Origin of the sequence: Shinella sp., from assembly GCF_035998705.1 — a bacterium.
Lineage (GTDB): Bacteria > Pseudomonadota > Alphaproteobacteria > Rhizobiales > Rhizobiaceae > Shinella.
Map to the genome: position 1 here is coordinate 1 of NZ_DASYHH010000002.1, position 57,671 is coordinate 57,671.

Annotated in this window: 46 protein-coding genes, 1 pseudogene and 1 riboswitch (1 of these 48 running past the window's edge); of the genes and pseudogenes, 18 read left to right on the forward strand and 29 right to left on the reverse strand. The window is 65.0% G+C overall.

The features are described 5' to 3' along the window. A pseudogene (locus tag VGN93_RS00090) lies at window positions 1–232 on the forward strand (IS110 family transposase); the annotation flags it as partial. Window positions 233–417: 185 nt separating this feature from the next. Here the strand turns inward: VGN93_RS00090 and VGN93_RS00095 are convergent. Together VGN93_RS00095 and VGN93_RS00100 are read right to left on the reverse strand one after the other, a co-directional pair. Continuing rightward, on the reverse strand, window positions 418–873 hold the full coding sequence (locus tag VGN93_RS00095) for a cyclic nucleotide-binding domain-containing protein (protein ID WP_327505848.1): 456 nt from the start codon (window positions 871–873) through the stop codon (window positions 418–420). Window positions 874–891: 18 nt separating this feature from the next. Next, window positions 892–1,575: a response regulator transcription factor gene (locus tag VGN93_RS00100; protein ID WP_256119518.1), complete on the reverse strand. Its 684-nt coding sequence runs from the start codon at window positions 1,573–1,575 to the stop codon at window positions 892–894. Window positions 1,576–1,684: 109 nt separating this feature from the next. On the opposite strand from VGN93_RS00100, the gene VGN93_RS00105 reads away from it, so the two are divergent. Both VGN93_RS00105 and VGN93_RS00110 read left to right on the forward strand, forming a co-directional pair. Further along, the gene (locus tag VGN93_RS00105; protein ID WP_327505849.1) at window positions 1,685–2,230 is read left to right on the forward strand and encodes a L,D-transpeptidase; all 546 of its coding nucleotides are present in this window, start codon (window positions 1,685–1,687) and stop codon (window positions 2,228–2,230) included. 134 nt (window positions 2,231–2,364) lie between these two features. Beyond that, window positions 2,365–3,195 carry an aldo/keto reductase gene (locus tag VGN93_RS00110; protein WP_327505850.1) on the forward strand — a complete coding sequence of 277 codons (831 nt, stop codon included), beginning with the start codon at window positions 2,365–2,367 and terminating at the stop codon, window positions 3,193–3,195. 169 nt (window positions 3,196–3,364) lie between these two features. On the opposite strand, the gene VGN93_RS00115 is transcribed toward VGN93_RS00110, so the two are convergent. Beyond that, a complete protein-coding gene (locus VGN93_RS00115) occupies window positions 3,365–3,877 on the reverse strand; it encodes a histidine phosphatase family protein (protein WP_327505851.1) in 513 nt (170 codons plus the stop codon). Window positions 3,878–3,965: 88 nt separating this feature from the next. After that, on the reverse strand, window positions 3,966–5,375 hold the full coding sequence (gene leuC, locus VGN93_RS00120) for a 3-isopropylmalate dehydratase large subunit (protein ID WP_327505852.1): 1,410 nt from the start codon (window positions 5,373–5,375) through the stop codon (window positions 3,966–3,968). A gap of 349 nt (window positions 5,376–5,724) precedes the next feature. On the opposite strand from leuC, the gene VGN93_RS00125 reads away from it, so the two are divergent. Continuing rightward, window positions 5,725–7,623: a CASTOR/POLLUX-related putative ion channel gene (locus VGN93_RS00125; RefSeq protein WP_327505853.1), complete on the forward strand. Its 1,899-nt coding sequence runs from the start codon at window positions 5,725–5,727 to the stop codon at window positions 7,621–7,623. Window positions 7,624–7,628: 5 nt separating this feature from the next. Here the strand turns inward: VGN93_RS00125 and VGN93_RS00130 are convergent, their stop codons facing one another. The 3 genes from VGN93_RS00130 to rplS form a co-directional block, all read right to left on the reverse strand. Further along, complete coding sequence (locus tag VGN93_RS00130; RefSeq protein WP_327505854.1) at window positions 7,629–8,435, reverse strand: amino acid ABC transporter permease; 807 nt, start codon at window positions 8,433–8,435, stop codon at window positions 7,629–7,631. 9 nt (window positions 8,436–8,444) lie between these two features. After that, window positions 8,445–9,242 carry a transporter substrate-binding domain-containing protein gene (locus VGN93_RS00135; protein ID WP_327505855.1) on the reverse strand — a complete coding sequence of 266 codons (798 nt, stop codon included), beginning with the start codon at window positions 9,240–9,242 and terminating at the stop codon, window positions 8,445–8,447. 150 nt (window positions 9,243–9,392) lie between these two features. Next, window positions 9,393–9,929, reverse strand: coding sequence for a 50S ribosomal protein L19 (gene rplS, locus VGN93_RS00140; RefSeq protein ID WP_327505856.1), 537 nt, complete (start codon window positions 9,927–9,929; stop codon window positions 9,393–9,395). A 296-nt stretch (window positions 9,930–10,225) separates the two neighbouring features. Here rplS and VGN93_RS00145 point away from each other — a divergent pair, with 296 nt between their 5' ends. Next, on the forward strand, window positions 10,226–10,972 hold the full coding sequence (locus tag VGN93_RS00145) for a sulfite exporter TauE/SafE family protein (RefSeq protein WP_327505895.1): 747 nt from the start codon (window positions 10,226–10,228) through the stop codon (window positions 10,970–10,972). Here the strand turns inward: VGN93_RS00145 and trmD are convergent. The 5 genes from trmD to ffh all read right to left on the reverse strand — a co-directional run bounded on the left by trmD (window position 10,954) and on the right by ffh (window position 14,754). Continuing rightward, on the reverse strand, window positions 10,954–11,649 hold the full coding sequence (trmD, locus tag VGN93_RS00150; RefSeq protein WP_327505857.1) for a tRNA (guanosine(37)-N1)-methyltransferase TrmD: 696 nt from the start codon (window positions 11,647–11,649) through the stop codon (window positions 10,954–10,956). The two genes, VGN93_RS00145 and trmD, sit on opposite strands and share 19 nt — an antisense overlap. A gap of 1 nt (window position 11,650) precedes the next feature. Next, the gene (gene rimM, locus VGN93_RS00155) at window positions 11,651–12,301 is read right to left on the reverse strand and encodes a ribosome maturation factor RimM (protein ID WP_414713964.1); all 651 of its coding nucleotides are present in this window, start codon (window positions 12,299–12,301) and stop codon (window positions 11,651–11,653) included. A gap of 147 nt (window positions 12,302–12,448) precedes the next feature. Continuing rightward, window positions 12,449–12,814 (reverse strand): 30S ribosomal protein S16, encoded by a 366-nt coding sequence (rpsP, locus tag VGN93_RS00160; protein WP_327505859.1) that lies wholly within the window; start codon window positions 12,812–12,814, stop codon window positions 12,449–12,451. A 36-nt stretch (window positions 12,815–12,850) separates the two neighbouring features. Beyond that, on the reverse strand, window positions 12,851–13,174 hold the full coding sequence (locus VGN93_RS00165; protein WP_069060657.1) for a chorismate mutase: 324 nt from the start codon (window positions 13,172–13,174) through the stop codon (window positions 12,851–12,853). Window positions 13,175–13,185: 11 nt separating this feature from the next. Next, window positions 13,186–14,754, reverse strand: coding sequence for a signal recognition particle protein (gene ffh, locus VGN93_RS00170; protein ID WP_327505860.1), 1,569 nt, complete (start codon window positions 14,752–14,754; stop codon window positions 13,186–13,188). 560 nt (window positions 14,755–15,314) lie between these two features. Here ffh and VGN93_RS00175 point away from each other — a divergent pair. From VGN93_RS00175 to VGN93_RS00200, 6 genes are all read left to right on the forward strand, one after another. Then, window positions 15,315–16,319 carry a P63C domain-containing protein gene (locus VGN93_RS00175; RefSeq protein ID WP_327505861.1) on the forward strand — a complete coding sequence of 335 codons (1,005 nt, stop codon included), beginning with the start codon at window positions 15,315–15,317 and terminating at the stop codon, window positions 16,317–16,319. A 164-nt stretch (window positions 16,320–16,483) separates the two neighbouring features. Next, on the forward strand, window positions 16,484–17,518 hold the full coding sequence (locus VGN93_RS00180; protein ID WP_327505862.1) for an MBL fold metallo-hydrolase: 1,035 nt from the start codon (window positions 16,484–16,486) through the stop codon (window positions 17,516–17,518). A 79-nt stretch (window positions 17,519–17,597) separates the two neighbouring features. After that, the gene (gene dapF / locus VGN93_RS00185) at window positions 17,598–18,497 is read left to right on the forward strand and encodes a diaminopimelate epimerase (RefSeq protein WP_327505863.1); all 900 of its coding nucleotides are present in this window, start codon (window positions 17,598–17,600) and stop codon (window positions 18,495–18,497) included. Continuing rightward, window positions 18,494–19,783 (forward strand): tRNA (N(6)-L-threonylcarbamoyladenosine(37)-C(2))-methylthiotransferase MtaB, encoded by a 1,290-nt coding sequence (mtaB, locus tag VGN93_RS00190; protein WP_327505864.1) that lies wholly within the window; start codon window positions 18,494–18,496, stop codon window positions 19,781–19,783. The genes dapF and mtaB overlap by 4 nt, the downstream gene beginning before the upstream one ends. Before the next feature lie 12 nt (window positions 19,784–19,795). Continuing rightward, a complete protein-coding gene (gene ftsY, locus VGN93_RS00195) occupies window positions 19,796–21,319 on the forward strand; it encodes a signal recognition particle-docking protein FtsY (protein ID WP_327505865.1) in 1,524 nt (507 codons plus the stop codon). After that, a complete protein-coding gene (locus tag VGN93_RS00200) occupies window positions 21,316–21,966 on the forward strand; it encodes a septation protein A (RefSeq protein ID WP_319324036.1) in 651 nt (216 codons plus the stop codon). The genes ftsY and VGN93_RS00200 overlap by 4 nt, the downstream gene beginning before the upstream one ends. A gap of 3 nt (window positions 21,967–21,969) precedes the next feature. Here the strand turns inward: VGN93_RS00200 and VGN93_RS00205 are convergent, their stop codons facing one another. The 5 genes from VGN93_RS00205 to ccmA all read right to left on the reverse strand — a co-directional run bounded on the left by VGN93_RS00205 (window position 21,970) and on the right by ccmA (window position 25,080). Continuing rightward, window positions 21,970–22,578, reverse strand: a complete 609-nt coding sequence (locus VGN93_RS00205; RefSeq protein WP_327505866.1) for a DsbE family thiol:disulfide interchange protein — start codon at window positions 22,576–22,578, stop codon at window positions 21,970–21,972. Beyond that, on the reverse strand, window positions 22,575–22,742 hold the full coding sequence (gene ccmD / locus VGN93_RS00210; protein ID WP_327505867.1) for a heme exporter protein CcmD: 168 nt from the start codon (window positions 22,740–22,742) through the stop codon (window positions 22,575–22,577). Before ccmD ends, VGN93_RS00205 begins: the two co-directional genes overlap by 4 nt. Beyond that, entirely contained in the window at window positions 22,739–23,509 is a 771-nt protein-coding gene (locus VGN93_RS00215) for a heme ABC transporter permease (RefSeq protein ID WP_327505868.1), read from the reverse strand. The genes ccmD and VGN93_RS00215 overlap by 4 nt, the downstream gene beginning before the upstream one ends. 73 nt (window positions 23,510–23,582) lie before the next feature. Then, the gene (ccmB, locus tag VGN93_RS00220) at window positions 23,583–24,242 is read right to left on the reverse strand and encodes a heme exporter protein CcmB (RefSeq protein ID WP_256119540.1); all 660 of its coding nucleotides are present in this window, start codon (window positions 24,240–24,242) and stop codon (window positions 23,583–23,585) included. Window positions 24,243–24,441: 199 nt separating this feature from the next. Then, a complete protein-coding gene (gene ccmA / locus VGN93_RS00225) occupies window positions 24,442–25,080 on the reverse strand; it encodes a heme ABC exporter ATP-binding protein CcmA (RefSeq protein WP_327505869.1) in 639 nt (212 codons plus the stop codon). A gap of 288 nt (window positions 25,081–25,368) precedes the next feature. Here ccmA and acnA point away from each other — a divergent pair, with 288 nt between their 5' ends. From acnA to VGN93_RS00240, 3 genes are all read left to right on the forward strand, one after another. Next, on the forward strand, window positions 25,369–28,062 hold the full coding sequence (acnA, locus tag VGN93_RS00230) for an aconitate hydratase AcnA (RefSeq protein ID WP_327505870.1): 2,694 nt from the start codon (window positions 25,369–25,371) through the stop codon (window positions 28,060–28,062). 175 nt (window positions 28,063–28,237) lie between these two features. Beyond that, on the forward strand, window positions 28,238–29,014 hold the full coding sequence (locus VGN93_RS00235; RefSeq protein ID WP_256119543.1) for a DUF1223 domain-containing protein: 777 nt from the start codon (window positions 28,238–28,240) through the stop codon (window positions 29,012–29,014). Between the two features lie 350 nt (window positions 29,015–29,364). Next, entirely contained in the window at window positions 29,365–29,739 is a 375-nt protein-coding gene (locus tag VGN93_RS00240) for a DUF2794 domain-containing protein (RefSeq protein ID WP_319324935.1), read from the forward strand. A 137-nt stretch (window positions 29,740–29,876) separates the two neighbouring features. On the opposite strand, the gene VGN93_RS00245 is transcribed toward VGN93_RS00240, so the two are convergent. The 3 genes from VGN93_RS00245 to VGN93_RS00255 all read right to left on the reverse strand — a co-directional run bounded on the left by VGN93_RS00245 (window position 29,877) and on the right by VGN93_RS00255 (window position 34,829). Beyond that, window positions 29,877–30,428, reverse strand: coding sequence for a GNAT family N-acetyltransferase (locus tag VGN93_RS00245; protein WP_319324633.1), 552 nt, complete (start codon window positions 30,426–30,428; stop codon window positions 29,877–29,879). Window positions 30,429–30,507: 79 nt separating this feature from the next. Beyond that, a complete protein-coding gene (gene pyc / locus VGN93_RS00250; protein WP_327505871.1) occupies window positions 30,508–33,966 on the reverse strand; it encodes a pyruvate carboxylase in 3,459 nt (1,152 codons plus the stop codon). A gap of 122 nt (window positions 33,967–34,088) precedes the next feature. After that, window positions 34,089–34,829 carry a LuxR family transcriptional regulator gene (locus tag VGN93_RS00255; protein ID WP_327505872.1) on the reverse strand — a complete coding sequence of 247 codons (741 nt, stop codon included), beginning with the start codon at window positions 34,827–34,829 and terminating at the stop codon, window positions 34,089–34,091. A 304-nt stretch (window positions 34,830–35,133) separates the two neighbouring features. On the opposite strand from VGN93_RS00255, the gene VGN93_RS00260 reads away from it, so the two are divergent. Further along, window positions 35,134–36,891, forward strand: coding sequence for a glucan ABC transporter ATP-binding protein/ permease (locus tag VGN93_RS00260; RefSeq protein WP_327505873.1), 1,758 nt, complete (start codon window positions 35,134–35,136; stop codon window positions 36,889–36,891). A gap of 34 nt (window positions 36,892–36,925) precedes the next feature. On the opposite strand, the gene VGN93_RS00265 is transcribed toward VGN93_RS00260, so the two are convergent. After that, a complete protein-coding gene (locus tag VGN93_RS00265) occupies window positions 36,926–38,077 on the reverse strand; it encodes an OpgC family protein (protein WP_327505874.1) in 1,152 nt (383 codons plus the stop codon). A gap of 28 nt (window positions 38,078–38,105) precedes the next feature. Next, the gene (locus tag VGN93_RS00270; RefSeq protein ID WP_327505875.1) at window positions 38,106–46,595 is read right to left on the reverse strand and encodes a GH36-type glycosyl hydrolase domain-containing protein; all 8,490 of its coding nucleotides are present in this window, start codon (window positions 46,593–46,595) and stop codon (window positions 38,106–38,108) included. 408 nt (window positions 46,596–47,003) lie between these two features. Beyond that, window positions 47,004–47,219: riboswitch (cobalamin riboswitch) on the forward strand. An 86-nt stretch (window positions 47,220–47,305) separates the two neighbouring features. Here VGN93_RS00270 and VGN93_RS00275 point away from each other — a divergent pair. Together VGN93_RS00275 and metH are read left to right on the forward strand one after the other, a co-directional pair. After that, window positions 47,306–47,521, forward strand: a complete 216-nt coding sequence (locus tag VGN93_RS00275; protein ID WP_319324627.1) for a hypothetical protein — start codon at window positions 47,306–47,308, stop codon at window positions 47,519–47,521. Window positions 47,522–47,605: 84 nt separating this feature from the next. Further along, the gene (gene metH, locus VGN93_RS00280; RefSeq protein ID WP_327505876.1) at window positions 47,606–51,397 is read left to right on the forward strand and encodes a methionine synthase; all 3,792 of its coding nucleotides are present in this window, start codon (window positions 47,606–47,608) and stop codon (window positions 51,395–51,397) included. Here the strand turns inward: metH and cobM are convergent, their stop codons facing one another. Further along, window positions 51,398–52,159, reverse strand: a complete 762-nt coding sequence (cobM, locus tag VGN93_RS00285) for a precorrin-4 C(11)-methyltransferase (RefSeq protein ID WP_319324625.1) — start codon at window positions 52,157–52,159, stop codon at window positions 51,398–51,400. It lies immediately after the preceding gene. Window positions 52,160–52,162: 3 nt separating this feature from the next. Beyond that, a complete protein-coding gene (gene cbiE, locus VGN93_RS00290) occupies window positions 52,163–53,425 on the reverse strand; it encodes a precorrin-6y C5,15-methyltransferase (decarboxylating) subunit CbiE (RefSeq protein ID WP_414713966.1) in 1,263 nt (420 codons plus the stop codon). Here cbiE and VGN93_RS00295 point away from each other — a divergent pair. After that, entirely contained in the window at window positions 53,409–54,179 is a 771-nt protein-coding gene (locus VGN93_RS00295; protein WP_327505878.1) for a cobalt-precorrin-6A reductase, read from the forward strand. The two genes, cbiE and VGN93_RS00295, sit on opposite strands and share 17 nt — an antisense overlap. Here the strand turns inward: VGN93_RS00295 and VGN93_RS00300 are convergent. The 5 genes in view from VGN93_RS00300 to cobF are tightly spaced (at most 2 nt apart) and all read right to left on the reverse strand, a layout consistent with a single transcriptional unit that may run on beyond the window. Further along, window positions 54,143–54,907: a precorrin-3B C(17)-methyltransferase gene (locus VGN93_RS00300; RefSeq protein ID WP_327505879.1), complete on the reverse strand. Its 765-nt coding sequence runs from the start codon at window positions 54,905–54,907 to the stop codon at window positions 54,143–54,145. The genes VGN93_RS00295 and VGN93_RS00300 overlap by 37 nt on opposite strands. Further along, window positions 54,904–55,641: a precorrin-2 C(20)-methyltransferase gene (locus VGN93_RS00305; protein ID WP_327505896.1), complete on the reverse strand. Its 738-nt coding sequence runs from the start codon at window positions 55,639–55,641 to the stop codon at window positions 54,904–54,906. The genes VGN93_RS00300 and VGN93_RS00305 overlap by 4 nt, the downstream gene beginning before the upstream one ends. A 2-nt stretch (window positions 55,642–55,643) precedes the next feature. Further along, window positions 55,644–56,276: a precorrin-8X methylmutase gene (locus VGN93_RS00310; protein WP_327505880.1), complete on the reverse strand. Its 633-nt coding sequence runs from the start codon at window positions 56,274–56,276 to the stop codon at window positions 55,644–55,646. Continuing rightward, complete coding sequence (cobG, locus tag VGN93_RS00315; protein ID WP_327505881.1) at window positions 56,273–57,604, reverse strand: precorrin-3B synthase; 1,332 nt, start codon at window positions 57,602–57,604, stop codon at window positions 56,273–56,275. The genes VGN93_RS00310 and cobG overlap by 4 nt, the downstream gene beginning before the upstream one ends. Further along, a protein-coding gene (cobF, locus tag VGN93_RS00320) for a precorrin-6A synthase (deacetylating) (RefSeq protein ID WP_327505882.1) crosses the window boundary here: on the reverse strand, window positions 57,601–57,671 show its final stretch. It continues 709 nt past the right edge of the window; only the last 71 of its 780 coding nucleotides appear in the window; its start codon lies off the right edge, out of view; it ends in the stop codon at window positions 57,601–57,603. Before cobF ends, cobG begins: the two co-directional genes overlap by 4 nt.

The following is a 57,671-nucleotide window of genomic DNA, read 5'->3' on the forward strand; positions in this document are numbered from 1 at the left end:
GGGCACGTGGAAAGGCAGGAGCTTCATCGGCGGCGGCAGGGGCAAGGTGCGGGCCGTGCTGTTCATGGCCGCCCTCGTCGCCAGCCGTCACAACCCCGTCCTGAAGGCTTTCCGCGACAAGCTGGTGGCCGCCGGCAAGCCAAAGATCGTCGCCATCGTCGCAACCATGCGAAAGCTGCTCACCATCCTCAACGCTGTCATCAGGGACAATCAGCAATGGCAAAACGCTTGACAGCCAAGACAGTCGCTCTGCCCTGCCGGCCATCTCCCCCTCGAGGGGGGAGATCGGATGGGGTGACGTCTCGCTCTTTACAGAGGCTGCTGCTTGCGGAGTGTCCCCGCCGCTTGCCGATCTCCCCCCTTGAGGGGAGATGGCCGGCAGGCCAGAGGGGGGTTACACCAATCCCACCCGATTCCTCAGGCGAACCGCCCCGCAAGGCTGCGCATCTCGCTGATCATCGCCGCGAGATTTTCGCGGATGCGGGCGTCGACGAGGACGGCGACGTCCGGATACTCCTCCAGCATGCGCCGGAAAAGCGGGCGGTTGATGCGGATGACCTCGCTGTCTTCGGTCGCCACCGCCGTATATTTGCGCTCGACGGCAGAAATCATCGCAAGCTCGGAGAGCAGCGTGCCGGCCTGCGCCGTACCCTCGTCGCGCATCGAGCCGTCGCGAAGCGTCGAGGTGAGGCTGAAGGCGCCGGAGGCGACGACGAAGCCGCAATCGGCCGACGTGCCCTCGCGAAACAGCGTCTGCCCCTCGACCAGCCGACGACGTTCCGCGCCAAAAGCCATCAGCCGCAGCTTGTCGTCGGCGAGCCCCGCAAAAAGCGGCACGCGGGAAAGCAGGGCGATGTCGTCGCTAAGAGCCACGGTCAGCTTTCTTTCTAATTACGGTACGATCTTGTAGCCGCCGTTCTCTGTCACGAGAATCTCCGCATTGGAAGGGTCCCGCTCGATCTTCTGGCGAAGACGATAGACATGGGTCTCCAGCGTGTGGGTCGTGACACCGGAATTGTAGCCCCAGACCTCTTCCAGGAGCACGTCGCGCGTCACCACCTTCTGGTCGGCGCGGTAGAGGTAGCGGATGATCGCCGCCTCCTTCTCCGTCAGCCGGATCTTCTGGCCGTTTTCGAGCGTCAGCAGTTTCTGGCCCGGCTTGAACGTATAGGGGCCGACGGTGAAGGTCGCGTCCTCGCTGCTTTCGTGCTGGCGCAGCTGCGCCCGGATGCGCGCGAGCAGCACGGCGAAGCGGAACGGCTTCGTCACATAGTCGTTGGCGCCGGCTTCGAGGCCCAGAATCGTGTCCGAATCGGTATCGTGCCCGGTCAGCATGATGATCGGCGCCTTGAAGCCGCCCTTGCGCAACAGCTTCACCGCCTCGCGCCCGTCCATGTCCGGCAGGCCGACATCCATGATAAGCAGGTCGATCTGGTTGGCGCGCGCGGTCTGGATGCCCTTGCCGGCCGTCATTTCCTCGAGCGTGGAGAATTCCTCGTAAAGCGAAAGCTGCTCGACGAGCGTCTCGCGAAGGTCGTTGTCGTCATCGACAAGAAGGATGGTACGGGATGTCATGCTTTACCTCTCGGCATTCCTCTGAAAGTAAGGGAACTGGCGCTTTTGGCAAGCCCGTCCATGGCTTAGCCAGTCAAGTTGCCACAAGGCACGAATATGGCGGAATGACATGAGCCGGATCACATCTCCTAAACATTGCGTGAAGACCATCCTCGTGCGCCCCGCGCCGGGCAGCAAGACCCGCGCCATCGTGCAGGTCGGTTCCCTGCGCATTCCCGCCGCGATCGGCCGCACGGGCGCGACCTCCCGCAAACGCGAAGGCGACGGCGCCACTCCCATTGCGGCCATGGCACTGCTCTCCGGCTTTGTGCGCGGCGACCGCGTGGCCTTGCCGGGGACCACCCTGCCCTTCCGCCGCATCCGGCCGTCCATGCTGTGGTGCGACGCGCCGAACCATCCGAGCTACAACCGCCTCGTGCGCGCCCCGTTCAAGCCGAGCCACGAAGAGATGCGCCGCACGGACGAACTCTACGACATCTGCCTCGTGCTCGACTGGAACGTCACCTCGCGCCGCCGCAACAGGGGCTCGGCGATCTTCTTCCACCTGATCCGCCCCGGCTACGAGCCGACCGCCGGCTGCGTCGCCATCGCGAAGCGCGACATGCTGCGCATCCTGCCGCATCTGCGCCGCGGCACGGTCGTGCGCGTGCTCTGACGATTTTGCCAGCGGGCGGGCTGAAATGCTGCGCTGCGGGACCTATATCAGCCTCGACCGTCGCCGGGCTGCAAGGCGCCACGGGAAACCCGGACGGGTTCAAGCATGCCAAATTTTTTCACGGAGAGATTCTGATGAGCGATCAACCGACAATCCTGTTTCACGATGGCAACAGCATTCCCCAGATCGGCCTCGGCGTCTGGCAGACCCCGAACGACACGGCCGTGACCGCCGTCAAGGCGGCGCTCGACAGCGGCTACCGCCATGTCGATACGGCGGCGATCTACGAGAACGAACAGGGCGTCGGCGAGGGTATCCGCGCCTCCGGCGTCGACCGCGCCGAAATCTTCCTCACCACCAAACTCTGGAACGGCGACCAGGGCCACGATGCGACGCTGAAAGCCTTCGACACCAGCCTGAAGCGGCTCGGCACCGACTATGTCGACCTCTACCTCATTCACTGGCCGGCGCCGAAGCGCGGCCAGTTCGTCGACACCTGGAAGGCCTTCATCCAGTTGCAGAAGGAAGGCCGCGCCCGCTCGATCGGCGTCTCCAACTTCTATCCGGAACACCTCCAGCGCCTGATCGACGAAACCGGCATCACCCCGGTCATCAACCAGATCGAGCTGCACCCGGATTTCCCCCAAAAGGAAACCCGCGCCTACCACGAAAAACACCGCATCATCACGCAATCCTGGAGCCCGCTCGGCCAGGGCACGCTGCTGAACGACCCCGTGGTCGCCAAGGTCGCGGCAAAACACGGCCGCACGCCGGCCCAGGTCATCACCCGCTGGCATATCGACAACGGCCTGGTCGTCATCCCGAAATCGGTGACGCCGTCGCGCATCGCGGAAAACTTCAAGGTCTTCGACTTCAAGCTCGACGACGAGGACATGGCGACCTTCGCCAGCCTCGAAAAAGGCGGCAAGCGCATCGGCCCGGACCCGATGACGGCGAGCTTCTGATTCTGCAATGAGTGACGCCGGTTGTTTGTTGACCGCAGGAAAAGTCCGCTGAGCTCTCCTCCGTCATGGTCGGGCTTGACCCGACCATCCATGCCTCACCGCGGGTGGATCCTCGGGTCAAGCCCGAGGATGACGTCGGGGGTGGGGCGACCTCAGTCGTCCGCTTCAGTTAAGCCAGCGTCATCGGCGTGACGAAGGCTTCAAGCCGGCCCGAGCCAGGTGCGATATCCGCCCAACGTTCGTGATCGAAGGCGATCACCGCCAGCCCCGCCGTCGGGTACTTCGTCTTCAGCCGCACCAAAGCTTCTGCCTCCCCCTGCGGCGCCAGCAGCTTGGCCACCTCTTCAAAACCCGGATTGTGCCCGATGACCAGAAGCGTCCCGCTCTCGTCCGGCGCCGCGTGGATCACAGCGAGGATCGCCGCCGGCGCGGCCTCGTAAATCGACGGCACGGTGCGCGATGGGCAGGGCCTGGCAAAGGCCGGAGCGACCAGCGCCCAGGTCTCCTGCGTGCGGCGGGCGGATGACACTAGCGCGAAATCCGGCTCAAGGCCCGCGGCGGCCATATGCATGCCCATGTGCGGCGCATCGCGGCGGCCCCGGTCGCCGAGCGGCCGGTCGTGATCCTCGACGCCATCCGGCCAGGCCGATTTCGCGTGACGCAGCAGAAGAAGGCGCTTCATGGAAATCTCCTTCAAAAGAAGAGGCCGGCAAACAAAAAGGCCGGGAGCATGCTCCCGGCCTTCTATCACAACCGCGATGGCGCCGTGATCATTTCCAGTCGCGGATATCGACGAAGTGGCCGGCGATCGCGGCGGCGGCGGCCATGGCCGGCGAGACGAGATGCGTGCGGCCCTTGAAGCCCTGGCGGCCTTCGAAGTTGCGGTTCGAGGTGGAGGCGCAGCGCTCGCCCGGCTTCAGGCGGTCGTCGTTCATGGCAAGGCACATGGAGCAGCCCGGCTCGCGCCAGTCGAAGCCGGCTTCCTTGAAGATCTTGTCGAGGCCTTCGCGCTCCGCCTGTTCCTTCACGAGGCCGGAGCCCGGAACGATCATGGCGTCGACGGTGGCAGCGACCTTGCGGCCCTCGACGACGGCGGCGACGGCGCGCAGGTCCTCGATGCGACCGTTGGTGCAGGAGCCGATGAAGACGCGGTCGATGGCGATGTCGGTGATCCTGGTGTCCGGCTTCAGGCCCATATAGTCGAGCGCGCGCCACTTGGAGGTGCGCTTGGTCTCATCCTCGATCTCGTCCGGGTTCGGAACGACGCCCTGCACGGAGACGACGTCTTCCGGCGAGGAGCCCCAGGAGACGATCGGCGGCAGGTTGGCGGCATCGAGCACGACGACGCGGTCGAAATGCGCGCCCTCTTCCGTGTAGAGCGTCTTCCAGTATTCCAGCGCCATGTCCAGCGCCTTGCCCTTCGGCGCGCGCGGCTTGCCCTTGATATATTCGAAGGTCTTTTCGTCCGGCGCGATGAGGCCGGCGCGCGCGCCGCCTTCGATCGTCATGTTGCAGATCGTCATGCGGCCTTCCATCGACAGCGAACGGATCGCCTCGCCCGCGAATTCGATGACATGACCGGTGCCGCCGGCGGTGCCGATCTCGCCGATGATGGCGAGGATGATGTCCTTGGCGGTAACGCCCGGCGGCAGCTGGCCGTCGACGCGCACCAGCATGTTCTTCGCCTTCTTCTGGATCAGCGTCTGGGTGGCGAGCACATGCTCCACTTCCGACGTGCCGATGCCATGCGCCAGCGCGCCGAAGGCGCCGTGCGTCGAGGTGTGGCTGTCACCGCAGACGATGGTCATGCCCGGCAGCGTAAAACCCTGCTCGGGGCCGACGATGTGCACGATGCCCTGGCGCACGTCCTTTTCCGAGTAATATTCGACGCCGAATTCCGCGGCATTGGTGGCGAGCGCCTCGACCTGGATGCGGCTTTCCTCGTTCTTGATGCCCTGGGCGCGATCCGGCGAGGTCGGCACGTTGTGGTCGACGACGGCGAGCGTCTTTTCCGGCGCGCGCACCTTGCGGCCGGCCATGCGCAGGCCTTCGAAGGCCTGCGGGCTCGTCACCTCGTGAACCAGGTGACGATCGATGTAGAGAAGACAGGTTCCGTCTTCCTGGCGCGAGACGATGTGATCGTCGAAAATCTTGTCATAGAGGGTACGGGGTGCACTCATGGCTCTTCATCCGCTTGGCATGTGTTGGGGTACTGGAAATCGGCGAGCGCAGGGCTCGCGAGGATCGCAAGCGATCAGGCTAGGCGGCTGGTGAGCGCCCCGAAGACGCGCGCAAAGAAGCGTGCCGGCAGGCGCTTGTGATCCTGCAGCACGACGACATGCTTTTCCGTGCATCCGAACTTGGATTCCATGGCTCGCATATAACGATTTTTGCGGCGCTCGGCAAGTTGCCGGCCGGCACCGCCGTTTACGCTCTTCCTAAAATTTCCCGCGCGCCTCCTTGCGGCTTCCCCGAATTTTTGAGACTCGGTACACGTATCCGGCTAAGCGTCGGCTCGAGGGGACATACATGAAGACGATTACCTGGCGCGACCGCGCGCGCTACCAGTTCGACAAGAGCATGGCGGCGGGGCCGATCGCGCTGATCGGCTGGCTTGCGGTCATTTCGCTGGTCGTCATCCTCGTCGCCGGCCTGTTCCTCGCCCTGACCGGCATCAAGCCGGACGGCGGCGAGCCGGTGTCTTTCATCGAAGGCGCCTGGGAATCGTTGATGCGCACCATGGATGCCGGCACGATGGGCGGCGACGTCGGCTGGAGCTTCCGCGGCGTCTCGCTCGCCGTCACCGTCGCTGGCATCTTCGTCTTCTCCGCGCTGATCGGCGTCCTGAGCTCGGGCCTCGACGAGAAGCTCGACGAGCTGCGCAAGGGCCGCTCGCATGTGCTCGAAAAGGACCACACGATCATCTTCAACTGGTCGCCCTCGATCTTCGACGTGATTTCCGAACTGGTGATCGCCAACCAGAGCCGCCGCAACCCGCGCATCGTCATCATGGCCGCCAAGGACAAGGTGGAGATGGAGGACGAGATCGCCGACAAGATCGCGGATCTCGGCAACACCCGCATCATCTGCCGCAACGGCGACCCGACCGACCTCTACGACGTCAACATCGTCAATCCGCAGGCCTCCCGCTCGATCATCGTGCTGTCGCCCGAAAGCGACTATGCGGATTCGCAGGTCATCAAGACCGTGCTGGCGCTGGTCAACGACCCGGAGCGGCGCAAGGAACCCTACCGGATCGCCGCCGAGATCCGCGATGCCAAGAATGCCGAGGTCGCCCGCATCGTCGGCGGCTCTGAGCTGCAACTGGTGCTCGCCGACGAGCTGATCTCGCGTATCGTCGTCAGCTCCAGCCGGCAGGCGGGCCTTTCGGCCGTCTATACCGAACTGCTCGATTTCGACGGCTCGGAAATCTACGCCGTCGAGCAGCCGGCACTCACCGGAAAGTCCTTCGGCAATGCGGTCATGGCCTATGACACGTCGACGCTGATCGGTATCTGCGACACCGACGGCGTCGTGCACCTCAACCCGCCGACGAACCGCATCATGCTTCCCGGCGAACGGGCCATCCTGATTGCCGAGGACGACGCGACGATCAAGCTCAGGACCGCTGAGTTCGAGGTCGACCGCGAAATCGTGCGCCCGCGCGTCAACCGCGAGCCGGGACCGGAGCGCACCCTGCTGCTCGGCTGGAACCGGCGCGGCCCGATCATCACGCAGGAACTGTCGCGCTACGTCGCGCCCGGCTCGGAGCTGATGATCGCCGCCGACACGCCGGAATTCGAGGCGGATGTCGCCAAGCTCCAATTTATCAAGGAAAACCTCTCGGTCCGCTGCACCGTCGTCGACACCTCGAACCGCGCCGCCCTCGATGCGCTCGATGTGCCGTCCTATGACCACGTTCTGGTGCTCGGCTACAGCGACCACATGGCCGCCCAGCCGGCCGACACGGCGACGCTCGTCACGCTGTTGCAGCTTCGCAAGATCGCCGACGCCGCCAACCAGCATATCGGCATCGTCAGCGAGATGATCGACGTGCGCAACCGCAACCTGGCCGCCGTCACCCGCGCCGACGATTTCGTCGTCAGCAACAAGCTGGTGAGCCTCATGCTGGCGCAGGCCTCGGAAAACGAGTTGATGGCACAGATTTTCGACGAGTTGCTCGACGAGGACGGCTCGGAAATCTACATGCGCCCGGTGACCGACTATATCGCCATCGACCGGCCGGTGAATTTCTACACCGTCAATCTTGCGGCCCTCATCCGCGGCGAGGTGGCGCTCGGCTACAGCCACGCGAAACGGGCGGGGCACGACCCGCGCAACATGGGCGGCGTCGTGGTCAATCCGGCGAAATCGGAAAAGGTGACCTTCGATCCCTCCGACCGCCTGATCATCCTTTCGCGCACGTAAAAGCCTCAGGTCCGCCGCAGGCGCCTTTCCAGGCCGCGCAGGCCGAGCGAAAGGCCGATCGTCAGGATGAGATAGACATAGGCGACGATGGAATAGGTCTCGAAGAACCGGAAGGAACCGGAGGCATAGACCTTGCCCATCTGCGTGATGTCGGCGACGCCGAGCACGGAGACGAGCGAGGAATCCTTGACCATCGCCACGAAATCATTGCCGAGCGGCGGCAGGATGACACGCACCGCCTGCGGAAAGACGACGAGCCGGAAGCGCTGGAAGCGCGACAGGCCGAGCGCCTTGGCCGCCTCCACCTGCCCCTTGTCGACGGACTGGATGCCTGCGCGAAAAACCTCGCCGATGAAGGCGGAATAGCCGATCATCAGCGCGATGATCGCCCGCCACATCAGCGAGACGTCGCGCACCTGCATCGGCTCGATGAACCCGGCACTGACAAGCGGCGAGATCACCAGATTGACCAGCGCCACCAGCGCCGGCGCGCCGACGAAGGCGATGTAGAACAGCAGCACGAGGATCGGCACGCCACGGATGACCTCCGTGTAGAAGCGTGCGACCTGACGCAGCACCTTGCTGTCCGACAGCGCCATCAGCGCGAGGCCGAGGCCGAGCGCGGTGGCGAGCAGGAAGGAGACGAGGGTCACGAAGATCGTGACCCACAACCCTTTCAGCACGACGCCGAACACTTGTGTGTAGAGATCGTTCGCCACGATGACGCCGGCAAGCGCCAGCGCGATGACGGCAAGGGCGACCAGCCACCAGGGATAGTCGTCCTTTGCCGCGTTAGAGGAAACGGGCGCCATGATCGCCCGCTACTGACCCATCTTGTAGTCGAGGAACCATTTCTTGTTGAGCGCGTCGAGCGTGCCGTCCGCCTTGAGCGCCGCGATCGCCGTATTGACGGGCGCCACGAGATCGGAGCCCTTCGGGAAGATGAAGCCGAAATCCTCCGTGCCGAGCGGCCCGCCGACGACCTTCAGCTTGCCGTTGGACGCATCGACATAACCCTTGGCAGCGACGCTGTCGGTGAGCACGAGGTCGACATCGCCGCCCTGCAGCGCCTGCACGGTCGCGCCAAAGGTCTCGAACAGCTTGATGCGCGGGTTCTGCTCGTTGCCGTCGAGGATTTCGTAGACGGCGGTGTAGAAGGGCGAGGTGCCCGGCTGGGCGGCGATCAGGCCGTCCGTCAGCGCCGCGAAGGATTTGGCATCCGTGAAGCGCGCCTCGTCGCCGCGCACCAGCATGAACTGCTGCGAGCGCAGATAGGGGTCGGAGAAGTCGACCTTCTCCTTGCGGTCGTCCTTGATGGTGATGCCGGTCATGCCGATATTGTACTGGTTGTCGGAGACGGCCTGAATCATCGCGTCCCAGCTGGTGTTCTGGTACTCGACCTTGAAGTTCAGCCGCTTGGCGATCTCGTTCATCGCGTCATATTCCCAGCCGATCTGCTCGCCTGACTTCGGATCGACGAATTGCAGCGGCGGATAGGCGTTCTCCGTCACCACGACGACGGACTTGCCGCCGAAATCGGGCAGGTCCGCGGCGAAGGCGACGGCGGGCATGAGGGCAGCGGCGGCAAGGCCTGCAAGGACGGCGCGGCGGGAGAACATCGGCTTCAAGCTCCTGGATTGTGGCGGCGGAACACTGTCACAGGAGCAGGTGGCGAGGCAAGCACGGCGGTTGCGCACAACCGCCTTTCCCGAAAACAAAAAGCCGCCGGCCTGGGCCGACGGCTTCTAGAAATGCTTGCGGCTGCCGGATTATTCGGCGGCGGCTTCTGCGGCCTTGGCGGCTTCGGCAGCAGCGGCCTTCTCGGCGGCTTCAGCTGCGGCCTTTTCAGCGGCGAGCGCCTGGGCGGCTGCGACCTTCTCGGCTTCGAGACGGGCCTTTTCCTCGGCAACGGCGGCGCGCTCGGCGTCGTTCAGGCTGCGGGCGCGCGTGCCGGTGTTCTCGACGATACGAGCCGACTTGCCGCGACGGTCGCGCAGGTAGTAGAGCTTGGCGCGACGGACCTTACCGCGGCGGACGACTTCGACGCCTTCGACGAGCGGCGAGTAAACCGGGAATACGCGCTCGACGCCTTCGCCGTAGGAGATCTTGCGAACGGTGAAGCTTTCGTTGATGCCGCCACCCGAGCGGGCGATGCACACGCCTTCATAGGCCTGTACGCGGGTACGCGAACCTTCCGTCACGCGGACGTTGACGCGGACGGTGTCGCCCGGGGAAAATTCCGGAAGCTGGCGCTTGGCTTCGATCTTCGCTGCCTGTTCGGCTTCGAGCTGCTGGATGATGTTCATTGGTCTAACCTTCTGGTTTTTCTGAAACAGCCAGAGCGCTCGACGGTCACCTTTGAAGGTCATGCCTCTAAGGTTAGCCCGTTATGGGGCGGAGCGGATTCGCCATTCTTTGCTTGCAGGTCGGCTGGGTAATCCCAAATCCGTGCGGGCCAATACACCAATCGAACCCGCTTGTCATCCCCACGGCCGAAAGAATCCGCGGGGATGTGCCGGTTTTCGGCCCTTGCCCGCCTTTCACCGCCACGCTATCACGCGGGACAGGGAGAAGCGGCATGACCATTGCCGCCGGGAGTATCATGTCCATAGCCGATGCCATACTGCTTTTCGTCGCCGGATTCCTGTCCGGCACGGTCAATGCCATTGCCGGCGGCGGCACCTTCCTTACCTTCGGCGCGATGACGCTGACCGGCCTGCCGCCGATCGTCGCCAACGCCACCTCCTCGATCACCCAGTTTCCGGGCTACGTCACCTCCTCGCTCGCCTATGCCAAGGAGATCAGGGCGGACTGGCGCGAGGCGGCGCTGCTCGGCGGCATCTCGCTGGTCGGCGGCCTTGCCGGCGCGCTGCTGCTGCTGTCGCTCGACAACCCGTCCTTCCGCGCGTTGGTGCCGTGGCTGCTGCTCGCCGCCACCATCATCTTCGCCGCCGGCCCCTATCTCAAGCCGAAGACGCTGCATGCCGAAACTCCGGTCTCGCCGCTCGGCTTCGTCGGGCAATTCTTCACCTCGATCTATGGCGGCTTCTTCGGCGCCGGCATGGGCATCATGATGCTTGCCGTGCTGGGCCTCACCAAGGGCGGCGACTACCATCGCCTGAACGCGCTGAAGAATTTCCTGGCCGTGGTGATCGCCGCGGTCGCCATCGTGGTCTTCGCCAGCGGCGACGTGGTCGGCTGGCCGCAGGCCGCCGTCATGGTTCCGGCCGGCGCGCTTGGCGGCTGGTCCGGCGTCTGGGCGGCGCGGCGCGTGCCGCAGCCGGTGATCCGCGGCCTGGTGGTCGCGGTCGGTGCGGCGCTGACGGTCTATTATTTCGTGACCGGCTGAGTGTCGATTAGATCCGGCCGGCGCTCGCGCGTCAGCTTTTCCGCCTCCTCGCGCCGCCATCGGTCGATGGCCGCGTGGTTGCCGGAGGTCAGCACGCCGGGGATTTCCTGCGCTTCCCAGACCTGCGGCCGCGTATAATGCGGATGCTCCAGCAACCCGCCCTCGAAGCTCTCGTGCTCGCCGGACAGCGCATTGCCCATCACACCCGGCAGGATGCGCACGATCGCGTCGAGCAGGATCATCGCCGCCGGCTCGCCGCCCGAGAGAATGTAGTCGCCGATCGAAACCTCTTCGAGCTGCCGCCCGTCGATGACACGCTGGTCGACGCCCTCGAACCGGCCGCAGACCACGATGGCCCCCTCGCCGGCCGCAAGCTCGCGCACGCGCGCCTGCGTCAGCGGCCGGCCCCGCGGGCTCATCAAGAGGCGCGGACGATTGTCGCCCTCGGAAGCATGGTCGATGGCGCGTGCCAGCACATCGGGCTTCAGCACCATGCCGGCCCCGCCGCCCGCCGGCGTATCATCGACGGTGCGGTGGCGGTCGGTGGTGAAATCGCGGATCTGTACGCAATCCAGCGCCCAGTCCCCGCGCGCCAAAGCCTTGCCGGAGAGCGACTGGCCGAGCAGACCCGGAAACATCTCCGGGTAGAGCGTCAATATGGTGGCGCGGAAAGCCACGTCATTCCCCGCCGTCGTCTTCGGGCGGACGGCGGCGCCGGCTGCCCGGCCCCTCCTTTTCCTCTTCCTCGAGGCCCGCGGCAATCGGATCGATCACCAGGCGCCCGCCATCGACGTCGATTTCCAAGACGGCTGCCTCGGAGAAGGGAATGAGCACCGGCCGCTTGCCGGGACCTTTCAGTTCCAGCAGGTCGCCCGCGCCAAAATCGAAGATGCCGGTCACCGTGCCGTGGCTGCGGCCTTCCGCATCGACAGCTTCCAGCCCTTCGAGATCGGCATAGAAGAACTCGTCCTCGTCGAGTTCCTCGTCCGGCAGGTTGTCGCGGTCGATATAGAGGTCGGTGCCGTTCAGCGCCTCGGCGGCGTTGCGGTCGTTGATGCCGCGGAACCGCACGACGACGACGTTCTTCGCCTCGCGCACCTCCAGCACCTCGAAGGCGCGGCCGTCATCCGTGTGGAGATGGCCGTAATCGCCGATCGCCGTGGGATCGATGGTGTAGGATTTCACACGGACTTCGCCGCGCAGGCCCTGGGCCGCGCCGACCGTGCCCATCAGGATGGGATTTTCCAGTTTCACCATGGTTGCTTCCGTGCGTTTTGTGGAGCCTCTTACGATGTTCCGCGCAAGGCTCCAAATGAAAACGGGCGGCATGAAACGCCGCCCGTCAGCTTGGTGAAGAACCTCGCCCATCCACTGACGTCATCCTCGGGCTTGACCCGAGGATCCACACCTCATTTGCGGTGGGTGGATGCTCGGGTCAAGCCCGAGCATGACGGAGGAGAGGTTCGTCGCCGTTGATTATTCGGCGGCAGCAGCAGCAGCGGCGTCTTCTTCCTTCTGCTTCTTCTCGGCAATGCGCTCGAGCGCCTTCTTGCCCGGCTTTGCCTTGTCCGGGTTGTTGCGGGCTTCGCGCTTCACGACGCCGGCTTCGTCCAGGAAGCGGGCAACGCGGTCGGTCGCCTGGGCGCCCTTGGAGAGCCATTCCTTGATGCGGTCGGCGTCGATCTGCACGCGGTTGACGTCGTCCTTGGCGAGCATCGGGTTCCACGAACCGACCTTCTCGAGGAAGCGGCCATCGCGCGGCGAACGGGCGTCGGCAACGACGATCTGGTAGTACGGACGCTTCTTGGAGCCACCGCGGGCGAGACGAATTTTCAGTGCCATGTCATTTCTCCTTGGATGTAGGTGACCGCTTGGCTCTCAAGCGGTATTCTGGTTTGCGCCGCTGTGTTCAGCGGCAATGGCTTCATGGTGCCGGATCACCTCGTGGATGATGAAGTTCAGGAACTTCTCCGCGAAATCCGGATCCAGATTGGCATCCTTGGCCAGGCGGCGAAGGCGCTCGATCTGGTATTCTTCGCGCGCCGGGTCGGCCGGCGGCAGTTCATGCGTCGCCTTCAGCACGCCCACCGCCTGGGTGCAGCGGAAACGTTCGGCGAGCATATGCACAAGGGCAGCGTCGATATTGTCGATCGACTGCCGGTATTCTCCCAATTGCTGCTTGACCGTCGGATCGATCGTCATGCCTCAACCCCTCACTTCTTCTTCGGCAGGCCGGGAAGGCCCGGCAGGCCACCAAGACCCGGAAGGCGCCCGCCGCCAAGGCCCGGAAGTCCGCCACCACCCAAGCCGGGCATGCTGCCGGGCTTGATGCCGGCCGCTTCCGCCTGCTTGGCGAGCGCTTCGAGCTGCTTCGGATCCATCTTCGACAGATCGGGCATGCCGCCCATGCCGCCGCCAAGGCCGCCGAGGCCCATCTTGCCGGCAAGGCCGCCCATCATCTGCTTCATCATGCCGCCGCCCTTCTTGCCGCCCATCATCTTCATCATGTCCGCCATCTGGCGGTGCATCTTCAGAAGCTTGTTGATGTCGGCCGCATCCGTGCCGGAGCCGGCGGCGATGCGCTTCTTGCGGGAATGCTTGAGCAGGTCCGGATTGGCGCGCTCGGCCTTGGTCATCGAATTGATGATGGCGATCTGGCGGCCAAAGAGTTTATCGTCGAGGCCGGCGGCGGACATCTTGTCCTTCATGCCGGCCATGCCGGGCATCAGCCCCATGATGCCGCCCATGCCGCCCATCTTCTGCATCTGGGCCAGCTGGTCGGCGAGGTCGTTCAGGTCGAACTTGCCCTTGGCCATCTTGGCGGCCATGGCGGCCGCCTTCTCGGCGTCGATATTCTCCGCGGCCTTCTCGACGAGCGAGACGATGTCGCCCATGCCGAGGATGCGGTCTGCGACGCGGCGGGGATGGAATTCTTCCAGCTCGCCCATCTTTTCGCCGACGCCGATCAGCTTGATCGGCTTGCCGGTGACGGCGCGCATGGAAAGGGCCGCACCGCCGCGGCCGTCGCCGTCCATGCGGGTCAAGACGAGGCCGGTAATGCCGACGCGCTCGTCGAAATTGCGGGCGAGGTTGACGGCGTCCTGGCCGGTCAGCGCATCGGCGACGAGCAGGATTTCATGCGGATTGGACTTCCGCTTGATCTCCGCCATCTCGATCATCAGCGGCTCGTCGATATGGGTACGGCCAGCGGTATCGAGGATGACGACGTCATGGCCGCCGAGTTTTGCGGCCTGCACGGCGCGCGAGGCGATATCGGTCGGCGACTGGCCCGCGATGATCGGCAAGGTATCGATGCCCGCCTGCACGCCGAGCTGGCGCAACTGCTCTTGTGCTGCCGGACGGCGCGTGTCGAGCGAGGCCATCAGGACCTTCTTCTTGTCGCGCGTCTTCAGCCGGTTGGCGATCTTGCCCGACGTGGTCGTCTTGCCCGAGCCCTGCAGGCCGACCATCATGATGACGACGGGGGCCGCCGCATTGAGATCGATCGACACGCCCTCGGAGCCGAGCATCGAGATCAGCTCGTCATGCACGAGCTTCACGACCATCTGGCCGGGCTTGATCGACTTCAGGATTTCCGCGCCGACGGCCTTTTCGCGCACCGCATCGGTGAAGGAGCGCACCACTTCCAGAGCCACGTCCGCTTCCAGAAGCGCACGGCGGACCTCGCGCAGCGCCGCGGCGACATCCGCCTCGGAAAGCGCGCCACGGCCTGTCAGTCCATTCAGAATGGAGCCAAGGCGGTCCTGGAGTGTTTCAAACATCACATCTTCCTTCTTGTTTCCGCAGGTAGCGGAAACGTCGGTGCCATCGGTGACAAAAACAAGACGCAAAGCCAAAAAGCACCCGAGGGCGCATCGCGCTGTCGGGTGTTGACCTCCGGGATCTGTTTATACCGCTATGGGTCCCGGTCGGTGGCTTCAAGTATCGTCACTTGTCGCAGATGCGCGGCTTAAACCCCATCGGGGCCGGAAAGTCAAGGATGGCTCGGAACCCTATCGTTCCTCAGTTTTTAAGTTCAATAGCATGCCTGCCACGCGACACCATCCTTCCATGCTTGCCGGTATAAAGCTTCACGCCAACCGGACCTAACAATTGAGGCGTCCCGCTAATGTGATCAGCGAAGCTGTCCGCAGTACAGATCGCAACGGGCGATGGCGAGGAACAATCATTGAAGATGGCTAAAATCCGTAGCCAAGGGTGGCAAGAGGCGCGCAGCCAAACACTGAAAAAATAGCAAGCATATTTCACCTAGGAAGATACATGCTTGCTATTTTTGACGAGCAAGCATAGGTTTTCTGTGCAGCAAGCATGGAGCGATTCTATGGAAGATACCCCGCAAAGCAGAGGTGGCCGCACACGAGCAGAAAAACTGTCTGCTAGTGAGCGAAAAGAAATAGCCAGCCAAGCCGCAAGAACGAGGTGGGACGTGGAAAAAAAGGTTCCCAAAGCAACACATGGGTCAGCCGATCACCCTTTGAAGATCGGAGACATTGAAATTCCCTGCTACGTTCTTGAAGACGGAACTCGCGTGCTGTCGCAACGCGGAACATTGGGGGGCCTTGGCCTAAGTCAGGGAAGCTCCGGTGGCACTGGTGGTGATCGACTTGCCAGTTTTGCGACAGGTAAGGCCATTTCTCCCTTTATTCCTAATGACTTGCTGGCGCTGATTGAAAATCCGATAAGGTTTCGTCACTCGGGCGGCGGCGGCGCTGCATACGGATATCCCGCAACAATTCTTCCAGAGATTTGCGAGGCTGTTCTTGCGGCACGCCAAGCTGGGGCACTCCAACGGCAGCAATTGCATATTGCAGCGCAGTGTGAAGCTCTTGTGCGGGCCTTCGCGAAAGTCGGCATTGTAGCGCTCGTGGACGAGGCTACCGGCTATCAATCGGCCAGAGACCGCGACGAACTCCACAGATTACTTTCGGCTTACCTTTCAGAAGAGAGATTGGCTTGGGCGAAGCGCTTCCCGGACGAATTCTATAAGCAGATATACAGACTAAGAGGCTGGAAGTGGCCCGTGGGTAAAGCAAAAACTCCGCTACTTGGGCACATTACCAACGACATTGTTTACGATCGCCTGCCACCAGGGGTTCTACCAAAGCTGAGAGAGCTTAACCCTACTGATGAAGAGACAAAGAGGCGCAAGCATCGCCATCATCAATTTCTTTCCGAGGAGGTGGGCCAACCCGATCTCCGCGACCATATCTTGCAAATCATCCCCTTAATGAAAGTTTCAAAGACTTGGGAAGGGTTCAAGAGGTTGGTTGATGTCGCTTTCCCTAAAAATGGGACTCAATATGAGATGGACATTGAAAACGAGTGATCGTGCTTAACGTCAAGCAGAGAGCGCTGGCCTGCGTGTCCGCGGCAAGCCATAACATTTCCGCGAGCTCGGCACGGCACGTTGCGGCGTCTCTGCGCAAGGCTTATATCTCGTCAATGAACCGTCGCAAGTTTCTCAAATGGTCCGGCATAGGCGCCCTCACGATGCTTGCGGGCGGCGCGTTTGCGAGCCGCAGTCTCGCGGCGAACCGGTACTATGACGGCCCGGTCAGCGGCCATTTCGACGGAACCTATTTCTTCAATCCGAACGGCGAAGAGCCGAACAGCTTCTTCGAGCTGATGCGCTGGCAGCTGGGCGGCGGCCGTGCGGCCTGGCCGCTCGACTGGCCGAGCCCGTTTCCCTTCGCCGTGCCGGAGCCGCGGGTCGACGGCAATCGCCTCGTCGTCACCATGGCGGGGCATGCGGCGCTGCTGATCCAGACGGCCGGCCTCAACATCCTGACGGATCCCGTCTGGAGCGACCGCGCCAGCCCCTTTACCTTCGCTGGTCCGAAGCGGGCCAACCCGCCGGGCATAAAGCTTGCCGACCTGCCGAAGATCGACGTGGTGCTCGTCACGCACAACCACTACGACCACCTCGATCTCGCAACGCTGAAGACCCTTGCGGCGCGGGACGGCTGCCGCATCGTCACGCCACTCGGCAACGACCGGATCATCGCGCCGGCGGTCGGTAACGCCCTCGTCACGACGATGGACTGGGATGGCAATCTTGCGTTGGCCGACGGCGTGACCCTCCATTGCGAGCCCTGCCACCACTGGTCGGCGCGCGGCCTCGGCGATCGGCGCATGGCGCTGTGGTCCGCCTTCCTCATCGAAACGCCGGGCGGAAAGATCTACCATATCGGCGATACCGGCTTTCACCAGGGCATCAATTACCGGGCGATCCGCGAGAAACACGGGCAGATCCGCCTCGCCAACCTGCCCTTCGGCGCCTACGAGCCGCGCTGGTTCATGCGCCCGCAGCACCAGAACCCGGACGAGGCGGTGCAGGGCATGGTGGCATCGGGTGCGGCTCATGTGGCAGGCCACCATTGGGGCACGTTCCGGCTGACCAACGAGGGCGTGGACGAGCCGCTGGCAGCGCTTGAAACCGCACTCGACGCCGCCGGCATCGCCCGCGAGCGCTTCCGCGCGCTGCGACCCGGCGAGGTCTTCGAGGTCCCGGCCGCGGCCGCCTGATGCAAGACACTGGAAATCCGCGGGCTTTTCCGCCATATAGCCCACAAAGGGGCCTTTCGGCCCGAGACGGGCAAAGTTGATGACAAAGACGGTCGATTTCGCAAAGATGAACGGGCTGGGAAACAAGATCCTGGTCGTGGACATGCGTGGCCGCGCCGATGTCGTGACGCCGGCCGCAGCCATCGCCCTCAATGCCGATCCCGCCACCCGCTTCGACCAGATCATGGCGCTGCATGACCCCAGGGTCGATGGCACCGATGCCTGGATCGACATCCTGAATTCCGACGGCTCGAAGGCGCAGGCCTGCGGCAACGGCACGCGCTGTGTCGTGCAGGCGCTCGCCGCCGAGACCGGCAAGAAGGTCTTCACCTTCCAGACCGTCGCCGGCATCCTCAACGCCGTCGAGCACGAGGACGGCACGATCTCGGTCGACATGGGCAAGCCGATCTTCGAGTGGAACCGCATTCCGCTCGCCGAGGAATTCTACGACACCAGCCGCATCGAATTGCAGATCGGCCCGATCGACGCGCCGATCCTGCATTCGCCTTCCGTCGCCTCGATGGGCAATCCGCATGCGATCTTCTGGGTCGACCGCGACGTGATGTCCTACGATCTCGAACGCTTCGGCCCGCTCCTCGAAAACCATCCGATGTTCCCAGAGCGCGCCAACATCACGCTGGCGCAGGTCACGTCGCCCACCGCCATGACCACCCGCACCTGGGAACGCGGCGCCGGGCTGACGCTCGCCTGCGGTTCCGCCGCCTGCGCCTCTGGCGTCAGTGGCGCGCGCACCGGCCGCACCGGCCGCAAGGTCGCCATCACCGTTGCCAGCAGCCCGAACCGCGGCACGCTCACCATCGAATGGCGCGACGACGACCACGTCGTCATGACCGGCCCGGCCGAATGGGAATGGTCCGGCACGCTCGATCCCGCGACCGGCGCCTTCCGCCGGGACGATGCCGAGGCGGCCGCCCTTTGAGCGGCGTCGAGGTCATAACCTTCGGCTGTCGGCTCAACACCTACGAATCGGAAGTGATGCGCGCGGAAGCCGAGAAGGCGGGGCTCAACAATGCCGTTCTGGTGAACACCTGCGCCGTCACCGGCGAGGCCGTGCGCCAGGCCCGCCAGGCGATCCGCCGCGCGCGGCGCGACAATCCCCATGCCCGCATCATCGTCACCGGCTGTGCCGCGCAGACGGAGAAGCATACCTTTGCCGAAATGCCGGAAGTGGACGCCGTGCTCGGCAACGAGGAGAAGCTGAAAAGCGCCGCCTATCGCGCGCTGCCGGATTTCGGCGTCTCGGCGGAAGAGAAGCTGCGCGTCAACGACATCATGAGCGTGCGCGAGACCGCGCCGCAGATGGTGAAACTCATCGACGGCCATGTGCGCGCCTTCGTGCAGGTGCAGAACGGCTGCGACCATCGCTGCACCTTCTGCATCATCCCCTATGGCCGCGGCAATTCCCGCTCCGTGCCGATGGGCGCCGTCGTCGAGCAGGCCCGCAAACTCGTCGAGGGCGGCTATTCGGAAATCGTGCTGACCGGCGTGGATGCCACCAGCTACGGCGGCGACTTGGCCGGCAAGCCAAGCCTCGGTCAGCTCGCAAAAAAGCTGCTGAAGCAGGTGCCGGAAATCAGCCGCCTGCGCCTCTCTTCGATCGACAGCATCGAGGCGGACGGCCATCTCTGGGACCTGATCGCCGACGAGCCGCGCTTCATGCCGCACCTGCATCTCTCGCTCCAGCATGGCGACGACCTGATCCTGAAGCGCATGAAGCGGCGCCATTCGAGCGCCGACGCCGTCGCCTTCTGCGCGCGCGTGAAAACCCTGCGTCCGGAAACGAGTTTCGGCGCCGACATGATCGCCGGCTTCCCGACGGAGACGGACGAGATGTTCGCCAATGCCGCGCGGCACGCTGAGGATTGCGGCATCGCGCATCTGCACGTCTTCCCCTACAGCCCGCGCGCCGGCACGCCCGCCGCCCGCATGCCGCAGCTCGACCGGGCGCTGGTCAAGGAGCGCGCCAGCCGGCTGCGCAACGTTGGAAAACGCCTGCACGAGGCCCATCTCGACGGGATGGTCGGCAGCACGCAGGACATCCTGGTCGAGAACAACGGCCTCGCCCATACCGAAAACTTCACGCTCGTCGACGCCGCGGGTCTAAAACCCCGCGCGCTTGTGCCGGTGACGATCACCGGCCACAATGGAAAACACCTGACGATGCGGCCAGCGACCCTTGCCGGCACCGCCTCCCTTCGCAACTAGCGGACACATTTCATGGCCTTCGGCTTCATCAAGAAGATTTTCACATTCGGAAAAGACACCGCTGCCGAGCCCGAGACGGAAGCGCCGCCGCTTGCCGAGCCGCAGGTCGTCGAGACGCCGCCGGAACCAATTATCGAGACGCCGAAGACGGCCAGCGTCGAAGAGCGCGATGCCCTGCTCGACGAAGCCGAAGCCGCCAATCCCGAGGCACCCCATCCTGTGCCGGCCGAAGCCGAGCCGGATATCTACCCGCTGCCGCACGCGCCCGCACTGCCGGTCGTCGAAGACCCCGTCGCGCCGGCTGAGATCGAGACCGCTGGCGGACCGGCCGATGACGACGTGGCTCCGGAAGCCGAAGCGATCGAGGAACAGGCCGTCGCGCCAGTAGAAGAGATCATCGAGGAAGAAGCGGTCGCGGAGCCGGTCGCAGAAATCGTCGAGGAAGAACCCGCGCCAGCGAAAGACGAGATCGCGCCGGTGGAGGAGACGCCCGCCGAAGCTGAAGACCCCGTCCTCGAAGAAGCCGCCCGCATCGAGCCGAAAGCGCCGGTCCTGCCGAAGGGCTTTGCCACGGCCGAGCGCGCGCCGGTCGAAGCGGCCGTCGCACAGCAGCCGAGGCGCACCTGGTTCCAGCGCCTGCGCGAAGGCCTGTCGCGCACCTCCTCGCAGCTGACGGGCCAGATCACCAGCCTCTTCACCAAGCGCAAGCTCGACGATGCGACGCTTCAGGACCTCGAAGATCTGCTGATCCAGGCCGATCTCGGCGTGGAGACGGCGCTGCGCATCACCGACACGCTCGCCTCCGAGCGCTACGGCAAGGACGTGACCGGCTCCGACGTCTCGCGCATCATGGCAAGCGAGATCACCAAGGTGCTGTCGCCGGTCGCAAAGCCGCTCGAACTCGACCTCAACCACAAGCCGCATGTCATTCTCGTCGTCGGCGTCAACGGCACCGGCAAGACGACGACGATCGGCAAGCTCGCCGCCAAGCTCTCCGGCGCCGGCCTGAAGGTCATGCTCGCCGCCGGCGACACCTTTCGCGCGGCGGCGATCGAACAGTTGAAAATCTGGGCGGAGCGCACCGGCTCCGACATCGTCTCCTCCAAACTCGGCGCCGATGCCGCGGGTCTCGCCTACGAAGCCTACGAACAGGCGAAGCTGAAGCAGAGCGACGTGCTGATCGTCGACACCGCCGGCCGCTTGCAGAACAAGACGGAACTGATGGCGGAGCTGGAAAAGATCGTGCGCGTGCTCGGCAAGCTCGATCCGGATGCGCCGCACACCGTTCTCCAGACGCTCGACGCCACGACCGGGCAGAACGCCATGAACCAGGTCGAGATTTTCCGCAACGTTGCGGGCGTCACGGGCCTCATCATGACAAAATTGGACGGTACGGCCCGCGGCGGCATCCTTGTAGCGATTGCCGCCAAACACAAGCTGCCGGTCTATTTCATCGGTGTCGGGGAAGGGGTCGACGATCTCGAACCCTTCGAGGCCAAGGATTTCGCTGAGGCGATTGCAGGAGTTGAAGCATGAGCAAGGCAACGCTGGACGTGCCGGCCAAGGCCGAGGAGAAGGTCAGCCCCCTCCTCAAGATGGTGCTGGAGCTGGGGCCGCTCGTCGTCTTCTTCTTCGCCAATTCCCGCGGCGAATGGCTGGCCGCGCAGTTTCCCGTGCTCGCCGAAATGGGCGGGCCGATCTTCATCGCCACCGGCCTCTTCATGGCCGCGACCGCGCTGGCACTGATCGTCTCCTGGGTGCTGACCCGCACGCTGCCGATGATGCCGCTGATTTCCGGCATCGTCGTCTTCGTCTTCGGCGCGCTGACGCTCTGGCTGCAAAACGACACCTTCATCAAGATGAAGCCGACCATCGTCAACACGCTGTTCGGCGCCATCCTGCTCGGCGGGCTGTTCTTCGGCAAATCCCTGCTCGGCTACGTCTTCCACGCCGCCTTCAAGCTGACCGACGAGGGCTGGCGCAAGCTGACGCTGCGCTGGGGCCTGTTCTTCGTCTTCCTCGCGGTGATGAACGAAGTGGTCTGGCGCTCCTTCTCGACGGATTTCTGGGTCGCCTTCAAGGTCTGGGGCACCATGCCCATCACCATCCTCTTCACGCTGTCGCAGATGCCGCTGATCATGCGCCATTCCATCGAGCCGCCGGAAGAGGGCAAGGCGCCCTGAGCCTCAACTCGCGGGCGCGCCGAGCGCCTTTTCGATGGCCGGAAAGAGCCCGTTCTTGAGGCTGTTCTCGTCGAAGGGGCCGACCTTCTTGTAGAGGATCGTGCCGTCCGGGCCGACGAGGTAGGATTCCGGGATGCCGTAGACACCCCAGTCGATCGCCATCTTGCCGACGGGATCGAGCCCGATGGCGGAGAACGGATTGCCGAGCTCGCCGAGGAAGCGCAGCGCATTTTCGCTGCCGTCCTTGTAGTTGACGCCCACCACATTGAGGCGCGGGTCCTTCGAGAGCGCCAGGATGACCGGGTGCTCCTGCCGGCAGGGCACGCACCAGGACGCCCAGAAATTGACCAGCGTCAGCTTGCCCTTGGCACCCTCCGCGGTCAGCGCCGGCATCGGCAGACCATCCTTTACGGCGCCGGCCAGCGGCTCCAGGTCACGCCAGGGCGCCTTCATGCCGATCAGCGCGGAGGGGATTTCGGAAATATCGCGGCCGGAATTGAGCTGCGTCCAGAAGATCAGCGCCAGGCCAAGGAAAATCGCCAGCGGCAGGGCGGCGAGAATGACGCGCGTGCGGGTGCCCCCACTTTGGGCATTGCTTTCCGTCTCGCTCATCGGGCGTCCTCGGTGCGCACTGAACGGCGGCGCACGCCGGCCGCTTCCAGCCGCTCAAGCTCCCGATGGCGGCCGCGGTGATCGAGCCAGACCCAAAGAATCAGCCCGATGCTGACGGAGAAGGCGGCGATATAGGAGGCCGTGACGTAGAAGGCGTGGCTCATGCGGCATCTCCCTCGCGGCCCGCGGCGCGCGCGGCATGGCGGCGCAGCACCGCGATGCGGCGGCGCAGGATTTCGTTGCGCATGGCGAGGATGTGCAGCGTGAAGAACAGCAGCGTGAAGGCGATGGCCATCACGAGCAGCGGACGCAGGAATTCCGCCGAGATCGTCGGGCCGTCCAGACGGATGACGCTCGCCGGCTGGTGCAGCGTGTTCCACCATTCCACGGAAAACTTGATGATCGGGATGTTGACGAAGCCGACGAGGATCAGCACGGCGCTGACCTTGGCGGCGCGCGTCGGCTCGTCCATGGCGCGGTTGAGCGCGATCAGGCCGAGATACATCAGGAACAGCACGAAGACGGAGGTGAGCCGGGCATCCCACACCCACCACGTCCCCCACATCGGCTTGCCCCAGAGCGAGCCGGTGATGAGGGCGACGAGGGTGAAGCAGGCGCCGATGGGTGCTGCGGCCTTGGCGGAGACGTCGGCCAGCGGATGGCGCCAGACCAGCGTGCCGAGCGCCGACAGCGCCATGACCGTGTAGCACATCATGGCAAGCCAGGCGGCCGGCACATGCACATACATGATGCGCACCGTCTCACCCTGCTGGTAATCACCCCCCGTGGTGAAGGCGAGATAGAGCCCGACCGCGAACAGACAGAGCGTCAGCCCGGCAAGCCAGGGCCAGACGATGGCGACCAGCGCCAGAAACCGCGTCGGGTTGGCGAGATCGCTGAATTTGCGGATGGCAAGGCTCGGTTCGCTCATGATGGTTCTTTAACGTGTCAGCCCGGCATCTTCAATTGATCTGCCGCAATCACATTCGTGTCAATCCGGCGTGTCAGTCACTCGAAAGCCGGAGTGCAGCAGCGGCCGCGACCGGCCCGATGACGGCGAAGAGCAGGTTGAGGGCGACGAGAATGAGGAAGGGCGGCAGGAACGGCGCCGGCTCCTGGATCGCCGCATAGACCGCGCTGACGCCGAAAATCAGCACGGGAATGGCAAGCGGCAGCACGAGGATGGAGACGAGCAGCCCGCCCCGCGGCAGCGCCACGGCAATCGCGGCCCCCGCCGCGCCGATGAAGGTGATGGCAGGCGTGCCGGCGAGCAGCGTCAGCGTGGTGGCCGCGATCGCCGTCTCGTCCATGTTCATGAACAGGCCCAGCAGCGGCGCGGCGATGACGAGCGGCAGGCCGGTCGCGAGCCAGTGGGCGATGCATTTGACGAACACCGTCAGCACCAGCGGCGTCTCCTGCATCAGGAGCAGATCGAGCGAACCGTCCTCCCGCTCGGCCTGGAACAGCCGGTCAAGGCCGAGCAGCGAGGCGAGCAGCGCGCCGATCCAGAGGATGGCCGGGCCGATGCGGGCGAGAAGGTTGAGATCCGGGCCGACGCCGAAGGGGATGACGGCGACGACGGTCATGAAGAAGAGCACGCCGATGAGCGCGCCGCCGCCGGCGCGGACGGAGAGTTTGAGGTCGCGGGCAAGGAGGGCGATCATGCCTGCATCCTCGGGCGGGGTGCGTGTGGCTCACCCCCCTCTGCCCTGCCGGGCATCTCCCCCTCAAGGGGGGAGATTGGCTGGGCGCAACGGCATTCCCTTTTCCGCGACGTTCGCGATGGGTGAGACGTTTCCGCGAATCGATCTCCCCCCTTGAGGGGGAGATGCCCGGCAGGGCAGAGGGGGGTCGCGAAGCGCATCACCACACAGTCTCCATCACACCCGCAAACCCCGTCATCCGCAGTTCCCGCGCCTCCAGCCCCAGCGGCTGGTGCGTCGCCGCAATCGCGATGCCGCCCCGACCGAGATGCGCCGTCACCAGCCCCGCAAACATCGTCTCGGCCGCCCCGTCCAGCGCCGCCGTCGGCTCGTCGAGGATCCACACCGGGCGCCAGGCGACCAGCAGCTTGGCCATGGCCATGCGCCGCTGCTGGCCGGCGGAGAGGTAGCCGAAGGGAAGGTGCGCGATGCCGCCGAGACCGACTGATTCGACCGCCGCGCCGACCTCCACCCCCGCGCCGCCGGGAAAATCGCCGAAGAAGTCCTTCCAGAAGGTGAGATTCTCGTCGACGGTAAGTTCCCGCTTCATCGCATTGCGGTGGCCGAGATAGTGGCAGGCCTCGCCGAGCCGCTCCACCGGGTGCGGTGCAGCAAGCAGCTTCGCCGTGCCGGATTCCGCCGGCAGAAGACCCGCCAGAACCCGCAGCAGCGTCGACTTGCCGGACCCGTTCGGCCCCTTGACGACAAGCGCCTCGCCGCCCGCGATTTCGAAGGAAATATCTTGGAAAATCAGGTCCTCGCCGCGCGTGGCGCTCAATCCTTCGGCCACGAGCCGCATGGCTGTTCACTTTCCTTTTACGACCCGGGTCGCATTCCATTTGCGACCTTGGTCGCAACGCAAAAAAATGTCCCGATTTGCCTATAAGCGCTCTGGAACGTTCGGTGGAAATTATCTATAACGCCCGCAACACGCCAGCGGTCGGCGTGAATTTCATCCAAGCGCCGAACACGGGAATGATTCTCGCGTACGGACAGCGGAAATGGCCGCACCCGCATCCCATTCGCGCTCAACGCGCAGGGGCGTTCGTACGTCAGCTTTCTGGCGCCAGACGAGACGGGGTATAACGTGTCCAAATCCCTAGACAGTTTCAATTGTCGTTCGACCCTTACGGTCAACGGCACCGACTATGTATATTACAGCCTGCCCAAGGCCGAGGCGAACGGCCTTCCCGGCGTCTCGAAGCTGCCCTACTCGATGAAGGTGCTTCTGGAGAACCTGCTGCGCTTCGAGGACGGCCGCTCCGTCACGAAGGAGCACATCCTCTCCGTCGTCGACTGGCTGACGAACAAGGGCACGGTCGAAAACGAGATCGCCTATCGCCCGGCCCGCGTGCTGATGCAGGACTTCACCGGCGTTCCCGCCGTCGTCGACCTTGCGGCCATGCGTGACGCCATGGTCTCGCTCGGCGGCGATCCGGAAAAGATCAATCCGCTCGTGCCCGTCGACCTCGTCATCGACCACTCGGTCATCGTCGACGAATTCGGCACACCGACTGCCTTTGCCCGCAACGTCGAGCTCGAATATGAGCGCAACGGCGAGCGCTACCGCTTCCTGAAGTGGGGTCAGCAGGCGTTCAAGAATTTCCGCGTCGTTCCTCCGGGCACCGGCATCTGTCATCAGGTCAATCTGGAATATCTGGGCCAGACGGTCTGGACCAAGGAAGAAGACGGCGAGATCATCGCCTACCCGGATACCTGCGTCGGCACCGACAGCCACACGACCATGATCAATGGCCTCGGCGTTCTCGGCTGGGGCGTCGGCGGCATCGAGGCGGAAGCCGCCATGCTCGGCCAGCCGGTCTCCATGCTTCTGCCCGAAGTCATCGGCTTCAAGCTGACCGGCAAGCTCAAGGAAGGTGTCACCGCGACCGACCTCGTGCTGATGGTCGTGCAGATGCTGCGCAAGAAGGGCGTGGTCTCGAAATTCGTCGAATTCTTCGGCCCCGGCCTCGACAACATGACGCTCGCCGACCGCGCGACGATCGGCAATATGGGCCCGGAATACGGCGCGACCTGCGGCTTCTTCCCGGTCGACAGCGAAACCGTCAACTACCTCACCATGTCCGGCCGCGAAGAACAGCGTATCGCGCTGGTCGAAGCCTATTCGAAGGCGCAGGGCATGTGGCGTGACGGCGACGGCGCCGACCTCGTCTTCACCGACACGCTCGAACTCGACCTCGGCGACGTCGTGCCCGCCATGGCCGGCCCGAAGCGTCCGGAAGGCCGCATCCCGCTCGAAAACATCGCCTCCGGCTTCGCCACGTCAATGGACGCCGACTACAAGAAGCCCGGCCAGCTTTCCAACCGCTATGCGGTCGAAGGCACCGACTACGATCTCGGCCACGGCGACGTCGCCATTGCCGCCATCACCTCCTGCACCAACACGTCCAACCCGTCGGTTCTCATCGCCGCCGGCCTGCTCGCCCGCAACGCGGTCGCCAGGGGCCTGAAGACGAAGCCGTGGGTCAAGACGTCGCTGGCACCGGGATCCCAGGTCGTCGGCGAATATCTCGCCAAGTCCGGCCTCCAGGCCGATCTCGACAAGCTCGGCTTCAACCTCGTCGGCTTCGGCTGCACGACCTGCATCGGCAATTCCGGCCCGCTGCCGGCGCCGATCTCCAAGACGATCAACGACAAGGGCCTGATTGCCGCCGGCGTCCTCTCCGGCAACCGCAACTTCGAAGGCCGTATCTCGCCGGACGTGCAGGCGAACTACCTCGCCTCCCCGCCGCTGGTCGTGGCCTACGCGCTGGCCGGTTCGGTCCAGAAGGACCTCACCAAGGAGCCGCTCGGCGAAGACCGGGACGGCAACCCCGTCTACCTCAAGGACATCTGGCCGACCTCGCAGGAAATCCAGGAATTCATCCTGAAATACGTCACCCGCGCGCTCTATGCCGCGAAATATGCCGACGTGTTCAAGGGCGACGAGAACTGGCAGGCCGTGCAGGTGCCGGCAGGCCAGACCTATGCCTGGGACGACCAGTCGACCTATGTGCAGAACCCGCCCTACTTCGTCGGCATGGGCAAGACCGGCTCCGGCCTCAAGAACATCGAGGGGGCGCGCGTCCTCGGCCTGTTCGGCGACAAGATCACCACCGACCACATTTCCCCGGCCGGTTCGATCAAGGCGGCATCGCCTGCCGGTGCGTACCTCACGGGCAACGGCGTCGCCGTCGCCGACTTCAACCAGTACGGCACGCGCCGCGGCAACCATGAAGTGATGATGCGCGGCACCTTCGCCAACATCCGCATCCGCAACCACATGCTCGGCCCCAACGGCAAGGAAGGTGGCTACACGATCCACTATCCGACCAAGGAAGAGATGTCGATCTACGACGCGGCCATGAAGTACAAGGCCGAGGGCGTTCCGCTCGTCATCTTCGCCGGCGTCGAATACGGCAACGGCTCGTCGCGCGACTGGGCGGCCAAGGGCACCAACCTGCTCGGCGTGAAGGCCGTGGTGGCGCAGTCCTTCGAGCGCATCCACCGCTCCAACCTCGTCGGCATGGGCATCGTGCCCTTCGTCTTCGAGGATGGCACGACCTGGGCGACGCTCGACCTGAAGGGCGACGAAGTCGTCACGATCGACGGCCTCGAAGGCGACATCAAGCCGCGCGAGAAGAAGATCGCCAGGATCACCTATGCCGACGGCACGGTGAAGGAGGTTCCCCTCCTCTGCCGCATCGATACGCTCGACGAGGTGACCTACATGAACAATGGCGGCATTCTCCAGACCGTTCTGCGCGATCTCGCGGCCTAAGCGATTTTGGCATCAAAATGCGAAATGCCGGGGCCAAAACCCCGGCATTTTTCGTTTTCCGGAGCGTTTTTCTCAGCTATGAGTCTCACTCCATCGTGACTTCCTGTTGAACCGGCAAGCGCGTATGACGGGCTCAAATGGCTGGCCACCCGCCGCCACTCCATTGGAAGTGATCATGCCGAGACCGCACATACTGGAATGTCTGGCGATCCTGCTTGCGCTCGGAGCCGGCGCAGGGGCTGCACATGCCCAGGAATCCACTACCAAGCAATCCATCAAGCCCAAGGGTGTCGTCGAGCTTTTCACCAGCCAGGGCTGCTCCTCCTGCCCGCCCGCCGACAAGGCGCTCGCCGCACTGGCGCAGGAAGGCGAAGTCGTCGCCCTCTCGTACCATGTCGACTACTGGAACTATCTCGGCTGGGCCGACACGCTCGCCTCCAAGGACAATACCGACCGGCAATATGCCTATGCCCGCATGTTCGGCCGCAGCGGCGTCTACACGCCGCAGGCCGTGCTGAACGGCCGCGAACACATCAACGGCGCCGATATTTCCGGTATCCGCTCGCGCATCGGCGCCATGCCGAACGAGGGCAAGGGGCTCAACGTACCGGTCGATGTCGAAGTGAAGAACGACGAGCTGCGCATCCGCGTCGGCCCCGGCGAGGGCAAGGCCAATATCGTCATCGCCTATTTCGAGCGCGAGCGCACGATCGACATCGACAAGGGCGAGAACCGCGGCAAGCGGGTCAATTACTGGCACGCCGTCACCGACATGGAAACGATCGGCATGTGGGAGGGCAAGGAGACCAACCTGGTCCTGCCGGCCGACATGCTGAAGAAGAAAAAGAAATCCGGCGGCTGCGCCGTGCTTTTGCAGCGCATGCGCACGGCCGATACGCCGGGCGCCATTTTGGGCGCGACCGTTTTGACGGGCGATAAAGCTTCTCGGTAAACGTCTTCCCCCCTTTTTTTGGGGGGGGGGGAGGTCCGGTCCGGCTTCTTCGAGGGGCTGGGGCTTGAGGGTTCGAAGAAAGACGGACCGGACCGAGACGAAGTCACCGGCAACGGAATACTGGGCAACTTCGACAGACGCACCCCGTCCGAACCGGCTTCCCGCACAAGGCAGCAGGCCGGTACGGGCTGCGACTGGCGGACTTTCTCCCGTAAATTGGGCGTCTGTTTGTCTGAATTGCGGCGAGAAGGATTTTTGCGAAAACGCAAGTCTTCGCCCATCCGCCTTGCATTTCCGTTTTGGTCAGGCACACTGTCACCCAGCCGTCACAGACGAGGTGCGGAGATTCGATGACTGATCAGCCGGATTTGCAGGCTTCCAATGTCGTGGTCGACCTTCGGGAATATAAGAGCAGCAGGGACCCGCTGCCTGTAACCTTCCATCGGCGGGAGCTCGATGCAATCCTCTGGGTCTACGGCCGGATGGTCGGCGAAGGGGAGTGGCGCGACTACGCGATCGACCATATGCGCGACAAGGCGGTGTTTTCCGTCTTCAAGCGCTCGGGCGAAATGCCGCTCTACCGCATCGAGAAAAACCCCAAACTCGCCGCCAAACAGGGCGCCTACAGCGTCGTCAACCAGCACGGCACCATCCTGAAGCGCGGCCATGAGCTCAATCAGGTGCTCAAGGTGTTCGACAAGGTGCTGCGGCTGATCGAGACGTAAGAAAGCCCCGCCTCACTGGTGACCCCGCTAAATGGGGTCATCCTCGGGCTTGACCCGAGGATCCATGCTGCGGGTGAGGCGTGGATGGTCGGGTCAAGCCCGACCATGACGGAGGGGAGGCTTGCGACCCCCGATCTTTACGCCATCGTCCCCGGATAGGTCGCCGAAGACGGCTCGGTTTCCGCGCCGTCGCCAAGTGCGCGCTGCATGAAGACGGTGTCGAGCCAGCGGCCGTGCTTGAAGCCGGTGGCGGTCATGCGGCCCGAATGTTCGAAGCCCGCAGCCGCGTGCACGGCGATGGAGGCCGGATGCGCGCCGCCGATGACGGCGACCATCTGGCGGAAGCCGAGCTCCGTCGCGCGGCGAATCAGCTCCGCCAGCAGCGCCTTGCCGACGCCCTTGCCGCGCGCTTCAGGCGCCAGATAGACCGAATCCTCGACGAGCCAGCGATAGGCCGGCCGCGTGCGGAAGGCGGACGCATAGGCATAGCCGAGGATGAGCCCGGTCTGCTCGATGGCGACGATATAGGGATAGCCCTTGTCGGTGATTGCCTGGAAGCGCGCCGCCATCTCGTCGAGCGAGGGCGGGTCGATCTCGTAGCTCGCCACGCCGTTCAGCACGGACTCGCGGTAGATTTCGGTGAAGGCGGCAATGTCGCCGAGATCGGCGGTGCGAATGACGAAGCTCATGGAAAGCCTGAATATTCCGGATACGGGATGGTGCGTCCATCCCACATCCAATTCCGGCTTTCAAGCGACGTTTGACGTATCAGGCACCGTAAACCACGAGCAGGTCCTTGGCGTCGATCTGGTCGCCGGCCTTCACCAGCACCTCCGAGATCGTGCCGTCCTTCTCCGCATGCAGCGCCGTTTCCATCTTCATCGCCTCGATGGAGAGCAGCACGTCGCCGGCCTTCACCGCCTGGCCGGCTGAGACCGAGACCGTCGAGATGACGCCCGGCATGGGCGCGCCGAGATGGGCGGCATTGCCGATATCCGCCTTGCGCCGCGCAAGCGAGGTCGCGGCGCGGTTGCGATCCGGCACCTTGATGAGCCGCGGCTGGCCGTTCAGCTCGAAGAACACTTTTACCATGCCCTGCGCATCCGGCTCGCTCTGCGCCTGGTGCAGGATGACGAGCGACACGCCCTTTTCCAGCTCCGGCGACAGTTCCTCGCCCGGCGACAGGCCGTAGAAATAGGCGGGCGTCGGCAGCACGCTCACCGGACCGTAGGTATCGGCGGCCAGCGCATAGTCGGTGAAGACCTTCGGATACATCAGGTAGGAGGCGAATTCGAAATCGTCGACCTTGCGCTCCAGCTTCTCCTCGACCGCCTTGCGTTCGGCGTCGAGATCGGCCGGCGGCAGCAGCGAGCCCGGCACCGCGGTATAGGGTTCCTCGCCCTTCAGCGCCTTCTTCTGCAAGCCAGCCGGCCAGCCGCCCGGAGGCTGGCCGAGATCGCCCTTCAGCATGGAGACGACCGATTCCGGGAAGGAGACGTCCTTGGCCGGGTTTTCGACGTCGGCGACGGTGAGGTCCTGGCTGACCATCATCAGCGCCATGTCGCCCACCACCTTGGAGGACGGCGTCACCTTGACGATGTCGCCGAACATCTGGTTGGCGTCGGCATAGGCCTGGGCCACCTTGTGCCACTTGGTCTCGAGGCCAAGCGAGCGGGCCTGTTCCTTGAGATTGGTGAACTGGCCGCCCGGCATTTCATGCAGGTAGACTTCCGATGCCGGCCCCTTGAGGTCGCTTTCGAAGGCGGCGTACTGGAAGCGCACGGCCTCCCAGTAGAAGGAGATGCGGCGAATCCATTCCGGATCGAGGCCCGGATCGCGGTCGGTGCCCTTCAGCGCCTCGACGATCGAGCCGAGGCAGGGCTGCGAGGTGTTGCCGGACAGCGCATCCATCGCCGCATCCACCACGTCGACGCCGGATTCGACGGCGGCAAGCACGGTCGCCGCCGCAATGCCGGACGTATCATGCGTGTGGAAATGGATCGGCAGGTCGGTGGCTTCCCGCAGCGCCTTGAACAGCACGCGCGCCGCCGCCGGCTTCAACAGACCCGCCATGTCCTTCAGCGCGATCATATGCGCGCCGGCCTTTTCGAGGTCGGCGGCGAGCGCGGTGTAATATTTGAGGTCGTATTTCGGGCGGGCCGAGTTCAGCAGATCGCCGGTATAGCAGATCGCCGCCTCGCAGATCCGGTTCTCTTCCGCCACTGCCTCCATCGAGACGCGCATGTTGTCGACCCAGTTCAGGCAGTCGAAGACGCGGAACACGTCGATGCCGCCCTTGGCCGCCTGGCGCACGAAGTATTTCACGACATTGTCGGGATAGTTCTTGTAGCCGACGCCGTTGGCGCCGCGCAGCAGCATCTGGAGCAGCAGGTTCGGCGCGCCTTCGCGCACGCGGGCGAGACGATCCCACGGATCTTCCGTCAGGAAGCGCATGGAGACGTCGAAGGTCGCCCCGCCCCAGCATTCGAGCGAGAAGAGCTGCGGCAGCGCGCGGGCATAGGTGCCGGCGACGCGGGCGATGTCGTGCGTGCGCATGCGGGTGGCGAGCAGCGACTGGTGGCCGTCGCGCATCGTCGTGTCCGTCATCAGCACGCGCGTCTCGGCGCGCACCCATTCGGCGAATTTCTTCGGGCCGAGTTCGTCGAGCTTCTGCTTGGTGCCGGCCTGGATCGTGCCCTCGATGAAGGGCACGACGGGCTTGGCGACATCCGCCGGCGGCTTCGGACGGCCCTTGGCCTCCGGATGGCCGTTGACGGTGACGTCGGCGAGGTAGGTCAGCAGCTTCGTCGCACGGTCCTGGCGCTTCACCTGCTGGAACAGCTCCGGCGTCGTGTCGATGAAGCGGGTCGTGTAGCTGTTGTTGCGGAACTGCTCGTGGCTGATGATCGCTTCCAGGAAGGTGAGGTTCGTCGCGACGCCGCGGATGCGGAATTCGCGCAGCGCGCGGTCCATGCGGGTGATCGCCTCCACCGGGTTCGGCGCCCAGGCCGTGACCTTCACGAGCAGCGGATCGTAGAAGCGGGTGATCACCGCGCCCGGATAGGCCGTGCCGCCATCGAGACGGATGCCGAAGCCCGAGGCCGAGCGATAGCCGGTGATGCGGCCATAGTCCGGAATGAAGTTCTGCTCCGGATCTTCCGTGGTGATGCGGCACTGGAGGGCGTGGCCGTTGAGGCGGATGTCCTCCTGCGCGGGCACGCCCGATTCCGGCGTGCCGATCGCCTCGCCGTCGAGGATGTGGATCTGCGCCTTGACGATGTCGATGCCGGTCACCACTTCCGTGACGGTATGCTCGACCTGGATGCGCGGATTGACCTCGATGAAGTAGAATTTGCCGGTATCGGCATCCATCAGGTACTCGACCGTACCGGCGCCGATATAATTGGTGGCACGCGCGATCTTCAGCGAATAATCGGCAAGCTCCTTGCGCTGCGCCTCGTTGAGGTAGGGTGCCGGCGCGCGCTCGACGACCTTCTGGTTACGCCGCTGGATGGAGCAGTCGCGCTCGAAGAGATGCACGACATTGCCGTGCGTATCGCCCAGCACCTGGCTTTCGACGTGGCGGGCGCGCTCGACGAGCTTTTCGAGATAGACCTCGTCCTTGCCGAAGGCGGCCTTCGCCTCGCGCTTGGCTTCCGTCACCTCGCGCAGCAGGTCTTTCGGGTCGCGGATCGCGCGCATCCCGCGCCCGCCGCCGCCCCAGGACGCTTTCAGCATGACGGGATAGCCGATGCTTTCGGCAAGCCGGTGGATTTCGTCCGCATCGTCCGGCAGCGGATCGGTCGCCGGCACGACCGGCACGCCGACGGAAATCGCCAGGTTGCGCGCGGCGACCTTGTTGCCGAGCTGGCGCATCGTATCCGGCCGCGGTCCGATGAAGATGATGCCGGCGGCGTCACACGCATCGACGAATTCCGGGCTTTCCGACAACAGGCCGTAGCCCGGATGGATGGCGTCGGCGCCCGAAAGCCTGGCGACGCGGATCACCTCTTCGATCGACAGGTAGCTTTCGATCGGCCCGAGGTCCCGGGCCAGATGCGGGCCGCGGCCGATCTGGTAGCTTTCATCCGCCTTGAAGCGGTGCAGCGCGAGTTTGTCCTCCTCCGCCCAGATCGCCACCGTTTTTATGCCGAGCTCGTTGGCTGCGCGGAACACGCGAATGGCAATTTCGGACCGGTTGGCGACAAGGATCTTGGAAATGGGCAAGTCGAACTCCTCAATGACCTGAAAGCGGGAAATGCTGCACCCGCGAAGGGAATTATTAGCGGGTTATTTTCAAAGTTCAATTTTGGAGTCGTCATCCGGCAAAAGAATTGCGCCGTGGTGGCTCAGGAGACGAGGCCGAGCCGGAAGGCGATGGCGACGGCGTGGTGCCGGTTGCGCGCACCGAGTTTCTGCTGAATGCCGTTCATGTACCAGTCGACCGTGTGGCTGGAAATACTGAGCACGCGGCCGATGTCATGCGAGGTCATGCCCTCGGCCAGCAGGGTCAGCGCCTCCATTTCGCGCCGCGTCAGTTCGACATCGACGACGGCCGAAAGGCGGGCGGCCGCTTCCGGATCGGCGGCGTTCATGAGTTTCCAGTAGAGCTGGCGGGCGATGCCGTCGAAAAGCCCGATCTCCACGCTTTCCAGCTCGACCGGCCTGCCGCCCAGGCTGAGGCTGCCGAGCAGGCCGCGCCGGCCATGCACGGGAAATATGTAGCCGTCCTCCAGCCCGTTCTGGCGCGCATCCACCATCATGCGCTCCATGCGCTTGCGATGCGGGCTCATGCGGAAGGCGCCGAGCGTGTCGCGCCAGCGAAAACCCGCCTGCGCATGGCCGAGGTAACGCACCGTCGGATCGACCTGCATGTAGCGCTTGCGCAGATAGGTCTCCGGCCAGCCCTTGGGCCAGCGGCCAGCGAGCAGCAGGCTCGCCGGGTTCTCCACCGGCTTCGGCGCCTGGATGAGACCGTAATAGTCGAAGCCATACAGCGTGAGGAGACGTTCGAACTCGGCCGTCGTTTCATTTCGGCCGCGCAACTCGTCGATCAGTGCAAGGAACTGCACCAGCAAGTTGATCTTCATATACCCTGCGCTTGAAGCGCCCCAATCCAAATCAGCAAGGAACGTCGCCTGACCCTGTGTGGGCCAGTCATGTCCCATTCATGTTACCCCGCATACAATTGGCAGGATCGCATGATGAAAATCAATCGGCTAAGGGACTTGGCAGCGCGCAAAACGGCAAATCACGCAAGATTTCATATGAGTCATGAAAGTTGCATGCCGATCACGAACTTTTGCCCCTTCCGCTGATTAACAGCGCACTGCAAAGAAAAACGGGTGCTTTCGCTGCACCGCACAACAGGTATCGCCGGAAAGGCCTTGTTTCGTGTCTTTGTTCCAGGTTTATGCAAGAGCCCTCAGCTATCTTTGGGTTTCCAAGATCCGCGTCGGTTCGGTCGTCGTGGCCAACGTCGTTCTGGCCGTCATCACGATTGCGGAACCGATCCTGTTCGGCCGCATCATCGATGCCATATCCTCCAAGGGCGACGTCACCCCGATGCTCATGATGTGGGCGGGCTTCGGCCTGTTCAACACCTTCGCCTATGTGCTCGTCGCCCGCGAGGCAGACCGCCTGGCCCATGGCCGGCGCGCCAGCCTCCTGACGGAAGCCTTCGGCCGCATCATCTCCATGCCGCTCGCCTGGCATAGCCAGCGCGGCACCTCCAACGCCCTGCACACGCTGCTGCGCGCCTGTGAAACGCTGTTCGGCCTCTGGCTCGAATTCATGCGCACGCATCTGGCGACCGCCATCGCGCTCGTGCTGCTCATCCCCACCGCCTTCGTGATGGACTACCGCCTGTCCCTCGTGCTCGTCGTGCTCGGCGTGCTCTATGTCATCATCGGCAAGGTGGTGATGGACCGCACCCGCGAGGGCCAGGCCTCGGTGGAGAACCACTACCACACCGTCTTCTCCCACGTATCGGACTCGATCAGCAACGTTTCGGTCGTGCACAGCTACAACCGCATCGAGGCCGAAACGCGCGAACTGAAGCGTTTCGCCGAGCGGCTGATCAATGCGCAGTTCCCGGTGCTCGACTGGTGGGCGATCGCCAGTGCCCTCAACCGCATCGCCTCGACCATCTCCATGATGATCATCCTCGTCATCGGTACGGTGCTGGTGCAGCGTGGCGAAATCCGCGTCGGCGACGTCATCGCCTTCATCGGCTTTGCCGGCCTGCTCATCGGCCGCCTCGACCAGATGAAGGCCTTCGCCACGCAGATCTTCGAGGCACGCGCCAAGCTGGAGGACTTCTTCACGCTGGAGGATGCCGTCAAGGAGCGCGAGGAGCCGTCGACGGCGGGTGACCTGGGCGACGTCAAGGGCAGGATCGAATACCGCAATGTCTGCTTCGATTTCGCCAATGCGACCCAGGGCGTGCGCGACGTCTCCTTCACCGTCGAAGCCGGCCAGACCGTCGCCATCGTCGGCCCGACGGGCGCCGGCAAGACCACGCTGGTCAACCTGCTGCAGCGCGTCTACGAACCGCGTTCCGGCCAGATCCTGATCGACGGCGTCGATATCGCCACGGTGACGCGCAAGTCGCTGCGCCGGTCGATCGCCACCGTGTTCCAGGACGCGGGCCTGCTCAACCGCTCGATCTCCGATAATATCCGTCTCGGCCGCGAGGGCGCGACGCAGGAGGAAATCGAGGCGGCTGCACAAGCCGCGGCGGCGAACGACTTCATCGTCACCCGCCAGAGCGGCTACGAGACCCATGTCGGCGAGCGCGGCAACCGTCTGTCGGGCGGCGAGCGCCAGCGCATCGCCATCGCCCGCGCGATCCTCAAGAACGCGCCCATCCTCGTGCTCGACGAGGCGACCAGCGCGCTCGACGTGGAGACCGAGGCGCGCGTCAAGTCGGCGATCGACCAGCTTCGCCGCAACCGCACGACCTTCATCATCGCCCACCGCCTGTCGACGGTGCGCGAGGCCGACCTCGTCGTCTTCATGGATCACGGCCAGGTCGCCGAGATGGGCACCTTCAACGACCTCAGCCAGAGCAACGGCCGCTTCGCCGCCCTGCTGCGGGCGAGCGGCATCCTGACGGACGACGACGTCCGCAAGAGCCACACCGCCGCCTGAGCCTCGGGCCAGCGCTTCGGGCTTGATCGCCCTTCTAACCGGCAGGGCCTCGCACGCCCTGCCGTTTTGCATTGGTGCTGGCGATCACGGCGGCCTGCCAGTCGAGATAACGCGCATAGACGAAATGCAGCGCGATGCCGGCGAGCGTATAGAGCGTGCCGAGGATCGGGTTCTTGCCCGTGACGAACATCAGGACCTGCCCGACCATGGCGAGGATCGTTCCGAAGATGAAGACGGCCAGCGAATGCCGACCGATAGCCACCAGCGGGTGGGAGAACGGCAAGGCCGCCCAGTTCGACAGAGCCGGGATCGTCGCGACCAGGTAGGCGCCGGCAAGCACATGCACGAGGCGGGTGGTAGACAGGAACGTCTTATCGAAGCCGGTCAGCACGGCCGGCAGGCCGTAGGAGAAATCGATGTTCCACCAGGAGAACACGACCCAGAGCATCGAAACGAGGAGATAGGTCGCGGAAAGCGCGGTCAGCACGACGTTGCGGGGAATGCCCGTCCTCTTGGCCTTGAGAACGCCGACGAAGCCGATGACGAAGAGGAACTGCCAGGACAGCGGATTGAGGAACCACTTTCCGTCGTCGAGAAAATTCGAGGGCGCGATCTGCCAGATGCCGGCACAGAGCCAGAGCGTGCCGGAGACGGCGATCAGCAGCAGGGCGCTGCGTCGATACAGCCACAGGAAGCCCGGCAGCATCAGGAACAGCACGGCATACATGGAGAGGATGTTGTTGTAGCCGAACTGATGGCCGAGCAGCACCATGCTGACGACGCCCTGCTCCGTGCGGTCGACGACGGCGCGCAGGTTGATTTCCGACAACAGGTCCGGCCGCGAGAACCACAGCGCGCCGCCGGCAAAGATCGCGAAGGTGATGACGCTCGTCATGATATGCGCGACATAGAGCGTCAGCGCCCGGCGCAGGATGCGAAGCGTCACCGCCAGCCGCTCGCCGACGGCAAAGCGCCCGCCATAGGCAAGCCCGACCGACATGCCGGAAATCAGCACGAAGGCTTCCGCCGAATCGGAGAAGCCGAAATTCTTGTGCGTCAGGTGTTCAAGGTATTGGCCGGGAACGTGGTTGACGAAGATCGTCAGGAGGGCGAGTGCCCGGAAGACATCGAGGCGCGTGTCGCGTGTCTGCGGCACGACGCCCCCCGGTGCATTTCTGTCTGTCATGTCTGCTCTGATCCACGATGGGTGCGGATCAGAGCAGATAACCCTCGTTTGAAGATTTGATGACAGTTCCGTTCACACTTGCTTGCCATCCACCGTCGCCGCCCCGCTCGACGCGGATTTCCAGCGTGCGGCCGTCGAGAACGAGCGTCGCCTCGTAGCCGTTCCAGGCTGCGGGCAGCACCGGCTCGACGAAGAGACGGCCGCCCTCCCGGCGGATGCCGAGAATGCCCTCGACCGCCGCGCGGTAGAGCCAGCCGGCCGAGCCCGTATACCAGGTCCAGCCGCCGCGCCCCGTCCGCTCGCCCTCGCCATAGACGTCGGCTGCGACGACATAGGGCTCGACGCGATAGAGCTCGGCCGCTTCCGGGCTCTTGGCGTGGTTGACGGGGTTCAGGAGGTCGAAGCAGGCCCAGGCGTCCTCGGCCCGGCCCTGGCGGGCGAGCGCCAGCACGGTCCAGGTCGCGGCATGGGTATATTGCCCGCCGTTTTCGCGCACGCCCGGCGGATAGGCCTTGATGTAGCCGGGGTCCTGCGGGGTCTCGACGAAGGGCGGGGTGAACAGGCGGATGATGCCGTTTTCCCGGTCGACGAGTTCCGCCATGACCGCATCCATCGCCTGGCGTGCGCGGTCCGCGTCGCCCTCGCCGGAGAGCACGCTCCAGCTCTGCGCGATCGAATCGATGCGGCATTCCGCGTTTCGGGCCGAACCCAGCGGCATGCCGTCGTCGAAATAGCCGCGGCGATAATAGGCGCCGTCCCAGCCGACCGTTTCCAGCGCCTGCCGCAGGCGGCCGAGATGGCCTTCCCACAGGTCGGCGCGAGCGTCGTCGCCGCGTGTGCGCGCAAGCGGGATGAAGCCGCGCAACGTGCAGGCGAGGAACCAGCCGAGCCAGACGCTCGTGCCGCGGCCGGCTTCGCCGACCCGGTTCATGCCGTCGTTCCAGTCGCCGCCGAGCATCAGCGGCAGGCCGTTCTCCCCGGTGCGGCTCAACGCGAGGTCGAGCGCGCGGGCGCAATGGTCGTAGAGCGGCGCCTCTTCCGCCGAGCGGCCCGGTTTGAAGAAGGCATCGTGCTGCCCTTGCGCGAGCGGCTGGCCCTCGATGAAGGCGAGCCTTTCGTCGAGCAGCGCTCTATCCCCGGTGACCCGGCAATAATATTCGACCGCATGCGCCAGCCAGACCACGTCGTCGGAGATGGCGGTGCGCACGCCGGCGCCGCTGTCGGGCAGCCACCAATGCTGCACGTCGCCCTCGACGAACTGGCGTGCGGCGGCGTTCAGGATCTGCCGCCGGGCGAGTTCCGGACGGTGCAGGATGAAGGCCAGCGTGTCCTGCAACTGGTCGCGGAAACCGTAGGCGCCGCTCGCCTGGTAGAAGGCCGTGCGTGCCAGGATGCGGCAACCGAGCGCCTGGTAGGGCAGCCAGTCGTTGACCATGCGGTCGAGGGCGGCATCCGGCGTCTTCACCTGCAGCGTGCCGGTGAAATCGTCCCAATAGCCGCGAACCGCCTTCATGACCGCGTCGAAATCGGCCGCGCGGCTCTTGTCCGCAAGCGTTCGCGCACTGTCCGCATCCGCGGTGTCGCCGAGCACGAAGATCAGTTCGCGCTTCTCGCCCGGCTTCAGGGTGATATCGACAGCGAGTGCCGCGCAGGGATCGCCGATGCCGTCGGCGGAGCCGGAGAGCGCCTGCCCGCCCGCCACCGCCCCCGGCAGCACGATATCGCCGCCGCGGCCGATGAATTCGCGGCGCCTGGCGGTAAAGCCCGCAAGCGGCGCATCGACGGCGAAGAAGCTGGTCCGGCCGCCGAAATCGAGGTTGTACGGGTTGGTCGCAAAGAGCGCGCCGCTCTCCTCGTCATGGCTGGTCAGCACGAAGGGCGCGGTTTTTGCCGGATTGTTGCCCATCACCCATTCGACATAGCCATAGACCGTGAGGCTGCGCTCCGTCTCGCCGGTGTTCTTCACGACGAGACGGGAATATTTGACCGGTTCTTCCGCATCGACCGTCTGCACGAGATCGAGCTCGATGCCGTCCTCCCAGCTGCGGAAGGCGCTGTAGCCGAGGCCGTGCCAGGTCTCGAACTTCACCGTCGGCTTGCGCGACAGCGCCGCGAAGGGCGTCATGACCGTGCCGCGATCGCGATCGCGCACATAGAAGGCCTCGCCCGGGCGGTTGATCACCGGATCGTTGCTCCAGGCCGTCAGCTGGAAATCGCGCGAATTGCGGCTCCAGGTGAAGCCGGCACCTTCGCCCGAGACGTGGAAGCCGAAATGCTCGTTGGAGATGACGTTGATCCAGGGCTGCGGCGTGGCTTCGCCGCCGCGCAGCCGCATGGCATATTCCCGCCGCTCGCCGTTGAAGCCGCCAAAGCCGTTCCAGAAGGTCAGGCCCTCGCCATCGATCGTCACCGGCTCGCCGGCAGGTGCCGCAAGCTTCGGCACGGCCGCATCCGCCTTCGTCTCTTCCTCGCCGCGCGGCGTGGAGAAGAGTGCGACGGTACGGGCGATCTGGTCGGCAAGCGAGCCGTTGCGCGCATGGAAGACGGCGCGCGCCGTGGCAAGCAGCGCCTGCCAGGTCGAGACCTCCATCAGGTCGCGGCGCACCGCGAAGACATGCTGGCGAACGCCGTCGGACTGGCCGCGCATGCGCAGGTTCTCGCACATCTGGTCGAGCGTGTGCTGCATGTCCTGCGCATAGGAGGAGGCGCGTTCGTTGAGGATCACCAGATCGGCGGTGACACCGCGGTGGCGCAGATATTCCTGCGCGCGCAGCGCCTCGCGGGCGACCTCCACGTCGATCTCGTCATTGATGCGCAAGACGAAGATCGGGAAGTCGCCGGAAATCGCCAGCGGCCAGAGCGCCGACTGGGCGGTGAGCCCCGTCTGGATCGTGCCGGTATCGGCGCGCATATGCATGTCCGGATAGGTGAGGTAGCGGCCGAGCATCTGGAAGCTCGCCGCCTCCTGCGAGGTCACGCCGACATGGCGCAGATGCACCTGCGACCGCGTCCAGGCATGGATCACTTCGTGGTTGAACGTGTCCGGGTGGCGATAGCGGTCGATCGCCGCGTCCACTTCGGCGCGGCTCGGCGCCGCAATGGTCCAGAAAATGACCTTGACCTTCTTGCCCGCCGGCACGCGCACGACGCGGCGCAGCGCCATGACCGGATCGAGCGTGAAACCGTCCGTGCCGGAGAGCTGCGCGCCCGGATCGAAGGCGGCCGCCGTCGTCAGCGAGCGGCCGCGGCCGATGAAGCGGCGGCGGTCGGTCTCGACCTCGGTGCGGCGGGAAGGACCGGCATTGTCCACGATCAGGTGGGCGATCACCATGTCCGGGTCGTTCGGATTGCGCTTCTGGCGCTCGGCGCGGATGACGTCGCCGCGCTTGCCGATCTCCGTCTTGATGAACATTTTCGAGAACATCGGATGGGCGTTATCGGCGTCGTCCGTCGAGATCACCGGCTCCATATAGGAGGTCACTTCGATGAAGCGGTCCTCCGTGCCGGTATTGAGCAGCGTCAGGCGGCGGCCTTCGGCATCGTGCTCGGTGGCGACGATGCATTCGACCTCGCTGGTCAGCGTGCCGACGGTCTTGATGAACTCCGCCTTGTCGTCGCCGAACTGGGTTTTCGTCTCCTCGCCCTCGGCGCGCTTCGGCTCTGATGTGGCGGACCACCACTCGTTCGTCGCGGTATCGCGCAGGAACAGGAAGGAGCCCCAGCGGTCCTCGGTCGGATCCGGCTTCCAGCGGGTGACGGACTGGCCGTTCCAGCGCGAATAACCGGCACCGGTCGCCGTCAGCATCACGGAATAATGGCCGTTCGACAGGAAGACGGTCTCGCGTTCCTTGCTGAACGGCTCCTTGATGATGCGGATTTCCGGGCGCAGCAGGTCGGCCTGCGTGCTGCCGACGGTTTCCGGCTCGCGCTTGGCATTGATGACCGGAATGTCGCGCGGCGCCTTTTCCTGGAGCAGCAGTTCGGCCGCCTCGATGACGGGGTCGGCGTGGAAGCGCTCGCGCAGCGCCCCGTTGAAGACGACGTTGGCAACCGCCGCGATCGACATGCCGTGATGGTGCGCCATGTAGTTCTTCACCACCGCGCAGGTCTTGCCCTCGGGCACGCGGGTCGGCGTGAAATCGACGGCATCATGGAAACCGAAGACGCCGAGCGCGCCGAGCTTGCGCAGGCGCTCGAGGTTGTCGAGTGCCTCCTTCGGCGCATATTGCGCGGCGAGCAGCGAGGCATAGGGCGCGATCACCGCATTCTGGCCGAGGCCGCGCTTCAGGCCGAGGGTCGGCACGCCGAAATTGGTGTACTGGTAGGTCAGTTCATGGTCGCGGGCGTTGAAGGCCGCTTCCGAAATGCCCCAGGGCGTGCCGAGCCGGCGGCCATGGTTCATCTGCTCCACGACGACCAGATTGTTCGTCTGGTTCAAAATGCCGCCCTGCTGCTCCTGCATGACGAGCGGCGGCATCAGATATTCGAACATCGAGCCGGACCAGGAGACCAGCGCGCCGCGCGACCCGACCGGCACGACCGGACGGCCGAGCTTGTACCAGTGCTCGGTCGGCAGATCGCCCTTGGCGATGGCGAAGAGGCTGGTCAGGCGGGCTTCCGAGGCGAGCAGGTCGTAGCAGGCTTCGTCCAGTTCGTTGGTCTCGACGCGGTAGCCGATCGACAAGAGGCGGCGCTCCGGACGGAACAGGAAGCCGAAATCCATCGAGAAGGCGATGTCGCGCGAACGGTCGCGCAGCACGATCAGGCGATCGCGCAGCGGCTCGATGCTGCCGAGATCGAAGACGCTGTCGGCAATATGCGCCTCGCAGGTCGCGACCAGCGCGCCCGCCCATTTGACGACCTCGCCGCTCTCGGACGACTTGATCTCGTGGTCGAGGTTGACGATCAGCTTGTTGACGTCGCGCGCCAGCACCGAAAGGTTGATGACGCGGATGGAGGCGAATTCGTGCTCGCGCTTGACGGCGGCGAGCGCCTTGTCGAAGCCGGCGATACGCTCCTCGATGAGGCGGCGCAGCGGCCGCACGGTCTTGCGGTCGTCCGGCAGGTCCTTCAGCACTTCGGAGAGGATCGAGGCGACGTCGCCGATGCCGTCGAGGCTGCCCTGCAGATGCGCCGACGGAGCTTCCGCCCATTCGCGGCACATGGAGGAGATGGCGATGAGGTGGCCGGCAAGGTTGCCGCTGTCGACCGCCGAGACGTAGCGTGGTCCCAGCGTTTCCAGCGTGTTGGTGCGATACCAGTTGTAGAGGTGGCCGCGATATTTCGGCATGCCGTCGATCGTGGCGATCGTCTGTTCGAGGCGGCGCACCGTCTCTTCAAACGAGATCCAGCCGAAGTCGCGCGCCGAAATCACCGAAAGCAGGTAGACGCCGACATTGGTCGGCGAGGTGCGCTCGGCAAGCACCGGCTGCGGCGTTTCCTGAAAGTTGTCCGGCGGCAGGTAGTGCTGCTCGGCGGTGACGAATTCCTCGAAATAGCGCCAGGTGCGCCGCGCGATCTTGCGCAGTTCGTTGGCGACATAGCCGGAGACGACGAGCTGGTCCTCGGTCTCCGCCGTCTGGCTGACATACCAGGCGATCATCGGCGAGAGCGCCCAGACGAGCGCGAAGGGGATGCCGATGAAGGGCAGGCCGGTATCCGAGATCATGGCGAGCGCCACGGAGAGCGCCGCCAGCGCCGGCGCCTGCCACATCGACCTGTAATGGGCGAGAATGCCGCCGCGCGCGGCACTGTCGGCCTGCGCGGCCGTGCGCCATTCCAGCATCAGTTTGCGGCTGACCATCGTGCGGTAGAGCGAGCGGACGATCGCATCCGCCATCAGCCCCGCCGAATGGGCGATGAAGGCGATGCGCAGCGCCACCTGCGCATTGGCCGCCCGAATATCGGAGAAGACGCGGTGCACATGCGCGCGCGCGACGATATCGCCCCGGCGCGGCATGACGCCGGAGATCAGCGACAGCGTCGGGGCGACGAACAGCAGGAAGATCAGCACGAGCTGCCAGATCAGCGCCTGGCGCGGCTCCATGTAATACCAGCCCATGACGGAGGCGACGAGCCAGCCGATCGGGATGAGGCTGCGGCGCAGGTTGTCGTACATCTTCCAGCGGCCGAGCATGGAAATGCCGCTCGACGGCGCGAAGATATAGGGCAGCAGCTGCCAGTCGCCGCGCGCCCAGCGATGCTGGCGCGAGGTTTCGACGCCGTAGCGGGTCGGGAAGTCTTCCACCAGCTCGACATCCGTCACCAGCGCGCAATGCGCAAGCGAGCCTTCGAGAAGGTCGTGGCTGAGCACCGAGTTCTCCTCGATGCGCCCCTTCACCGCCGCCTCGAAGGCGTCGACATGGTAGAGGCCCTTGCCGGTAAACGTGCCTTCGCCGGCAAAGTCCTGGTAGACGTCGGAAACGGTGAAGACATAGGGGTCGATGCCGCGGTCGGCGGAGAAGATGCGCTGGAAGGTCGAGGCTTCCTTGCCCGTCGTCAGCGACGGCGTGACGCGCGGCTGCAAGATGCTGTAGCCGGCGGTGACTTCGCCCTTTTCCGCATCGATGACCGGGCGGTTGATCGGGTGGTGCATCTTGCCGACGAGTTTCGTCACCGCGTCGCGCATCAGGCGCGTGTCGGAATCGAGCGTCATGACGTATTTCACGCCCGCCGGCACGATATTGGCGCCCGGCAGGAAGCCGGTATCGCCGTCGCCGCGCAGAAGCAGGTTCAGTTCGTGCAGCTTGCCGCGCTTGCGCTCCCAGCCCATCCAGCAGCCTTCGGACGGATTATACAGGCGGCGGCGATGCAGGAGGTAGAAGCGTGTGCGGCCGTCATAGGCATAGCGCGCCGAAAGCGTCGCGATCTCGCGCTTGGCATAATCGAGCACGTCGACATCCGCCGGCGATTCCTCCGCCTGGCTGTCGGCCCAGTCGCTGAGCAGTGCGAAATAGATCTCGCCGCGCGGATTGGCGAGGTAGTGGACTTCCAGGTTGCGCACCAGCTCGTCGACATGGTCGCGCTTGGAAATCAGGCAGGGCACCACGACGAGCGTGCGCGCATCCTCGGGAATGCCGTCCTTGAATTCGTAGCCGACGAGGCGCGACGGCGTGACGAAGAAGGTGACGAGCGTGTTGAACAGGCCCGTCGCTCCCTCGGACGCCGGCAGCGCGAAGAGCACCAGCATGATCAGCCAGGCACCGTTCGGAATGTCGAGCTGATCGAGGAAATAATAGACCGCGATCATCGCGAGCAGCGTCAGGATGATGTTCGGCCCGGCAATGGCGAACCAGTCGAGCCGGCGCCCGAAACGCACGATGCGCTGGACGATCGAGGGGCGGTAATCGATGCGCTTTTCGAGCAGCTTGCGCTTCTTGCCGACGAGGAAGGAGGCGACATTGGCCTCGTAGTCCGGATCGCCCGCATTGGCCGCGGCGTCTTCCGCCGTCATGGCAAGCGCAATCTCGGTCACTTCCAGCTCGGTCTTGCCGGAGCGGCGGGCGAAACGCTCGATCGTGTTGCGGTATTTGTTGCGCGAGCCGAAATCGAGGTCGCTATAGTCGGACCCTTGGCGCAGCGCCTCGTCGAGGCGGCTGACGCTTTCGAACCAGACCGGCCATTCCGTATCGTCGACCGAGCGCAGGCTCTTGATCAGCGAGCTCATCGTCACGTTGCCGGAGGAAAGCCGGTTGTTCTCCGCGACGATCAGTTCTTCGAGATCGGTGCCGCGGCTTTCGATCTTGCGCTCCAGCCACTGGATCACCGCGCCGGAGGCCTGGAGGCCGTCGCGCAGGCGATAGAGCAGCTGGATGACGAAGGTATTGTCCTCGACGAAGGCCTCCATCGACTGGAGATGCGCGATGCATTTTTCCGGATCGTTGAGGCGGATCAGCTCGTCGGCCACCTCGTTCGCCTTGAAGCGCATTTTTCGAGAGCGCTCGACGCGGCTGGAAATGCGCCGCAGGTTTTCGAGCAGCACGAAGCGGATGAAGGAGGGCAGCGCCCAGAGTTCGCCGATCTTCAGCGCGTCGAGTTTCTGGAAGCCCTGCACAAAGGCCGTCAGGCCCTCATGCGAGACGCCGCTATGGGTATGCGCGACATAGAGCCAGGCGAGCGCCAGCGTGCGCGGCACGACCTGGCCCTCGGTCTGAATGGTCGGCAGCTGGCGATAGAACCGGCGGGGGAAGTCGCGCCGGACCTCCTGGATCGCCTCTTCGACGACATAATAGTTGTCGAGCAGCCATTCGGCGGCCGGCGTGATCTGGGCGCCCGCTTCGACATCCTTGGCCGTCGCCTGGTAGACGCGAAAAATCTCCTTTTCGTTTTCCTTGTGCCGGGCACGGAATTCGAAGGGCTGGAAGCCGGGTAGCACCGCTTCCTTGCTGCGCGCCAGCGCTTCACCGCAATCGGCGAGCTCCTCCAGCGACAGATAGGTGGCGCGGATCGAATCGTTATAATCGATCTGCTTGGCGTCGGCGTCGCGCGAGGGGGCTTGCGGCGTATTGTGAAGGGGCATGTTTCTGATTCTGGATCCGGCCATATGGAACCATCCGGCAACGGCCTTTGCGCCGAACGGTTTTTTGCGGGCAGGTTTCATCTCGGTGCCGCGATCAGCCATGCGACCATACGGCGCCCGGATGGCGCGAATGGAATGGACATGGCTCAGGCGACACGCTGCTTGGCATCCTGGCCGCGTGGTGCATGAAAACGGCATTTTTTAGCCGCAAGGACAGAGACTTGCAACATGTCAACAGGACTGGGTGGCGCAGCATCGACCCTCATTTGTGGTTTTGGTGAATCGCGCGCCCCGCGTTTTGAAGAACGAGCGCATGGAGCAGGCTGATGCCGAATGCATGACATGGGGAAAAGTTCCCCATCGCGTTCGACCGCCGATCGCGCCATTGACTTGGCGGCCTCGCCACGCCAGCTTGGCCGCCGTCAGGGTCCTCCGAGTCGAAACGGCTCGGAGGCTAAGAGGGAAGCCGGTGCGATGCTCCAGAGGAGCACCAAGACCGGCGCTGCCCCCGCAACTGTGAACGGCGAGTTTCTGTCGAACGATGCCACTGGTCCTTGGACCGGGAAGGCGAGACAGGGGCGACGACCCGCAAGCCAGGAGACCTGCCCTGACAGCTGTAACGTCCATGGGCGGGGTGTCCCAAGGGTGCGCCTGCTTTTCGCCAGCATGCGTGCGTCCGGTCATCCCCCAATTCACCGATTGGGGAAACAATGCTTGCCAATACCGACAACGGCCTCTCCGGCACCGGAAAGCCGGAATCCATCTTCATCTCCTGGCTGCTCTGGCAGCCGCGCGGCGCCGATCTTGCCGTCGAAGCGCTGAAGGAAGTGCGCAAACTCGCGCGCTACGAGGGCGTCGATCCCGATATTGCGCGTCTGAAGGCGCTGTTCGCCTCGCTTGCCGGCACGCGCGGGGTGATACACTGATCCTTACCGCATAAAGACATATTGACATAAAGATATCTTTATGTGATCTCCGGTGTAGTAAGATATGCACCGGAGGGCTTTGCCATGGCCAATTCGCACCTGGACACCCTGTTCGGACCTGAACTGCCCCGCCGCGACGGCAGCGAGGTTCTCGCCGCCCTGCAGGCCGCCGCGCGCGAGCGCATCCTGGTGCTCGACGGCGCCATGGGCACGGAAATCCAGACGCTGAAGCTGGTGGAAGACGATTTCCGCGGCGACCGTTTCGGCGACTGCGCCTGCCACCAGCAGGGCAACAACGACCTCCTGACGCTGACCCAGCCCGGCGCCATCGAGGACATCCACTATCGCTACGCGCTTGCCGGCGCCGACATCCTCGAGACCAACACCTTCTCCTCCACGACGATCGCCCAGGCCGATTACGGCATGGAGGACATGGTCTATGAACTGAACCGCGACGGCGCGCGCCTTGCGCGCCGCGCTGGCCTGCGCGCCGAGCAAAAGGACGGCCGCCGCCGTTTCGTCGCCGGCGCCCTCGGCCCGACCAACCGCACCGCCTCCATTTCGCCGGACGTCAACAATCCCGGCTACCGCGCCGTCACCTTCGACGACCTGCGCATCGCCTATGCCGACCAGGTCCGCGGTCTCATCGACGGCGGCGCCGACATCATCCTGATCGAGACGATCTTCGACACGCTGAACGCCAAGGCGGCGATCTTCGCCACCCGCGAAGTCTTCGAGGAAAAGGGCATCCACCTGCCGGTCATGATCTCCGGCACGATCACCGACCTCTCCGGCCGCACGCTCTCCGGCCAGACGCCGGAGGCCTTCTGGAACTCGGTGCGCCACGCCGATCCCTTCTCCGTCGGCCTCAACTGCGCGCTCGGCGCCAACGCCATGCGCGCCCACCTCGCCGAGATCTCCTCCGTCGCGCAAACCTTCGTCTGCGCCTATCCCAATGCCGGCCTGCCGAACGCCTTCGGCCAGTATGACGAGACGCCGGACGAGATGGCCGCCCAGATCGAAGGCTTTATGCGCGATGGGCTCGTCAATATCGTCGGCGGCTGCTGCGGCTCGACGCCGGACCATATCCGCGCCATCGCCGCCGCCGCCGCCCGCCATGCGCCCCGCGAAATCCCCGACATCCCGCGCCACATGCGCCTGTCCGGCCTCGAACCCTTCACGCTGACCGATGCGATCCCCTTCGTGAACGTGGGCGAGCGCACCAACGTCACGGGCTCGGCGAAATTCCGCAAGCTGATCACTGCCGGCGACTATGCGAGCGCCCTCGATGTCGCGCGCGACCAGGTGGCGAACGGCGCGCAGATCATCGACATCAACATGGACGAGGGCCTGATCGATTCCGCCCGCGCCATGACGGAATATGTCAACCTCATCGCCGCCGAGCCGGATATCGCCCGCGTTCCCCTGATGATCGACTCATCGAAATGGGAGGTGATCGAGGCCGGCCTGAAATGCGTGCAGGGCAAGCCGCTGGTCAACTCGATCTCGCTGAAGGAAGGCGAAGAGGCCTTCCTGCACCATGCGAAACTGGTGCGCGCCTACGGCGCCGCCGTCGTCGTCATGGCCTTCGACGAGACCGGTCAGGCCGACACCAGGGCGCGCAAGGTGGATATCTGCACCCGCGCCTACAAGCTCCTGACCGAAGTCGCCGGCCTCGCGCCGGAAGACATCGTCTTCGACCCGAACATCTTTGCCGTGGCGACCGGCATCGAGGAACACGACAATTACGGCGTCGACTTCATCGAGGCGACGGCCGAGATTACGCGCACGCTGCCGCACGTCCACATTTCCGGCGGCGTCTCCAACCTCTCCTTCTCGTTCCGCGGCAACGAGCCGGTGCGCGAAGCCATGCACGCCGTCTTCCTCTACCACGCCATCCAGGCGGGCATGGACATGGGCATCGTCAATGCCGGCCAGCTCGCCGTCTACGACACGATCGAACCGGACCTGCGCGAGGCCTGCGAGGACGTGGTGCTGAACCGTCAGCCCAAAGGCGGCGGCACCGCGACCGAACGCCTGCTGGAGATCGCCGAGCGCTTCAAGGGCGCTGCCGGCAAGGAAGCCAAGGAGCGCGACCTCGCCTGGCGCGACTGGGCCGTCGAAAAGCGGCTGGAACACGCGCTGGTCAACGGCATCACCGAATTCGTCGAGGCCGACACCGAAGAGGCCCGCCGGAACGCCGAACGCCCGCTGCACGTGATCGAAGGCCCGCTGATGGCCGGCATGAACGTCGTCGGCGACCTTTTTGGCGCGGGCAAGATGTTTTTGCCGCAGGTGGTGAAATCCGCCCGCGTGATGAAACAGGCCGTCGCCGTGCTGCTGCCCTATATGGAGGCTGAAAAGCTCGCAAACGGCGGCAGCGGTGAGCGCCAGAGCGCCGGCAAGATCCTGATGGCGACCGTCAAGGGCGACGTGCACGATATCGGCAAGAACATCGTCGGCGTCGTGCTCGCCTGCAACAATTACGAGATCATCGACCTCGGCGTCATGGTGCCGGCAACGAAGATCCTTGAGACGGCGAAGGCCGAAAAAGTCGACATCATCGGCCTTTCCGGCCTCATCACCCCCTCGCTCGACGAGATGGTGCATGTCGCGACCGAAATGGAACGCGAAGGCTTCGACATCCCCCTCCTGATCGGCGGCGCCACCACGAGCCGCGTGCACACCGCCGTCAAGATCCACCCGCGCTACGACCGCGGCCAGACCGTCTACGTCACCGATGCCAGCCGCGCCGTCGGCGTGGTCGGCAGCCTGCTGTCGGCCGACATGAAGCCCGGTTACGTCGAGACGCTGAAGGCGGAATACCGCAAGGTCGCCGACGCCCACGCCCGCAGCGAGGCGGAAAAGCAGCGCCTGCCGATCGCCAAGGCCCGCGACAATGCCTTCAAGGCCGACTGGTCCGCCTACCAGCCGAAGACGCCCTCCTTCCTCGGCACCCGCGTCTGGCAGGATTGGGACCTCGCCGATCTCGCGCGCTACATCGACTGGACCCCCTTCTTCCAGACCTGGGAGCTGAAAGGCGTCTATCCGAAAATCCTCGACGACGAGAAACAGGGCCCCGCCGCCCGCCAGCTTTTTGCCGATGCGCAGGCCATGCTGGAAAAGATCATCGCCGAAAAATGGTTCACGCCAAAAGCCGTTATCGGCTTCTGGCCGGCCGGCACCGTGGGTGACGATATCCGCCTCTTCACCGACGAGGCCCGCAACAAGGATCTCGCCACCTTCTTCACGCTGCGCCAGCAGCTGTCCAAGCGCGACGGCCGCCCGAACGTCGCCCTTTCCGACTTTGTCGCCCCGGCCGACAGCGGCAAACAGGACTATCTCGGCGGCTTCGTCGTGACCGCCGGCATCGGCGAAATCGCCATCGCCGAACGTTTCGAGCGGGCGAACGACGACTACAACTCGATCCTCGTCAAGGCACTCGCCGACCGTTTTGCCGAAGCCTTCGCCGAGCGCATGCATGAAGTGGTGCGCAAGGAACTCTGGGGCTACGCGCCGGACGAGACCTTCGCCCCGACAGACCTGATCGGCGAGCCCTATGCCGGCATTCGCCCCGCTCCCGGCTACCCCGCCCAGCCCGACCACACGGAAAAGACGGCACTCTTCCGCCTGCTCGATGCGGAGAAGGAAATCGGCGTGACGCTCACCGAAAGCTTCGCCATGTGGCCCGGCTCCTCCGTCTCCGGCCTCTATATCGCCTCGCCGGAAAGCTACTATTTCGGCGTCGCCAAGGTGGAGCGCGACCAGGTGGAGGATTATGCGCGGCGCAAGGGCATGTCCGTGACGGAGGTCGAGCGCTGGCTCGGCCCGGTGCTCAACTACGTGCCGGCGCCATCGATGGCCGCCGCCGAATAATCACTCGCCCCGGCCGCGGAAACGTCGCTGATAAGCGGGATCGTAGAGCGAGCTCTCGCGAAAATCCTCCGCCGCCAGCGTCCGGCCGACGAAGATCAGCGCCGTACGCTCGATCGGCTCCTCGGCGACCTTCGCCGCGATGTCGGCCAGCGTACCGCGCACCACGCGCTCATCCGGCCAGGACGCCTTGACGACGATCGCCACCGGGCAATCCGCGCCATAGAGCGGCGTCAGATCCTCGACCACCTTGTCCAGCGCATGGATCGCCAGATGAATGGCAAGCGTCGCCCCCGTCGCGCCGAAATTCTCCAGCGTCTCGCGGTTCGGCATGGGCGAGGCGCGGCCGGAGACGCGGGTAAGCACCAGGCTCTGCGCCACCGCGGGAATGGTGAGCTCCCGGCCGAGCGCCGCCGCCGCCGCCGCAAAAGACGGCACCCCCGGCGTCATCGTATAAGTCAGCCCATGCCTTTCCAGCCGGCGGATCTGCTCGGCAACGGCGCTCCAGACGGACAGATCGCCGGAATGCAGCCGCGCCACATCCTCCCCCGCCGCCGCCGCGCGCAAAAACTCCGCCTCGATCTCGTCGAGCGACAGCGGCGCCGTATCGACGATGCGCGCACCGGGCGGGCAATATTGCAAAAGCTCCGGCGAGACGATCGAGCCGGCATAGAGGCAGACCGGGCATTTGCCGATGAGGTCGCGCCCGCGCACGGTGATGAGATCGGCGGCACCCGGTCCGGCGCCGATGAAGTGGACGGTCATGTCTCAATCCTCAATATGTTTAGCCGGCTTCACCCAGCGCCATTGCGTGACCGGCATGGCCGGCCGCCAGCCCGTCATGGTTCCAACCGGTGATGCCCGCGCGATATCGATACGGATCAGCGACCCGCCGAGCCGCGCATGATGGGCAAGAAGCACCGCCTCCATCTCCGTCGTCACCGCATTGGCGACAAGCCGCCCGCCGGGTTTCAGCCCAGCCAGCGCCGCCTCCATCACCCCCGCCTCGCTACCGCCGCCACCGATGAAGACGGCATCCGGCGCCGCGAGCCCGGCAAGCGCCCCCGGCGCCACGCCCTCGACGACCGACAGGCCCGGCACACCAAAATTCTGCGCATTCCGCCGGATGCGGGCGGCCCGCTCGGGATGACCCTCGATTGCGATGGCGCGCAGCGACGGATCGGCCAGCATCCACTCGATACCGATCGAACCCGACCCGGCGCCGATATCCCACAGCAGTTCCCCACGCTTCGGCGCAAGGGCGGAGAGCGTCAGGGCCCGCACCTCGCGCTTGGTGATCTGGCCGTCATGCTCGAAAAGCCCGTCGTCGAGCCCCGGCGTAAAGGCCAAAACCCGCGTCTCGACCCCGGCCACGACCTCGACCGCACAGACATTCAGCATGTCCGCATCCACGAGGGCAAACCGGTCCGCCCGATGGTTGCTCACCCGCTCCCGTGCGCCGCCGAGCGCTTCGAGAACGGTCAGCGTCGAGCCGCCAAAACCGCTTTCGGCCAGCAGGGCCGCCAGCGCCGCCGGCCCGTCGCTGTCCGAGGTGAGCGCCAGAATCCGGCTACCGGGATGCAGATGCGGGCGGATGAGATCGACCGGCCGGCCATGCAGCGACACGCAAACCGTATCCTGCAAGGCCCAGCCCAGCCGCGATGCCGCAAGGCTGAAAGCCGACGGCGCCGGGAAGACGCGCATCTCCGCCCGCGCGATGCGCCGGGACAGCGTGACGCCGACGCCGTAGAAGAAGGGATCACCCGAGGCGAGTACGACGACGGGCCGGCCCCGCGCCGCAAGCACCGCCTCGACGGAGCGCTCGAACGGGCTCAGCCAGACCTGCCGCTCCCCGCGGATCGCCGCATCGGCAAGCTCCAGATGCCGCGCACCGCCGAAGACGATCTCGGCCGCACCGATCGCAGTCTTGGCGTCGTCACCGAGACCCGCTAGACCATCCTCGCCGATCCCGACGATGGAAAGCCACGGGGCGGCCGAAAGGGATCGATCAGGCGTGGACAAGCGACGCATCCTCATATTGGGCGGCACGACCGAGGCCCGCGATCTCGCAAGCCGGCTTGCCGGAAGGCCGGACCTTGCCGTCACGCTGTCGCTTGCCGGCCGCACGCTCGACCCCGCCCCGCAGCCCGTGCCCGTGCGCAGCGGCGGTTTCGGCGGCGTGGAGGGACTTGCCGCCTATCTCGACAACGAGGCCATCGACCTCCTGATCGACGCCACGCACCCCTTCGCCCGGCAGATTTCCGCCAATGCCCGCGCGGCCACTGCCGAAACCGGCGTGCCGCTCCTGCGGCTGGAACGCCTCGGCTGGGACGAGACCGACGGCGACCGCTGGACGCGCGTCGCCTCGACCGATGCGGCCGTGGCGGCCTTGGGCGACGAACCGCGCCGCGTCCTGCTGGCGATCGGCCGGCAGGAGGCAAAGGCCTTCGATGCCGCCCCGCAGCACCATTATCTCGTGCGCAGCGTCGATCCGGTCGATCCGCCGCTGGAGGCGCCGCATGTCGAATATCTGCTCGCCCGCGGCCCCTTCGCTGTCGAGGCGGAGGTCGCCCTTCTGCGAGACCACCGCATCGACGTGATCGTCAGCAAGAATTCCGGCGGCGACGCCACCCATGGCAAGATCGTCGCCGCGCGCATTCTCGGCCTGCCCGTCGTGCTCGTCGATCGGGGCGGGGGCGGCGAAGGCCACCGCGCCGAGACGGTCGAGGACGCGCTGCAACTCGCCGATCATCTGCTGGCATCCTTCAGGAACCGCGGCGTATAGACGAGATCCGGCAGCGAGGGGCGCGCGATGACCCGCGTTTCCGGCGAGCCGATGACCACGCAGGTCGCCATGTCGGCACGCTCCGCCTCCGCCTCGCCGAGCGGCATGACCAGCATACGCTCATCCGGCCGGCCGGCGGCACGGCCGAAGATCACCGGCGTCTCCGCCGGCAGCACCGCGCGCAGGATGTCGAAGGCCCGGCCGAGCTGCCAGGGCCGCGCCTTGCTGATCGGATTGTAGAGCGCGATGACGAGCCCGGCTTCCGACACCATCCGCAGCCGCTTCTCGATGATCTCCCAGGGTTTGAGATTGTCGGAGAGCGAGATCGCGCAGAAATCATGGCCGAGCGGCGCGCCGATGCGGGCCGCGACCGCCAGCATGGCGGTGACGCCCGGCACGACGACGAGATCGACTGTCTTCCAGTCCTCCGGCCCCGCATCGATCGCCTCGCAGACCGCCGCCGCCATCGCAAAGACACCGGGATCGCCGCCCGAAACGACGCAGACATTCACCCCCGCCGCCGCCCGCTCCAGTGCGGCCTGCGCCCGGTTCAGCTCCTCGCGATTGTCGGAGGCCACCTTGATCTGGTCCGGCCGGAGATTGAGCCGGTCGATATAGGGGAAATAGCCGAAGAACTCCGTCGAGGCCTCGACGGCGCGCAGGGCTTCCGGCGTCATCTGGTCCGGATTGCCCGGGCCGGTGCCGATGACGAAGAGTTTTCCGGTCATTCGCGCCCGCTCCAGCCCGGCACGAGCACCAGCGAAAAATAGGGCGCCGTATCGTCGAGCTTTTCCGAAAGCCGCATGGATTTGCCCACCGGCGTGGTGCCGCGCTCGACATAGACCGCCTCGCCCAGCCGGCCGGCCTTCGACAGCGCGCGCCGGATTTTCGGCAGGTTGCGGCCGACCTTCATGATGACGGCGGCCTCGGTATCGACGAGCCGGCGCGACAGCTCCTCCTCGCCCATCGTGCCCGGCAGCACGGAGAGCACGTCGTCGCCCTGCACGATCGGCAGGCCCGACAGCGACCAGCAGCCGGACATCGCCGTGATGCCAGGGATGACTTCCGTCGGGAACCGATCGGCGAGCCGAACGTGCAGGTGCATGTACGAGCCGTAGAACATCGGGTCGCCTTCGGACAGGATCGCCACCGTTCGCCCGGCCGCAAGATGCTCGGCGACCGACGCCGCGGAGGCATCGTAGAAGGCCGTGATCTGGCTCTTGTAGTCGTCGTGGTCCTTGTGGATTTCCGTCGTCACCGGATAGTAGAGCGGCAACTCCACCATGCCGGGCTTCAACAGGCCCTCGACGATCGCCCGCCCATTGCCCGTGCGGCCGGCCTTGGCGAAATAGGCGAGCACGTCCGCCTCGCCGATCGCCCGCACCGCCTTCAATGTCAGCAGTTCCGGATCGCCCGGTCCCGTGCCCACGCCAAAAAGTCGTCCCGTCACCGTCGCCACCATGTTCATAGTCCCGGCCTCGCCAGCGAATTGAGGGCGGCCGCCGTCATGGCGCTGCCGCCGAGGCGGCCGCGCACGATGGCATAGGGCACGCCATAGGAATTTTCCGCCAGCGCATCCTTGGATTCCGCCGCGCCCACGAAGCCGACCGGCATGCCGAGGATCGCCGCCGGTTTTGGCGCGCCGTCGCGCAGCAGTTCGAGCAGGTAGAACAGTGCCGTCGGCGCATTGCCGATCGCCACCACGGAGCCCGCCATGCGATCGAGCCAGAGCCGGATGGCGGCCGCCGAGCGCGTGTTGCCGCTTTCCGCGGCAAGTTCTGGCGTGCGCGGATCGCGCAGCGTGCAGATGACGTCATTGTTCGCCGGCAAACGCGCCGCCGTCACGCCACGGGCGACCATTTCGGCATCGCAGAAGATCGGCGCGCCGGCCTGAAGTGCGCCGCGTGCGGAGGCGACGAAATCCGGCGAGAAGACGAAATGCGGCGCCGCCTCGACGAGGCCGGCGGCATGGATCATGCGCACCGCCACATCGGCTTCCGCCTCGGAGAAACGCGACAGATCGGCCTCCGCGCGGATGATCGCAAAGGATTTTTCATAGATGGCGTTGCCATCCTTGATGTAGTCGTACTCGGTCATGTGAGGCCTTGATATGCGGAAGCGAGGGTCGCGGGCGCTGTGCGGTCGAGCAGGCTTTTGGCCGTCTCGTTTTCCGCGCGGCGCGCGCGCAGGAGGGTGCCGATGCGCTGGATTGCGGGCTCCAGCGTTTCGGGGGAAACCGTTGCCGTGGGCACATCGCTAGCCCGGCCATGCGCAACGAGACCGACGCCGGCTACCGTTCCGCAGAGTGTGACGGCAGCGCCGGCCGGATGGGCGCAGCCCTTCGGGCAGCCGGAAATGTGCACGTCGACGGAACCATCCAGCAGCACATCCGCATGCGCCACCAGGGCGTCCGCCGCCGCATGGGTGTCGAAGGTGCCGGAGGCGCAGCCGGCGGCCCCGGCGCAGATCGAGATCGCGCGCCCCGGCGCATCGGCCGAGCTCCAGAAACCTTCGCGATCGGCATGCACCCGAGCGGCGGCAAGCGTCGCCTCGGAGAGGCCGCGGACCAGAAGCGTGCGATGCGGCGCAAGGCGGAATTCGACGGCGCCGCAGGCGGACAGCCCGTCCAGAAGGGCAGCCAGATGGTCGGCATGCATCTGGCCATAGGCGGGCGCAAAGCCGAGCACGCTTTCGCCGCCGATGTCGTGAAGGCCGAGCGGATGCCGCAACGGCATGGGAGGCAGCGCAAGCGGAACCTGACCGGCACTCAGCGCCTCCGGATCGAGGTCGCGCCCCCGCGCGGCCGGGCCGATGACAGCAAGGGCTTCGACGACCGTCACGGTGCCGTCGATGACCGCTTCAGGAGAGAGCAGGGCCACAGCCTTCGCGGTCGTCCGGTCTCCGCCGACCGACAGCCGCCAGGCAAATCCCTCCGCCTGCGCAACGGCGTCGAGCCGGATATCGGCAACCATGTCGCCAAGGTTAAGCTGGCCGCCACCATCGACGACGATGGCAAGTTTCGGCGCAAGCCGGAGCCCCTTACCCGCGATGGCATGACGAAGCGCCTCGGCAACCGGCGTCGCATCGGCAATTTCGGACGGGTCGACGCCCGCAAGCGGCGGCACCTCGATCGCGACACCCGTTTGCGGCACGGTGCCGGCGGCCGAAAGACCCGCCGCGAGGCGCGGCACCGTATCCGCGCTCAGGCCGCGAAGCTGAAAATTGCCGCGGGCGGTGATCTCGATCAGGCCGTTGCCATGTTCGCGTGCGAGATCGGCAAGCGCATGCAGGTCCCGCGCAGTGAGCGCAGCCGCGACGGGCCGCAGGCGCACCAGCAGGCCGTCACCCGTCTGCATCGGCGTGGCAAGGGATGGACAGGCACCCCGGCGGAGGACGGTGCGCTCGAGGGCGAGGATCGCCGTCATGCCGCGCCCTCTTCGCTTTCGGTTGCGGGACGGCGGATCAGGTAGGTATCCATGATCCAGCCGTGTT

Excerpts from the sequence above, each read along its gene's own strand:
- VGN93_RS00100 (WP_256119518.1), bottom strand. The coding sequence starts at position 1,575 with ATGACATCCCGTACCATCCTTCTTGTCGATGACGACAACGACCTTCGC.
- VGN93_RS00105 (WP_327505849.1), top strand. The coding sequence starts at position 1,685 with ATGAGCCGGATCACATCTCCTAAACATTGCGTGAAGACCATCCTCGTG.
- VGN93_RS00110 (WP_327505850.1), top strand. The coding sequence starts at position 2,365 with ATGAGCGATCAACCGACAATCCTGTTTCACGATGGCAACAGCATTCCC.
- VGN93_RS00115 (WP_327505851.1), bottom strand. The coding sequence starts at position 3,877 with ATGAAGCGCCTTCTTCTGCTGCGTCACGCGAAATCGGCCTGGCCGGAT.
- leuC (WP_327505852.1), bottom strand. The coding sequence starts at position 5,375 with ATGAGTGCACCCCGTACCCTCTATGACAAGATTTTCGACGATCACATC.
- VGN93_RS00125 (WP_327505853.1), top strand. The coding sequence starts at position 5,725 with ATGAAGACGATTACCTGGCGCGACCGCGCGCGCTACCAGTTCGACAAG.
- VGN93_RS00130 (WP_327505854.1), bottom strand. The coding sequence starts at position 8,435 with ATGGCGCCCGTTTCCTCTAACGCGGCAAAGGACGACTATCCCTGGTGG.
- VGN93_RS00135 (WP_327505855.1), bottom strand. The coding sequence starts at position 9,242 with ATGTTCTCCCGCCGCGCCGTCCTTGCAGGCCTTGCCGCCGCTGCCCTC.
- rplS (WP_327505856.1), bottom strand. The coding sequence starts at position 9,929 with ATGAACATCATCCAGCAGCTCGAAGCCGAACAGGCAGCGAAGATCGAA.
- VGN93_RS00145 (WP_327505895.1), top strand. The coding sequence starts at position 10,226 with ATGTCCATAGCCGATGCCATACTGCTTTTCGTCGCCGGATTCCTGTCC.
- rimM (WP_414713964.1), bottom strand. The coding sequence starts at position 12,301 with ATGCCGCCCGTTTTCATTTGGAGCCTTGCGCGGAACATCGTAAGAGGC.
- rpsP (WP_327505859.1), bottom strand. The coding sequence starts at position 12,814 with ATGGCACTGAAAATTCGTCTCGCCCGCGGTGGCTCCAAGAAGCGTCCG.
- VGN93_RS00165 (WP_069060657.1), bottom strand. The coding sequence starts at position 13,174 with ATGACGATCGATCCGACGGTCAAGCAGCAATTGGGAGAATACCGGCAG.
- ffh (WP_327505860.1), bottom strand. The coding sequence starts at position 14,754 with ATGTTTGAAACACTCCAGGACCGCCTTGGCTCCATTCTGAATGGACTG.
- VGN93_RS00175 (WP_327505861.1), top strand. The coding sequence starts at position 15,315 with ATGGAAGATACCCCGCAAAGCAGAGGTGGCCGCACACGAGCAGAAAAA.
- VGN93_RS00180 (WP_327505862.1), top strand. The coding sequence starts at position 16,484 with ATGCTTGCGGGCGGCGCGTTTGCGAGCCGCAGTCTCGCGGCGAACCGG.
- dapF (WP_327505863.1), top strand. The coding sequence starts at position 17,598 with ATGACAAAGACGGTCGATTTCGCAAAGATGAACGGGCTGGGAAACAAG.
- ftsY (WP_327505865.1), top strand. The coding sequence starts at position 19,796 with ATGGCCTTCGGCTTCATCAAGAAGATTTTCACATTCGGAAAAGACACC.
- VGN93_RS00200 (WP_319324036.1), top strand. The coding sequence starts at position 21,316 with ATGAGCAAGGCAACGCTGGACGTGCCGGCCAAGGCCGAGGAGAAGGTC.
- VGN93_RS00205 (WP_327505866.1), bottom strand. The coding sequence starts at position 22,578 with ATGAGCGAGACGGAAAGCAATGCCCAAAGTGGGGGCACCCGCACGCGC.
- ccmD (WP_327505867.1), bottom strand. The coding sequence starts at position 22,742 with ATGAGCCACGCCTTCTACGTCACGGCCTCCTATATCGCCGCCTTCTCC.
- VGN93_RS00215 (WP_327505868.1), bottom strand. The coding sequence starts at position 23,509 with ATGAGCGAACCGAGCCTTGCCATCCGCAAATTCAGCGATCTCGCCAAC.
- ccmB (WP_256119540.1), bottom strand. The coding sequence starts at position 24,242 with ATGATCGCCCTCCTTGCCCGCGACCTCAAACTCTCCGTCCGCGCCGGC.
- ccmA (WP_327505869.1), bottom strand. The coding sequence starts at position 25,080 with ATGCGGCTCGTGGCCGAAGGATTGAGCGCCACGCGCGGCGAGGACCTG.
- VGN93_RS00235 (WP_256119543.1), top strand. The coding sequence starts at position 28,238 with ATGCCGAGACCGCACATACTGGAATGTCTGGCGATCCTGCTTGCGCTC.
- VGN93_RS00240 (WP_319324935.1), top strand. The coding sequence starts at position 29,365 with ATGACTGATCAGCCGGATTTGCAGGCTTCCAATGTCGTGGTCGACCTT.
- VGN93_RS00245 (WP_319324633.1), bottom strand. The coding sequence starts at position 30,428 with ATGAGCTTCGTCATTCGCACCGCCGATCTCGGCGACATTGCCGCCTTC.
- VGN93_RS00255 (WP_327505872.1), bottom strand. The coding sequence starts at position 34,829 with ATGAAGATCAACTTGCTGGTGCAGTTCCTTGCACTGATCGACGAGTTG.
- VGN93_RS00265 (WP_327505874.1), bottom strand. The coding sequence starts at position 38,077 with ATGACAGACAGAAATGCACCGGGGGGCGTCGTGCCGCAGACACGCGAC.
- VGN93_RS00270 (WP_327505875.1), bottom strand. The coding sequence starts at position 46,595 with ATGCCCCTTCACAATACGCCGCAAGCCCCCTCGCGCGACGCCGACGCC.
- VGN93_RS00275 (WP_319324627.1), top strand. The coding sequence starts at position 47,306 with ATGCTTGCCAATACCGACAACGGCCTCTCCGGCACCGGAAAGCCGGAA.
- metH (WP_327505876.1), top strand. The coding sequence starts at position 47,606 with ATGGCCAATTCGCACCTGGACACCCTGTTCGGACCTGAACTGCCCCGC.
- cobM (WP_319324625.1), bottom strand. The coding sequence starts at position 52,159 with ATGACCGTCCACTTCATCGGCGCCGGACCGGGTGCCGCCGATCTCATC.
- cbiE (WP_414713966.1), bottom strand. The coding sequence starts at position 53,425 with ATGCGTCGCTTGTCCACGCCTGATCGATCCCTTTCGGCCGCCCCGTGG.
- VGN93_RS00300 (WP_327505879.1), bottom strand. The coding sequence starts at position 54,907 with ATGACCGGAAAACTCTTCGTCATCGGCACCGGCCCGGGCAATCCGGAC.
- VGN93_RS00305 (WP_327505896.1), bottom strand. The coding sequence starts at position 55,641 with ATGGTGGCGACGGTGACGGGACGACTTTTTGGCGTGGGCACGGGACCG.
- VGN93_RS00310 (WP_327505880.1), bottom strand. The coding sequence starts at position 56,276 with ATGACCGAGTACGACTACATCAAGGATGGCAACGCCATCTATGAAAAA.
- cobG (WP_327505881.1), bottom strand. The coding sequence starts at position 57,604 with ATGACGGCGATCCTCGCCCTCGAGCGCACCGTCCTCCGCCGGGGTGCC.